The organism is Mesorhizobium sp. M1273, assembly GCF_040318195.1.
Classification (GTDB): domain Bacteria; phylum Pseudomonadota; class Alphaproteobacteria; order Rhizobiales; family Rhizobiaceae; genus Mesorhizobium.
This window is the reverse complement of sequence record NZ_JAMYLV010000027.1, coordinates 1-56,876: the sequence shown is the minus strand read 5'-3', so window position 1 is coordinate 56,876 and position 56,876 is coordinate 1. Positions and strand designations below refer to the sequence as shown.

The window sequence follows — 56,876 nt, the reverse complement described above, 5'->3', positions numbered from 1 at the left end:
GCGCTTTGGCTTGCTTCGGACGAAGCGGCTTTCATCACTGGCGTGTCGCTGGAAGTCGACGGCGGACGTTGTATTTGAACGGCCGGGGCCTCCGGCGAAGGACTGGCTGATGGCGAGCGACCCGCAATCGCTCTGCCGGCCCTACGCCCCGGTTTTGACGTAGCTCTTGTAAATCCAGCCGCGCTTGCCGTTGTAGACGATCTGGCACCATTGCTTGCAGCTCATCACCTGCACCGAGGTCTTGGCCGGCACGGTGAGAATGGCGGCTGCATTCTTTTTTGGGCCGGTGCGCATGGTGACGGATCTCAGGATGCGTCCGGTACCGGCAGTATTGGCTCTTCCGGAATTTGCCTTGGTGCTGTTGTCGTCTTCGCTCGAAGTCTGCGTCGGCAGTTGCGGCTTGGGCGTGGGGATGGCGGCGGTCTGCGCGCCATCGGGCCCGCTGTTTTTCGTTGAGCTGCCGGGAGCCGCGACTTTGGCAAACAATGCCGCAGCGTCGGGTTTTGCTGCCGGGTCGGCGAATGCCACCGAAGCAGACGATTTATCGGTCGCCTGCTCGGTCTGGCTTGCCAGCTGGTCGGATGCTGCCGTGGCGGCGGCCGATGCCGTCTTTGGCCCTGTCCAGCGCGGATCGTTGGGAGCCAGCGCTGGTATCTCGGCTTCCGCCGCGGCCACCGCTGGGGAAACCGCATCTGCCTTGCCCGTCGTCCGCGGCGCCGCAGCAACCTTGGCAGGCATGATCTTCGTCGTCTTGACCGGGATGGTCGGAACGATCTGCTCAGGACTTGCGGCCGCTTGTCGCTCATTTGCCGGCAATGCCAGCCACAGTGCCACCGCGGCAACGCCGAGCAGTGCGACCGTGCCAAGCGCGGCTATCACCAGATGCGCGTTCGACCGGACCCCGTGCCAGAACGTCGGCCGCATATCGTAACCGAATTGCATCGCAAGGCGCCGTCGTTCCGGCGCGCCGAAACTGAAGGGCTCTCTCACACTTGCCACCTCCATTTGCGGGCCGATGTTCTTACGACCCATGCCGGAGAGCCGGCATTTCGATCGGCATCGGTCCCAAACCAAAAGCGGGCAGGCCCGCAAAAATTCCCCGTTCAGCTGCCCACGAGCATCATCTTTCGCCCGCGATTGTGGCATCACTGCGCCCTTGGCGGGAATTCTGCGCCCTGGTTAAGGATTCTGCAACGTCTGGTTAGATCCTGTCCCGCAACGCGTACCAGTTGAGCGCAAGGAAGAGCAGTGGCGCGCGCAAACGCCGGCCGCCGGGGAAGGGTGGAATTTTCAGGTCCTCGATCAGCTTCAGCCGGTCGCGGTTGCCGGCGACCGTCTCGGCATAAAGCTTGCCGAAAAAGTTCGACAGCATGACGCCGTGGCCGGAATAGCCGCCGATCGAGGTCACATTGGGCATCACTTCGCGCACGAACGGCTTTCTCGGCACGGTGATGCCGACATAGCCGCCCCAGCCATGAGTGATCTCGACGTCCTTCAGTGCCGGATAGATCTCGGCAATCTGCCGGCGGATGTGGATGTGGATGTCCTTGGGATCGTTGACCGCATAGATCTCGCGCCCGCCAAACAGCAGCCGCCCATCCTTCGATTTGCGGAAATAGCGCACGACGAAGCGCGAATCGTCGACCGCCTCGCCACCCGGCAACACTTTGGAATCGGCTCCCAGCGGCACCGTCGCGCCGATGAACGAGCCGATCGGCATAATATGCGCGGCACTCACCGGTTCGAGCGTGCCGCCATAGGCGTTGACCCCGATCAGGCATTTAGCGGCGGTGATCGTGCCCTTCGGCGTCACAACCCTGACCTTGCCGCCGCCGGAGGTGATGCCGGTCGACGGCGTCTGCTCGAAAAGCTTTGCGCCGGCCTCTGCCGCGACTTTCGCTGTGCCGATCACCAGCTTCAGCGGATGGACATGGCCGGTGCCGGTGTCGCGGGTGCCGCCGAAATAATGCGTCGAGCCGAGCCGCTCGGCAGTCTCCGCGGCATCCATGAATGAGATGTGCGGATAACCGAACCGGTTTGCCATGATCTCGGCATGCGCCTTGTAGTCGTCGACATAGCGCTTCTTGTGCGCCACCGACATCTGGCCGGGCATATAGTCGATCTCGATCTGGTGCATCGCGGCAAAGTCGAGCAGATGCGCCTTGGCCTCTTCGGCAAGGTCGAACAGCGCCTTGGCGCGGGAAAAGCCGTATTCCGCTTCCAGTTCCTCTGCCCAGGCCCGTTGTCCGGTGCCGAGCTGGCCACCATTGCGGCCCGATGCGCCGTCACCGAAACGATGCGTTTCGATAAGCACGACATCCGCGCCTGTCGTGGCGAGATGAGCCGCCGCCGACAGGCCGGTAAAGCCGCCGCCGACAATCACCACATCGCATGTCCGGTCGCCGTCGAGCGCCGGATATTCGGGCCTTGGCCCGGCCGTGTCTTCGTACCAGGAGCGGCCGGGGGAGATTGGGGATTGGTAAGTCATGATGCTCGGCTAGGGCAGTAGGGCAGTAGGGCAGTAGGGCAGTAGGGCAGTAGGGCAGTAGGGCAGTAGGTGTCTATTCAGCCGACAGCTTGCGGATCAGAAGCTGCAAGAGCTTTCCTACGCTCTCGCTATGGGGCATCAATGACTCGACCGCCTCGCGAGAGGTAATTCCAACCCTTTGCGCGATTAAAAGGTGTGTCTCCAGTTCCTTGAGTGATCCCTGGGCGATCCTGAGAAACTGCTGGTAGGAAGCTCGGCTTTCTCGGCCGTAACCCTCGGCGATGTTGGCGGGCACCGACGTTGCTGCCCGACGCACCTGACCCGTCAGCCCGTAGATCTCGTCTTTCGGCCAAGTCCTTGTCACCTGGTAGACTGCAACTGTTAGGTCCATGGCTTGCTGCCAAACGATCAGATCCCTGTACGATGCGATCTTGTCCGTCATCCTTGCCCTACTGCCCTACTGCCATATTGCCCTACTCCCCTACTCCCCTACTCCCCTACTCCCCTACTACACATTCAGCAGCAAATACTCCCTCTCCCACGGGCTGATCACTTCCATGAAGGTTTCGAATTCCGCTCGCTTGATCGCCGCATAGGTGGCGGCAAATGACTTGCCGAGCAGCGCGCCGAGTTCTTCGTCTGCCTCGAACAGGTCGACGGCTTCGAGCAGGCTGCGCGGCAGGTCGATCTGGTCCTCGTTGGCGGTCGTCAGAACCGGCGGCTCGGCCTTGATCTTGTTGGTCATGCCGATCAGTCCGCAGGCAAGCGATGCCGCCAGCGCCAGATAGGGGTTGGCATCGGAGGAGGGAATGCGGTTTTCGACGCGCCGCGCAGCCGGGTCGGAGCGGGGCACGCGGAAGGCGGTGGTGCGGTTGTCGTAGCCCCATTTGTTGTTGACCGGCGCCGAGGCCGACTGCGTCAGCCGCCGGTAGGAATTGACGTAGGGCGCAAACATCACCAGCGCGTTCGGCACATGTTTCTGCATGCCGCCGATGAAATGGAAGAAGGCCTCGGTCTCCGAGCCGTCCTCCGCCGAAAAGACGTTCTTGCCGGTCTTCTTGTCGATGATCGACTGATGGATATGCATGGCCGAACCGGGCTGCCCTTGGATCGGCTTGGCCATAAACGTGGCGTAGATCTCGTGCTTGAGCGCCGCCTCGCGGATGGTTCGCTTGAACATGAACACCTGGTCGGCGAGCTCGATCGGATCGCCGTGACGCAGATTGATTTCGAGCTGACCGGCGCCCTCCTCGTGGATCAGCGTGTCGATCTCCAGGCCCTGGCTTTCGGAGAAATGGTAGATGTCGTCGATCAATTCGTCGAATTCGTTAACCCCGGCGATCGAATAGCCGGCGCCGCCGCCGATCGGCCGCCCCGATCGACCTACCGGCGGGGTCAGCGGATAGTCCGGATCGGGGTTCTTGCGCACCAGGTAGAACTCGATCTCGGGTGCCACGACCGGCCTCAGTCCACGCTTGTCATAGGCGGCAAGCACGCGCTTCAGCACGTTGCGCGGCGTGAACTCGACCGAGCGGCCGTCCTGGTGGACGAGGTCGCAGATAACCGCCGCGGTAGGGTCCTCCTCCCACGGCACCACCGTCAGCGTCGAGAGGTCAGGCATCAGCTTGAGGTCGCCGTCGTCCTCCGGATAGTGGAAGCCGTTGCCGTCCTCCGGATAGCCGCCGGAAATCGTCGTCATGAACACCGCCGAAGGCAGCGCCAGCGAGGTGTTGGAGGTGAACTTCTTCGATGGCATCATCTTGCCGCGCGCAACCCCGGCCTGGTCGGGTGTGATGCATTCGATATCTTCGATGCCGCGCCATTCCAGCCAGGCGCTGACTTCCTTCCAGTTCTTGACGCCACGTTGGTTTTTCACGAAGGCAGGCGTGCGGGCGCGTCCTCCGCGGCTCGACGGACGGACTTCCTTTTTTGCAGGCGGCATCAATCACCAGATTTGTTGCAGATTGTGGAGTATAGCCGTTGCCGGCGACGAAAGGGAAGGGGAGCCGGCTGGCGTCCGCCTCGACTAGCCGGGGAAACACAACGACTTCCGGATAAAAACATCCTGGTCTAGGGTCGGCGTCCCGCAACGCCGCAATTGAAGACGTCGAATGCAACACAGCCGCAAACTGACAACGATCGGCTTCGATGCCGACGACACGCTGTGGCAGAACGAACAGTTCTTCCGCATGACCGAGCAGCGCCTCTCCGCGCTGCTCGCCGACCACGCCGAGGAGGATCGGATTTCGGCAAGATTGCTGGAGGCCGAGAAGCGCAACCTCGCGGTCTACGGCTTCGGCATCAAGGGATTTACGCTGTCGATGATCGAGACGGCGATCGAGGTCACCGAAGGCCAGGTGCCTGCCTCAACCATTGCTGAAATTCTCGCCGCGGGCCGCGAGATGCTCAGCCATCCGATCGAGCCGCTTCCGCATGCGCGCGAGACCGTGGAAAAGCTGGGCGGCGCTTACCGCCTGGTGCTGATCACCAAGGGCGACCTGTTCGACCAGGAACGCAAGCTGGCGCAATCCGGCCTGGGCGAGCTGTTCCATGCGGTCGAAATCGTCAGCGACAAGAGCGCGGCCACCTATAGCCGCATCTTCAGCCGCCACGGCGACGGCCCGGAAAAGGGCATGATGGTCGGCAACTCGCTCAAATCGGACGTCGTGCCGGCCATCGAAGCCGGCAGTTGGGGCATCCACGTTCCGCATGAGCTGACCTGGGTGCTGGAACATGTCGAGCCGCCGGTCTCGGCACCACGCTTTCGCCAGATAGCCAATCTCGGTGAATTGCCGGGCTTGATCGAGCGTATCGGCGAGATTGATTGATCAGGTCTGCAGTCGAGGCATAGCGGTCGGCGTCAATTGCGGCTAATCGCGATCAGCCGGTCGATCACCGGCTGCAGCCGTTCGGTGGTGATCGGCTTGACGACCACTGCATCGACGACGCTGGACAAGCCCAGGCTCTCCGGAGTGCCGGTCTTGACTGAAAGCAGGATCACCGACGGAAGCGATCTGCCTGACGCCCTTCGCAGTGCATCGATACCCGACAGCAAGGCGTCGCAGTCCCCGTTCTCCGCACCGCCGTCGAGAACGACAGTCCCGGGAATCAGCGTGTGCAAGGCCTTTGCCGCGGTTTCGGGAGTTTCCGAGATCGGTTTGAGGCCGGACCGCTCCACGATCTTTGAAACCACGACGCGGTTGATCGGTGATTTTCCGACCACCAGCACCCGAGAAAAATCCGGGAGCATCCGCGTCTCCATGTTCCGGCTAACGAAAGGCAGCTGTTTTGCAGTCTCGATATCGCGATTCGCTGGGCACATGGCGGGGCAGGCCGTTGTTCAATGTTTCAATGCAGGGTTGAAACTCGAGAGGTAATTGGCGTGAGATCACTGCTCATGTCAAGCTCAAATGGCATATCAGGAGAATATCGCAAGAAACATTAAAATTAAAATTAAGTGCTTTTCTTTGCCGCCGCCCGAAGGAGAAGTTGCCACCACAACCGGGCAGGCTTCAGCGAAGTTTGGCTTTGCGGCGCGTACGCACCAACTCGCAGCCATAGCCGGGTTGAAAGGTTGGATGAAGGCGAGGCAGGTCTGTCGCGAGCTTGTCGTATCGCCTCGCCGGACTACCCTTCCTCGTTGGCTAGGCACGTCTCTTTGATCGGCGGGAGATGACAATGGAACTCGTGACTCACAAGAAATTCAAAAACGGCCGGTTGATGCCATGGGGAAAGGGTACGGTCGTTACCGGCGCAAAGGGATTTGTCTACCTTTCCGGAAACACCGCGACCGCCGAGGACTACGATCCGATCGGCAAAAGCGGCGGCGGCGCCGTCGGCGATGCGGCCGCGCAGTGGCGCGCAATTCTCACCAACATCAAATTAGATCTGGAAGAGCTTGGCACTGAGCTCGAGCATCTCATCCGGCTGACCTTCTTTGTTAAGGGGCCATTTCCCGATGGCGGCGTGCTGAGCTCCCCCAATTTTCGCCTGGACGTCTTGGACGAATTCTTTGCCGTGCACTGCCCGAAGCACTGCAGCTACAACAACCCGCCGCCGTCGGAAGTTATTGGCGTTGCAGCGCTTGCGCAGCCTGATCTTGTCATTGAAATCGTTGCACTAGCAGCTCTGCCGGACTAGGCAGAGCCGCGGCGTGCGAGGTGCAATAGCATGCGTTCAAAAAGGCGCGGTGCGATAGAGTTTATCAGTCGTGGCTCCGCTGCGTGACGATGACCGGGATCAGCAGATCGCCCCAGTTGCCGTCGCCGCCATGGTGCCGTGCCGAGCGCACCAGTTCGACCGAGACGCCGGCCTCGACCGCCTTCATCACCGACTGATTGAGCCTGTGCAGATCGTTCGCCAGCATTCGGATGGTCGCCTGCTGGTCGACATTCATGCTGGTGGCCTGCTCTTCGGCCCGTTCCTTGACGCGGCTTATCGATGCCATTGGTCTTCTCCCTGTGTTGCCATGTCTGTTGTATTGCCATGCCCGTTTGAGCGTTCCCTCGGTCTGTCTGCTATTCCGCTATTCCGCCGCCGGCCTGAATTGGGCGTGCTCGGTCGATCCATGCATGGCCGTGGTCGAAGACTGGCCACCGGTGATCGCCATCGAGACGGCGTCGAAATAGCCGGTGCCGACCTCGCGTTGGTGCTTGGTGGCGGTGTAGCCATTGGCTTCCGCGGCGAATTCCGCCTCCTGCAGTTCCGAATAGGCGGCCATCTGCCGCTCCTTGTAGCCGCGGGCGAGCTCGAACATGCCGAAATTGAGCTGGTGGAAACCGGCCAGCGTAATGAACTGGAACTTGTAACCCATGGCGCCGAGTTCCTTCTGGAACCTCGCAATCGTCGCGTCGTCGAGATTCTTCTTCCAGTTGAAAGACGGCGAGCAATTATAGGCAAGCAGCTTGCCTGGATGATGCTTGCGCACACCCTCGGCAAACGTCCTGGCCTGCGCCAGATCGGGCTTGGAGGTCTCGCACCAGATCAGGTCCGCATAGGGCGCATAGGCGATGGCGCGGGCGATGCAGGGCTCGATGCCGTTGCTGACATGGTAGAAGCCCTCCGCCGTGCGGCCGGCGCCATAATCGACGAAGGGCCGGTCGCGTTCGTCGATGTCGGAGGTCAAGAGCTTTGCCGCTTCAGCGTCGGTGCGCGCCACGACCAGCGTCGGCGTTCCCATGACGTCGGCGGCAAGCCGCGCGGCGTTGAGGTTGCGGATGTGTGCGGCGGTCGGGATCAGTACCTTGCCGCCGAGATGGCCGCATTTCTTCTCCGAAGCCAGCTGGTCCTCGTAATGGACACCGGCCGCACCCGCCTCGATGAATGCCTTCATGATCTCGAAGGCGTTGAGCGGCCCGCCGAAGCCGGCTTCGGCATCGGCGACGATCGGCGCGAACCAGGTGTCGACCGACAGCCCCTTGCCTTCCGAAGTCTCGATCTGGTCGGCGCGCTGTAAGGTTCGGTTGATGCGCTTGACCAGCTCGGGCGCCGCATTGGCGGGATAGAGCGACTGGTCCGGGTACATGGCGGAAGCGGTGTTGGCATCGGCGGCGACCTGCCATCCCGACAGATAGATCGCTTTCAGCCCCGCCCGCACCTGCTGCATCGCCTGGTTGCCCGACATGGCACCCAGCGCGTTGACGAAATCTTCTTCATGGATGAGCTGCCACAGCCGGTTTGCCCCCATTTCGGCGAGGCTCTGCCGGATCTGCACCGAGCCGCGCAGCCGCTTCACCTCCTCCGGCGAATAGGGCCGTTCGATGCCATCAAAGCGGCCTTGCGGCGCCGACGGGACAAGGTTGTAAAAGTCGGTCATTGGTCACTCCAGGCGGTTTTGATGCCGGTTTTCGGAAGGCGTCGCAGAGGAAAAATGCGTGCGCCATGTGTGACATCATTTACATGCCGGCACGACGCAAGCGAGGTAAACCTCCAGGTTAGCCAGAAAATAAGAGAAAACCTGTGTTGCGTTTGACGGATGAGAGCTGTAAATTGTCATGATTGTAAAACGCCGCCATGCCATCAGCGGATGTAAATTTCTGTCAAGGGCAGTCGATTGGCCGACCACAAAATCTTTGCCGGGCCGCGCATTCGTCGCATCCGCAACGCCAAGGGGCTGACCCAGACGGCGATGGCAGAAGGGCTCGGCATCTCGCCGTCCTATCTCAATCTCATCGAGCGCAACCAGCGGCCGCTGACGGTGCAACTGATCCTGAGACTGGCAACTGTCTACAAGGTCAACCCGCACGAATTGCAAGGCGAGGCGAGGGGGTCGGTTGCCGACTTGAAGGAAGTGTTTTCAGATCCGCTGCTGGCCGGCGAACTGCCGGGCGACCAGGAACTCATCGAGCTTGTCGAGGCGGCGCCAAACGCCTCCGCTGCCGTCATAAAGCTGTTTCGCGCCTATCGCGAGCAGGCCGAGCGGCTATCCGATCTCAACGAACTGCTCGCGCGTGACGGCAAGGCCACCGCCCTCTCCGGTGCCAGGCTGCCGATCGACGAGGTGCATGAGATTTTCGAACGCCGGCCGAACCATTTTGCCGCGCTCGAAGAGGAAGCCGAGGCATTCACGTCGGTGCTCGATCGCGGCGACGGTCTGTTCAGTGCGTTGAAGGCCTGGCTGCGGCGTGAATTCGGCATCGTCGTCAAGGTATTGCCGGTCGCCACCATGCCCAACTGGCGGCGTCGCTATGACCGTCACTCGCAGCGCCTGTTCCTGTCCGAGCGGCTGTCGCCATTCGATCAACTGCGCGAGGTGGCGATGGAGGCCTGCCTGATCCGCATGAGCGTCGCTGTCGCCGCCGAGATCCAGGTGCTGAAGCTGACCACCGACGAAGCCCGCCGGCTGGCGCGTTTCGAGCTCGGCCGCTATGCCGCGCACGCGCTGATGATGCCCTATCAGCCTTTTCACGCGGCGGCGGTCCGCGCCCGCTATGACATCGACATGTTGCGGTCGCGCTTCGGCGTTTCGTTCGAGCAGGCGGCCAACCGGCTGACCACCCTGCAGCGGCCGGGTGCGCTGGCTGTGCCGTTCTTCATGCTCGAGGTCGACAATGCCGGCAATCGCTTCCGCAAGGCGGGCAGCCACGGCTTTCCGCAAAGCCGCTTCGGCGGCGGCTGTCCGAAGCTGCCGGTCCATGCCGCCTTCGCTCAGCCCGGCCAGATCCTGGTCGAGGCAGTGGAAATGCCAGATGGCGCAGCGTTTCTCTGCATTGCCCGCACGCTCGAGGGGCCGCAGGGCTCGTTTGCCGAGCGCCCGCGGCGCACGGCGCTGTTGCTCGGCTGCGACATCGGTTTTCGCGACGAGGTCGTCTATGGAGCGGCATTGCCGGGGCCGGCCGCCATCGGCAAGACCGGACAGAGCGCCGCTGCGCTGGCTACGCCGGTCGGCCCTGCCTGCCGGCTGTGCGAACGCATCGGCTGCCTCGCCCGCGCCGAGCCACCCGTTACACGTCCGCTCGGCCTCGACGAGATGGTCACGGGACTGTCGGCGTTCGATTTCCAGTGATTCGGCTCCAGCAATATTGCGGCTGAATCTTCGACCAAAGGACCTCATCTGTTCCTGCGGCGGCAACCAGTAAGCTGGTTCGCGGTTGCCGGCCAAAATATTGGTTCGGCCAAAATATTGATTCAGCCGAATATTGATTCAGCATTGACGGTACGGTATCAAAAAAAGAACTGCGCAACGGTCGGGGGATCAATGATGGGCAGGACAGTTTTTTGGCTTGGCGCTCGCGTTTTCGGCCGATCCCGCATTGGCTGAAAAGTCCTCGGATTTCTTCAAATCCTATCAACAGTATAATGATGCCGGCAAGGCGTTCCTGGACAAGATCGATCCGAAGACCGGCGCGATAAATCTTGCCGAAGGCGTCCATCTCGACCTCAAGGACAAGTTCTATTTTCTGGACAAGAAGGACACGCTCTCCGTCCTCACCGAAGCCTGGGGCAATCCGCCCGACTCTGGTTCCGATGCCCTCGGCATGATCTTTCCAGTCTCCCATGATCCCATTGCCGACAACAATTGGGGGATAGAGCTGCGCTGGGAAAAGATCGGTTACGTCGACGACAGCGACGCCGCGTCCATCGATTACAATGAACTGCTGCGCAACATGCAGTCAGACACTCTGTCCGGCAACGATCAGAGGGTAAAGGATGGCTATGCGCCCATTACGCTGATCGGCTGGGCGTCGCCGCCGGTTTATGACGCGGCCCACAAGCGCCTGCACTGGGCCAAGGAGCTGCAATTTGGCAACGATGCCGCCCATACGCTCAACTACGACGTCCGTTTCCTTGGCAGGGAGGGCGTCTTCGTGATGAGCTATATCGCGACGGTGGAACAATTGCCGGAGATAAGGCAAAGCCTGGATGAAGTGCTTGGCCTCGCGGACTTCAATACCGGCAAGACATACGCTGATTTCGTGCCGGGCGTCGATACGGTTGCGGCGATTGGCGTCGGTGGCCTGATTGCCGGCAAGCTGGCGGCGAAAGCAGGTTTTCTGGTCGTGGCGCTGATCGCGCTGAAAAAGTTTGGCCTGCTCCTGCTGGTTCCGCTGGCCGGTCTCTGGCGCTTTATCCGCGGCAATAGGGGCACGTCGTAAAGCCATCGTCGACCGGTCGCCTCGGATCATCGCCGGGCGAGGGCGATGCGCCCTCGTCAGTGCGCCAAACGGAACATCGAACTGGATCACGCCCGGCCTTCTGCTTTGCGTTACGCGAATGAGGCACGTCTCTGTCGTCCATTGCACATCGTGCTGCTCCGAATTCGCCGACAGTCATACCCATGACCGATACCGCATCATCTCCGGTTGCCGCTTCGCCGATCGTGTCGCCGCAAGGCGAACGCGTCGGCTTCCTGCTGGTATTCCTGTCGGCGTTGATGTGGAGCTTCGGCGGCAGCATTGCGCGCTTCATCGACAACGCCGACAGCTGGACGGTGGTGTTCTGGCGCTCGGTCTGGGCCGCCGCCTTCCTGCTCTGCTTCATGGTCTGGCGCGATGGCTGGCGTGGCACGCTGAAGCTGTTTCGCGGCATGGGCCTGGCCGGCCTTGCGGTGGCGTTCTGCTTCGCCACGGCGTCGACCTCTTTCGTCGTGGCGCTTGCCTATACCACCGTCGCCAACATCCTGTTGATGCAGGCCGGCGTGCCGCTTCTGGCGGCGCTGTTTGCCTGGGCGCTGTTTCGCGAACGGGTGGCGGTGGCGACCTGGGTGGCGATCGCCGCCGTTATTGTCGGCGTCGCCATCATGGTGTCGGAATCGCTCGATGGCGCGGTGTCGCCAATCGGCGACGGGCTGGCGCTGCTCATCGCTGTCATGTTCTCGATCGCCACCGTCATCACGCGCCGCTTTGCCCATGTGCGCATGACGCCGGCGACCTGCCTCGGCACGATGCTGGCGGCCGCCTTTGCGGCATCGCAGGCGTCGGCGCTGGGCGTCTCCAGCCACGATATGGGCTTCCTCTTTGCCTTTGGCGTGATCAATCTGGGACTCGGTCTCGCCTTCTTCGCCACCGGAGCCCGGCTTGTTCCGGCCGCCGTCGCGGCGCTGCTCGGCACGTTCGAACCGATCCTTGGCCCGATCTGGGTCTGGCTCATCCATTCCGAGGTGCCGTCGGCGCGCACCATCGTCGGCGGTGCGGTCGTGGTCACCGCGCTGCTCGTCCATATCGGGCTCGAGTTCAAACGCCAGACGCGGCCCGCGCGAGCGGGCGTCACCGGTGTGCCGTCACCTAATTGATGCAGTGCGCGCGTCAAAGCGAGATGAACCATTGACAACGTCGCAGCCGCGCGGGCAGGCTGCGATCACGGCAACAACAAGACAGGCGTATCTTGCCAAGTCTCCATGCCGGTCGCATCGAGGCCGGACAATATCGTCGTCTCCCTGCCCGCGCCGTAGCGAAAGCTTCCGACGGCGTCGGAACACCACCAACGCCACGCCAGGTCTTCGCTGTCGGCTCGCCGCCGAACGATAATGGCGCCGGCAATTCGCGCTTGTCGCCTGCCTGCAAGCCCAATACCTTGAAGCAAATGCCCAGCCGCGCGGACGCCGCGACGAGCTGGCGACGGAACACTCATCAAAGGAGAATAGCATGACCCGCAAAGCGCTCTGGCTTTCGGCGACTTCGGCGTTTCTGGCAGTTTTTACCTTGGGCGCGCATGCCGAGGATCGCGTCGTCAACGTCTTCAACTGGTCGGACTATATCGACAGTTCGATCATCGACGACTTCACCAAGGAAACCGGCATCAAGGTCGTCTACGACACTTTCGATTCCAACGAGATCCTGGAAACGAAACTGCTCGCCGGCGGCAGCGGCTACGATGTCGTCGTGCCCAGCGGCAATTTCCTTGCACGACAGATCCAGGCGGGTGTGTTCCAGAAGCTCGACAAATCGAAACTGCCGAATATTTCCAACATGTGGGATGTTATTTCGGAGCGGACCAATGAATACGACCCCGGCAACGAATATTCCGTCAACTATATGTGGGGAACGGTCGGAATTGGCTACAACATCAAGAAAGTGCAGGCGGCACTTGGCTCCGACAAGATCGACAGCTGGGATGTTTTCTTCAATCCAGACACACTGAAGAAGCTCAATGATTGCGGCGTTCATGTGCTGGACTCGCCGGCGGACATGATACCGGCTGCATTGAAATATCTCGGTCTTGACCCGAACAGCACGTCTGCCGACGATATCGCCAAGGCCGAGGAGGCACTGCTCAAGATCCGGCCCTACATCCGCAAGTTCCACTCTTCCGAATACATCAACGCCCTGGCCAACGGCGATATCTGCCTGGCGGTCGGCTTCTCGGGCGACATCTTCCAGGCGCGCGATCGCGCCGATGAAGCCAAGCAGGGTGTCGAAATCGGCTACTCCGTGCCGAAGGAAGGGGCGCAGATATGGTTTGATCAGATGGCGATACCGGCCGATGCACCGCACGTCGCCGAGGCACACGAATTTCTCAACTACATGATGAGGCCGGAAGTGATCGCCAAATCATCAAATGCCGTTCTGTACGCCAACGGCAACAAGGCTTCGCAGCAGTTCATCGACAAGGCGATTCTGGAAGATCCTGCGATCTATCCCGACGCCGCGACTATGCAGAAGCTCTACACCGTTTCGCCTTACGATCCCAAGACCCAGCGCATCATCACCCGCACCTGGACCAAGATCGTCACCGGCCAATAGCAACCTGACCAGGGCCCGGCAGCCGTTGCCGGGCCGCTTTCTCATGAGGCAAGCAGCAGGACGGAGTGGGACATGAAATCGCTTGGCAGCATCCGCAGGGATTTTGCGCCATGGAACGATCCGAACGCCAAGCCATACATCCAGTTCGACAACGTCACCAAGAAATTCGGTGAGTTTACAGCGGTCAACAACCTGTCGCTGACCATTTTCGAACGCGAATTCTTTGCCTTGCTGGGGGCCTCAGGCTGCGGGAAATCGACGCTGCTCAGGATGCTCGCCGGCTTCGAGGAGCCGACCGCCGGCCGCATCCTGCTCGACGGCCAGGATCTGCGCGGCATTCCGCCCTACCGACGGCCGGTCAACATGATGTTCCAGTCCTACGCCTTGTTTCCGCACATGACGGTCGAGAACAACATTGCCTTCGGCCTCAAGCAGGAAGGCATGGCCAAGGCCGACATCGACAAGCGCGTCGCCGAGATGCTGAAGCTGGTCAAGCTCGAGCAGTTCGCCAAGCGCAAACCGCACCAATTGTCGGGCGGCCAGCGCCAGCGCGTTGCACTCGCCCGCTCGGTGGCCAAGCGGCCGAAAGTCCTGCTGCTCGACGAGCCGCTTGGTGCGCTGGACAAGAAGCTGCGCGAGGAGACCCAGTTCGAGCTGATGGACCTGCAGCAGAACCTCGGCCTCACCTTCGTCGTTGTCACCCATGATCAGGAAGAGGCGATGACGATGGCCGACCGCATCGCCATCATCGACAAGGGCGAGGTGATGCAGGTGGCGACGCCGGCCGAGGTCTACGAGGCGCCGGGTTCCCGCTTCGTCGCCGGCTTCGTCGGCAATGTGAATATGTTCGACGGCAAGATCGCGGCTGGCGAGGCCGGCAGCGCGAGCATCGATGCCGGCAACGGCATCACCATCTGGACCGAAAATGCCGGCAATGCCGCGGCCGGGACATCCGTCACCTTCGCCATCAGGCCGGAGAAGATCAAGGTGTCCTCCATAAAACCGGCCGGTGCCGTCAACGCCATCGAGGGCGAGGTCTACGACATAGCCTATCTCGGCGACATGACCGTCTATCACGTCAGGCTGAACGACGGTCAGGTGGTGCGGGCGAGCACCATGAACGCGGCACGTCTCACCGAGGACCCATTGACCTGGAACGACCGCGCCTGGGTTTCTTTCCGCCCCGACGCCGGCGTCGTCCTGACACGGTAGAGACTGATCATGTCCGCTGTCACTGCCGCAACAAGCTCTCCGGCAAGCGCTGCCGGCAAATCCGCCTTGGTCAGGCTGGGAGCGGCGTTCGTTAGCCGGCTCGTCATCATCATCCCCTACCTCTGGCTGCTGTTCTTCTTTCTCGTCCCTTTCATCATTGTCTTCAAGATTTCGCTGTCGCAGACGGCGATCGCCATGCCGCCCTACACGCCGGTGCTTGATTTCCGCAGCGGCATTTCCGGGTTTATTTCAGGATTCGGCGCACTGAATTTCGACAACTATACCTGGCTGACGCAGGATGCGCTTTACTTCAATGCCTATGTGACGAGCGTCATCGTCGCCGCCATCTCGACGGTCCTGACATTGCTGGTCGGCTATCCCATAGCCTATGGCATGGCGCGCGCCCCAGCGACGATTCGCCCGACCTTGCTGATGCTGGTGATCCTGCCGTTCTGGACCTCGTTTCTGATCCGTGTCTACGCCTGGATCGGCATCCTCAAGCCCGAGGGCCTGCTCAACCAGCTGCTGCTCGCCACCGGCATCATCAGCCAACCGCTGATCATCCTCAACACCTATACGGCGATCTTCATCGGCATCGTCTACTCCTATCTGCCGTTCATGGTGCTGCCGCTCTATTCGTCCTTGGAGAAGATGGACCATTCTCTGATCGAGGCCGCCAAGGATCTCGGCTGTCCGCCGACCAGCGCCTTTTGGAAGATCACCTTCCCCCTGTCGCTGCCCGGCGTCATCGCTGGCTGCCTGCTGGTGTTCATTCCCGCCGTCGGCGAGTTCGTCATTCCCGACCTGCTCGGCGGCTCGCAGACGCTGATGATCGGCAGGACGCTGTGGAACGAGTTCTTCGCCAACCGTGACTGGCCGGTGTCGTCCGCGGTTGCCGTCATCTTGCTGCTGCTGCTGATCGTGCCGATCATGCTCTTCCAGCGAGCCCAGGCGCGCGCCCAGGAGCAGGACCAATGAACGCGACCTGGAGCCGCTTCAACATCACGTCGATCGTGCTCGGCTTTGCCTTTCTTTACCTGCCGATCGTCCTGCTCGTCGTGTTCTCTTTCAACGAATCGAAGCTGGTCACCGTCTGGGGTGGCTTCTCGACGAAATGGTACGTGTCGCTGTTCCACAACCGGGGTCTGATGGACGCCACCTGGGTGACGGCCCGCGTCGGCGTCATCTCGGCAAGCGTGGCGACCGTGCTCGGCACGCTGGCGGCGCTCACCTTGACACGCTACACGCGCTTTCGCGGCCGGCTTCTGTTTTCCGGCATGGTGTTTGCGCCGCTGGTCATGCCGGAAGTCATCACCGGCCTGTCGCTGCTGCTGCTCTTCGTCGCCGTCGGCCTCGACCGCGGCTTTCTCACGGTGACGCTTGCCCACACCACGCTAACCATGTGCTTCGTTGCGGTGGTGGTTCAGTCGCGCCTGATCACTTTCGATCGTTCGCTGGAAGAGGCCGCGATGGACCTCGGCGCGCCACCGGTGAAGACCTTCTTCCAGATCACGCTGCCGGTCATCATGCCGGCTATCGTCTCCGGCTGGATGCTGGCCTTCACGCTGTCGCTCGACGATTTGGTTATTGCCAGCTTCACCTCGGGACCCGGCGCCACGACGCTGCCGATGAAGATCTACAGCCAGGTCCGCCTTGGCGTGACGCCGGAAATCAACGCAGCCTGCACCATCTTGATCGCGGTCGTCGCAGTTGGCGTGATCATCGCTTCGCTCGCAAACAAACGCCGCGAGGTGCAGCGCCAACGCGACGAGCAGGCCGCACAGCGCGGTTGATGCTGCTGCTGCTTACTCTCCCGAAACGCCGCGGCTTATCGGCGAGATGAACGGCGTGCTCCAGGTGCCGCCGACGAAGAACGACGACTGATTGGGTCCCTGGCCGTTCGTCTGCGTGGCAGCCTGGCTCGGCTGGACGATGCCGCCGGACAGCGCCAGCCCGCGTCCGGCATAGGATGCGATGCCGGAAAGCCAGATCTTGTATTGCGCGGAATTCACCTCGGCCTTGTCGATGCGCGCCACGCCGTTCGAAATGCTCGCCTTGAGCTCGGCCCCGTCGATCGGCAGCGTTCCGTCCGAGACGTCGTCCAGCGCGAAGAATCCGCCCTGTTCGGTGTGCTTGAGGAACGCCGGCAGGTTAAGCCGGCTCAGCGCACCCGCGCCGAACGTCGCCGACAGCGAGCCATTGGCGTTTTCGAAAATCGAGTCCCAGGTTCTGCCAGGCCCCTTGAGGATGACCGAAACGGTTCCAGTGCCGATCGGCACCAGCCGCGTCATCCCGGCCGCGGTGCCGAAAGCGCCGCCGTCGATATCGGAAGCAAGCAGCCGGATCTCGACTTCCGTGCCGGCGGGCTTGCGGTCGAAACGGACGCTGCTCTGGACGTTGCCGCCAAAGGCGGATGCATCCGAGATGTCGAAGACGGCAAGGCCGTTCTTGACCTGGGCAGTGGCGGCGACGTCGGCAAGCTGGATGGCGCCGGCGGTGGCATGCGCCGCCGACAGCCTGAGATCGAGATTGATCCGGTCGGCGAAGCTTGTGTCGATTTCGCCCGGGCCGGTGCCGCCGGCGGATGGTACCGGCGTAAAGGCGGAGAGAAATGATCTGAGGTCGAGCGTATCGAAGGCAAGTGTGCCGGAGATCACCGGCAGTGCCTCACCATAGGTGAAGTCCAGCGCACCCATTCCCGGGTTGTTGTCGAGGGTCAGGGCCGTGTTTTCAAATTTGACGCGCCCGGCCGTCGCCGTGATCTTGCTTGAAACCGAGATCGAGCCGATTGCGGCACCGGGCGCGATGCCGGCCTGCGACCATTCGAGCACGCGTCGGAGCGAAGGTGCGGCGAATTTCGCCTGGCCGTCGAAATAGCCGTTCTCCGACATGCTGGCACGGCCGTCGAACGAAAAACTGGCCGGTGCCGCCTTGAAGGAAAATGTGGCCGGTGCTGTGCCGCCACCAAACAGCACGAGCGGGTTCGGCGATGCTGCGTCGATGGCAACACTTTCGCCGCGCCATATCCCGGTCGCCGACAGCGTCGCATTGCTATTCATCGCGGCCCAATTCGCCTGGCCGCTCAGGCTGCTCAATATCTCCTGGTCCTTGCCGCCGATGGCAGCCACTACGCGGCCGTCCCTGAACTCGACTGTGCCGAACGGATCTGTCGGCAGCTTGCCGAGATCCGGCTTGGCTGGATTTGTGTTGATCACCGCGCGGGCAGCATCGATCGAACGCGTAATGCGCCCACCGCTGGGAATCACAGGCAGGAAAAACCCGCTCGCGGTACGCTGAACCCGGATCGTCGGTCGTACCAGCCGCGCCGTCGAAAACACCACATCGCCACGCAGCGCCGCCATCGCTGAGAGGTCGACCTCGACCCGTTCGGCCTCGACCACGGGCGGCGCATCCGTCTCTGTCCATTGCGACAGCGTCACGTCGCTCAGGATCGCCCGGAAATTCGGCCAGACCTCGATACGCGGCGCGCCGTCGATGGTGACCCGGAAACCGCTCCACGCGCTCATTTCCCACGCGATACGGTCGCGTACGATGCGGGTCGAGGCGATCAACGGCAAGGCTGCGACAACCAGCGCGATGACGATGACGGCTGCGCCGATCGCCCATATTCCGCGTCGGATCAAAGGTGATGGCATATCGCCCCGTATGCTTCCATTCCGACAAAATCGCCCGACGGGTGTAACCGACGGCTGACGCATTTCAAGTCTTTATGGCCCGGCGATGGCATTTGCGCACACCCTGACCGGCGCGGTCCAACAAAATCTTGCTCTGCTGCATCGCGATATGCATAAGCGATGCAGCCTACGGAGAAACAATGATGGCTGACGACGCACCGCTCTGGATCCCGACGCAAGAGCAGATCGACGCGGCGCCGATGACCGCCTTCATGAATGCCGCGGCGAACATGGCCGGCAAGGTTTTCTCCTCCTATGCCGACCTGCATCGCTGGTCGATCGATGATCGCGAGACCTTCTGGAGCCTGGTCTGGGACTTTTGTGGCATCGTCGGCGACAAGGGCGAACGCGTGCTGGTCGATGGCGACAAGATGCCCGGCGCGACCTTCTTTCCTGAGGCAAAGCTGAACTTCGCCGAGAATCTCCTCAAGAAAACCGGGCTTGGCGACGCAATCGTCTTTCGCGGCGAGGACAAGGTCGAGCGGCGGCTGTCCTGGAACGAGCTGCATGCGCTGACCTCGCGACTGCAGCAGCTTTTCCTGTCGCTCAAGGTGAAGAAGGGCGACCGCATCGCCGCGATGATGCCCAACATGCCGGAGACCGTTGCTGCGATGCTGGCGGCCGCCTCGATCGGCGCGGTCTGGTCGTCCTGCTCCCCAGATTTCGGCGAGCAGGGAGTTCTCGACCGGTTCGGCCAGATCGAGCCTGTCGTGTTCATCGCGCCGGACGGCTACTGGTACAATGGCAAGGCGATCGAAGTCGCCGACAAGATCGCGGCCGTGGCGGGCAAGCTCGCCACCGTCCGTAAAGTCCTCATTGTCGACTATCTCGGCACCTCGCTCGACGTCGCCGCAACCATCGGCAAGGCGGCTGCGCTGGAAGAGGCGCTGTCACCCTTTGCCGCAAGGCCTGTCGCCTACGAAAGGCTGCCGTTTTCGCATCCGCTGTACATCCTGTTTTCATCGGGCACGACCGGCATTCCCAAATGCATTGTCCATTCGGCCGGCGGAACGCTGATCCAGCACGTCAAGGAAGAACGGCTGCATGCCGGCCTGCTCGACGGCGACCGCTTCTTCTACTTCACCACCTGCGGCTGGATGATGTGGAACTGGCTGGTGTCGGGCCTGGCATCGGGCGCCACCTTGCTGCTCTACGACGGCTCGCCGTTCTACCCGGACGGCAATGCGCTGTTCGACTTCGCCGATGCCGAAAAGATGACCTATTTCGGCACCTCGGCCAAATTCATCGATTCCGTGCGCAAGGCCGGCCTGAAGCCGATCCGCACGCATGATCTTTCCAGCGTGCGCACCATCTCATCGACCGGCTCGCCGCTATCGCCGGAAGATTTCCGCTTCGTCTATGAAGGCATCAAGAAGGACGTGCATCTGGCTTCGATTTCCGGCGGCACCGATATCGTCTCCTGCTTCGTGCTCGGCGTGCCGATCGAACCGGTATGGACCGGCGAGATCCAAGGGCCCGGGCTCGGCCTTGCCGTCGATGTCTGGGCCGATGACGGCCGCCCGCTCCGCCAGGAGAAGGGCGAGCTCGTCTGCACCAAGGCGTTTCCGGCAATGCCGATCGGCTTCTGGAACGACCCTGACGGCAGGAAATACAAAGCCGCCTATTTCGAACGTTTCGACGATGTCTGGTGCCACGGCGATTTCGCCGAATGGACCGTCCATGGCGGCCTGATCATCCATGGCCGTTCCGACGCCACGCTCAATCCGGGCGGTGTCAGGATCGGCACGGCGGAGATCTACAATCAGGTCGAGCAGATGCCGGAAATCCTCGAAGCGCTGTGCATCGGCCAGGATTTCGACAATGACGTGCGTGTCGTGCTGTTCGTGCGGCTGGCGGCGGGCGTTGAGCTCGATGCCGAGCTGGAAAAACGCATCCGCGCGAAAATCCGCACCGGGGCGAGCCCGCGCCACGTGCCGGCCAAGATCGTCGCCGTCAGCGATATTCCGCGAACCAAATCGGGCAAGATCACCGAGCTCGCGGTACGCGACATGGTGCACGGCCGCGCCATCAAGAACAAGGAAGCGCTCGCCAATCCCGAAGCGCTCGAGCTGTTCCGCAACCTGCCGCAGCTTGCCGACTGACCCCGGGATCCAAGGTAGGAGCTGTTTTGAGGTCTCCGGTATCGTTAACAAATTATCTCTTCGGAATTTACCTAGATTTCATGAGTGGTACACATTGGTAAATTTTCCGGCGTGCCGGTAAGGATTTGTTAAGGCCCGGCATCAATAGTCGTGCGTAACTTGAGGGAGAAATCCCGTTCCTCTTAGCCCCGAGAGGATCTGATTCGCTCAAGCCCCGTTGTGACAGCAATCCTATCATTCAAGGCGTCCTGTTGGACGCCTTTTTTCTTTGCGCAACCATAGCTAACCGGCGAGCACGCGGGTCGAGGGAAAGGCGACTTCGACCAGGGTTCCCTCGCCGGGCGTCGAGTTGATGGTGAACCGGGCCCGGTTCGCTTCGACCATCGCCTTGGTCAGCGGCAGCCCAAGACCCGTGCCGTCGCCACGGCCGCGCTTCAGCGCATTGATCTGCTTGAACGGCTTCAGCGCCTGCTCGATCTCGGACTGGCTCATGCCGATGCCGGTATCGCGCACGCGCATGACGACATCGCCGGAGATCTCGTAAGCCGTCGACACGATCACCTGGCCGCCAGCCTGCGTGTAGCGGACGGCGTTCGACAGGATGTTGAGCGCGATCTGCCGCACGCTGCGCAGATCGGCCACCACTTCCGGCAGCCGCGAGGCGAAGCTGGAGCGGATGATGACGCGTTCCCGGTTGGCTTGCGGCTGCATCATCGCCACGGTTTCGGCCAGTGTGTCGTTAAGCGACACCGCCTCATAGGCCATCTCCTGCTGGCCGGCCTCGATTTTCGAAATGTCGAGCAGGTCGTTGACCAGGTCGAGAACGTGGTTGCCCGAACGGTTGATGTCGCGCAGATAGTCGCGATAACGGTCATTGGCCACCGGCCCGAATTTCTCGTCGACCATCAGCTCGGAAAAGCCGATTATGGCGTTGAGCGGCGTGCGGATCTCGTGGCTGATGCGGGCCAGAAAATCGGTCTTCTGCGACGAAGCGCGTTCGGCGACTGCGCGCGCCTGGGTCAAGTCCTCTTCGGCCCGCTTCCACTGGGTGATATCGCGCACCACCGCACAGAAGCCGCTGTCGTTGGGCAGCCTGCCGATAGTCATGAACAGCGGAATGAAACGCCCCTGCGCCTCGCGCCCGATCACCTCGCGGCCATCGTTCATCACGCTTGCAACGCCGGGCTCCGACAACCCCTCGAGATAGTCACGCGCCGCGCGCTGGCTTTCGATCGCAAACAGCGAGACGAACGGTTTGCCGGTCACCTCGTCGCTGTCGAAGCCGAACAGCGCTTCCGCCGGACGGCTAATTGAACGGATCGTTCCGTTACGGCCGATCAGCACGACGCCGTCGGTGGCGGTGTCGATGATAGTGCGCATTTCGGCAATGCGTGCCTTGAGCTCGGAAACATCCGGCTGCGTTTGGTCTTCGGCGGCGCCATGTGGAATGGCTGCTGCCTCGTCGTCGCCGGAACGACGTACGACCAGCATCAGCGCCTTGCCGTTTCCCCAGGGCACGGAGCGTAAAATCGCATCGATCGGAAACTCCTGACCTTCGCGCGTTTTCAGCCGCAGAGCGCGGTCGCCGCCGTCCGAACTGCCGTCGTCGGCATAAGGGTCGGCAAACAGCGCGCCGAGCCCGCCGGCCTCGTCCAGGGAATTGAGCGTCGCATAGCCGGTCAAGCCGAGGAATTCGTCGTTCGCGTAATGCAGCTGATCGCCGGAATGGATAAGCACCGGCACTGGCAGCTTGCCGAGGATCGAGGTATCCGGCCCCGTGTTGTCCTCTCCGGCAAACGCCGACGGCACGAAGCCGTCGAGTTTGAGCGGTGGTGCCTGCGGCCGCTCGACGGGCGGCACCTGGCCGGCAGCATCGGCTGCGGCTGCGCTGTCCTCGGACCAATCCTCGCTGTCCTCGGCGTCACGGAAGTCTTCGGCCGTCATGCTGTCGTCGTCGCCATCCCGCGGCGCTTCGGCGACGATCGTTCGACGGTTCGTGCTGGGCTCAACGCCTTCCTGCGCCTCATCGCTGGGTTCGCGGTCGGCATAGTCGAGCAGCGATCCGGAAACAGGGCGTGTGACGGGTTCGCCGGCTTGCGCCTCTGCTTCCGCCTCATCCGGCTGCTCGCCGTCAAGTCGGGCGAGGTCCTTCTGGTCCTCGGCATCGGCCTCGGGCGGTTCGGCGGCAGCCGCCTCGCTTTCCGGACCTTGCGCCGGCATCTCATCCTTGTCCGCCAGCCCGGCTTCTTTCAGCTTTGGCTCGTCGGCCTTGCCGGCTGCCTCGACTTTCTCAACCGGCTTCTGCTTTCCGGCGCTGGGCTGCTCTTCGGCCGGGGTGCTGTCCTTCTTGAGACGCTCGCCAATCTCGCGAAACGCGCTGCGTTCCAGCGTCGACAGGCCCTTGTCGTTGGCCGGCTGCCGGTGCTCGGCCAGCCGGATCACCTTGTCGGCAAAGCGCCGCTCGGGTTTTGGCACGATGGTCAATGCCGGCACTTCGCCCCTGAACGGATCGGCGGGTTTAGGTGTCTCGGGGAGAGGTTCGACGGCTTTCGGCCCGATGGTCGCGGCAGGTTTCTCCTCGGCGACAAGGGCCATGCCGACGGCATCCGGATCGACCACCGCATCGCCGCTCCTGGCCACGCCGAAACCGCGAAAACCTTCGAAAACGCGGCTGCGGCTGTAAACCGGGAGCGCCGCCAGATCGACGGGTATCTTCAGATCGGTGCCGGCGACCGGCCACAGCACGGAGCGGCCGGACCAGGTGTCGCGCCGTTCGAGCAGGCCGGCAATCTCGCCAGAAGCATCGAGGCCATAGGCGGCCGAAACATCCTCGAAGCGGCGGCCGATCACGTCGGCGGCAGGCTTGCCGACGAGCTCGGCAAATTCCGGCGACAGGGCGCTGAAATGGCCCTCCGCGTCGGTACGCCAGACGAAACGCATGGGCGCGGCGGTGCGATCGATCGCCGAAGCGCGGTGTTCGGCCGGGGAGGCGGCTTTGGTGGCTTTTGCGGCGCTTTCCGGCGAAGTATCCGCGCTGGCTGGGGTCTCGACTTCGCCGGACACAGCTGCCCCGGGCGGGACCTGCGTGTCGTCGCCGGCATTGAAGTACCAATGGTCATGCTGCGTCGGCGTTTCGCCAACCGTGCGGTGATCGTCGGCCGCGTCGGCAGGTTCGTGCTCCGCCGATGCTGAGGTGCCTTCCATCGCTGCAAGGTCGATCTCCGCCGCGCCGCTGCTGGCGATCGGCTGCTCGTTGTCCTGGTCCGTTGGCTGGGGAAGATCGCCACCGCTCGGTGCCGCTGCCGCCTCGGTTTCCCCGCCGGCGCGTTCGCCATCGGGAGCCTCGCCGTCAAGCCGGTCCTCGTCGATCACCACCAGCAGGTGCCGCTCTTCCGTCAGCCGGGCAAGGCCCGCGGGATAGGAGCTGGACCCACCCGGAACCAGGCGCTTGACGATGCGGTCGCTCTCGTTCGCCACGTCGGCGACAAGCGCGGCCAGCGTCTCAGGCCGGATGCCGAGCGCCGAAAAGCCGTCCGATGCGGCGTCGATATTGCCCTTGGCATCGACAAAGGCGATGTAGTGGCCGTCTTCCGTAAAGCCACCGATGGCGCGGTCGGCGATCTCGGCCGCGCTGCGCGAGCCGGTCTGCGCCGCCGGCAGCGCCAGCATGATTGCTTCCTCGCCATCGGGCATGGTCACCGCGCTGGCCAGGAAACCGACGGCGCGGCTGGTCAGGCCGGTCGCCAGCCGGACCGTGATGGCACGGTCGCGGCCGATCTGCGGAAAACCGCTGGTTGCCATGATCTGGCGCCGGGCGATCAGCGGCAACCCTGCCGAGGCGCCGATGATAGCGCCGATGTCCGGATAGCCGAATACCGCCGCGCCGGGCCCGTTGGCCCAGATCACCTGCTCGAGATCTGCCGACAGAATGGCGATCGCGTCGCCTGCGGCGAAGCGCAGGCGGACGGCGTCGAGCACGGCGACGTCAAGGAAGGAGTAGTTTTCAGCCGGCATGCGCTTGGCGACCCTCACAGAGCGGGCAATTTGCGGTTAACGCTTTGTTAATAAAAGCCGACGGCGCGAAGGTCCACAAGTCATAGCGTGCAACCAGCGGAATCTCTAGGCGCGTGGTTAACGCCGCGAACCAAATATTTTATGGTGCGATGCAACAGATATGTTGCAATGCACAAAATTTGCCTTTATATTGCCATGATAGATGAACGAGACGGCATTTTGTCAAAGCCGCTGCCGCTGAAAAGGATGGAAAATGTCCAGGACCAAGACCGCTGAAACGATCGAAAACGTTGAATTCCCGAGCTTCGACGCTTCGAAGGCCACCGACCAGATCCGTGCCTTCGCCGAAAAGGGCGTTGAGCAGTCGAAAGAGGCCTACGCCAAGCTGAAGACCGGCGCCGAGGAGACCCAGAAGGCTCTGGAGTCGACCTATGAGACCGCCAAGTCCGTTTCCAGCGACCTGTCGCTCAAGACCATCGCCGCCCTGCGCGCCAATGCCGAAGCCGGCTTCTCGCATTTCGAAGCGCTGATCGGCGCCAAGTCGCTGTCGGAAGTCGTCGAGTTGCAGACCGCTTTCCTGCGCAAGCGCGTCGAAATGACCGTCGAGCAGGCTAAGGACTTCCAGGCGGTTGCTGCCAAGGCGGCCGAGGACGTATCCAAGCCGATCAAGACCGCCTTCGAGAAGGCCGTGAAAGAAATCAAGATCGCCTAATATTTGCGCACAGTTTGACGATGCATCAAAAGGTCGCATTTCGTCAGACAAATAGATGTGCGATATAGTGGTTCAAGTGAATACCCGGCGGGTGGAACCTCCTCCCTCTGCTCACCGGGGTGACCAGCCAGCACCTCCTCCCGCTGGCTCGTAACAGGAAAAGGCCGGCACCTCCTCCCGCCGGCCTTTTCTTTTGTCCGGCGGAAAATGACTCGATGCCGGAGCGAGCTTTTGCCTTGCCAAAAGCCTTGAATTAAACTCCGATAGCCCGTATGGACGCATCGCCGAACGACAGAGCGGGTCCCGAACGTTTCATCTCGATCCCGCTCAGGCAAACGTGCCGTTGTAGCTCAGATGGTTAGAGCGCCGGATTGTGGATCCGGAGGTCGCTGGTTCGATCCCAGCCAACGGTACCATTCAGCTTTCAGCCAGGTTTCTGACCAATAGCGCCGAGCGTTCACTACGATCCCGTAGCGCTCACCCGCGGTCCCGCGCCTGACGCGCGCCGCGCAGGTGATCCACGAGGGCTCTCAGCTTCGGCGCGATATTTCGTCGGCTTGGGAAATAGAGATAGAAACCCGCAAACGGCGGAAGATAGCCGTCGAGGATTGGCACGAGCTCGCCGCGGTCGAGCCAGGGGCGGAATGTATCGGCCATGCCGAACGTGATCCCGGCGCCCGCAACGGCCAGCCGGATCATCAGCCACATGTCGTTGGTCGTGATCTCGGGCGCGACTGCCACGTCGAACTCGCGCCCGTCCTCGCCGAACTCCCAGCGATAGGGCGAAACTCCCGGCGCCGGCCGCCAGCCGATGCATCGACGTGCCACAAGCTCGCGCGGATGGGCGGGTGCTCCGAACTTTTCGAGATAGCGCGGGGCGCAGACGGCCATCTGTCGCTGATCGCCCGATACCGGCACGGCAATCATGTCCTGCTCGATCACTTCGCCGAGCCTCACTCCCGCATCATAGCCTTCGGCAACGATGTCGAATTCCTCGTCGGTGACCACAATATCCAGATGCACCTCGGGAAATCTTTCTGCAAAGGACGCCAGCAATGGTCCTGACAGAAAGGCCTCTGCGATAGACGAAACCGCGATCCGCAGGCGGCCGCGCGGGCGGTCCAGCAACTCCGTGGTGGCTTCGATTGCCGCGTTCACGTCGGCGATCGCCGGTGCGACGCTCGCCAGCAGGCGCTCGCCCGCTTCGGTCAGGTTGACGCTGCGTGTCGTGCGCTGCAGCAATGCGATGCCAAGGCGCTGTTCAAGCCTGAGGATGCTCTGGCTGACCGCTGAGCGCGTCACGCCCAACCGGTCTGCCGCAGCGCGAAAATTGCGTTCCTCGGCCACGGTGACGAAGACGGCAATTGCATTGAGATCGATGTCCATTGGTTAGCCAAACTTACCATAGAGATTAACGGCGGGCGGCTTATCGCGACAATGCCATGGCTCTATCTCTGTCGCAACGGCAAGAAAGGCTTGATCCCCCGATCCAGGTCGATGCCGGCTGACCAAGGAGATACCCCATGACATCACTGCCTTCCTCCTGGAACCTGGATGGAAAGGTCGCTCTCGTGACCGGCGCGGCACGCGGAATCGGTCGTTGCACGGCGGAGCTGCTGCGTGCGCGCGGGGCCCGGATCGTGGCAAGCGATCTCAGCGACAGCGTACGCGAATTGGAAGCCGAGGATGTGGCAACGCTGGTCGGCGATGTCGCCGACGAGGACCTGGCCAGACGCTCGGTCGAACTCGCCGCGAAGCGCTTCGGACGACTGGATATCGTCGTGAACAATGCCGGTCGCACGCTCAACAAACGACTGACTGAGACCTCGGTCGACGACTATGACCGCATTCTGCAGATCAACGCGCGCGGCAGCTTCGTCACTGCCCGTGCCGCTGTGGAACTGATGGCCGCCGGCGGTGGCGGCGCGATCGTCAATGTCTCGTCGATCTCGGCGGTTGCGGCCTTCGAGACGCAGGCGGCCTATGCCTCGTCCAAGGCGGCTGTCGCACAGCTGACCAAGGTGATCGCGATCGAATACGGGCGCATGGGCATTCGCTGCAACGCCGTTGCCCCTGGCGTGATCGAAACCGACATCATGGAAGGCGTGGTGGAGAATGGCCGGGAGATGCTGCGCAGCTTCGGCGGCGCGCATCCAATCGGCCGGATCGGCCAGCCGCAAGAAGTTGCCGAGGCCATCGCCTTTCTTGCCTCGCCGGCGTCCAGCTTCATCACCGGGGCCTTGCTTCTGGTCGATGGCGGCTACACCGCCCAGTGAGCCCCCCAATAGGGCCGGCGCGCCGCGGGAGCTCACCCGCACCCAATCCCTTCACATCGTGAAAATAATCACAGACCAAAAGGATCATCTCGATGACCATGAACAGAGTTGTTCTGATCACCGGTGCCTCCAGCGGCATCGGCGCTGGCATTGCCCGCGAGCTTGGCGCGGCAGGTGCGAAGCTGATGCTCGGCGCACGCCGCACCGACCGCCTTGAAGCGCTTGCGGCCGAAATCGAGGCATCTGGTGGAACGGTTCGCGTGCGAGCGCTCGACGTCACCAGGAGGGCGGATGTCGCAGCATTCGCCGACGCAGCCCGGGCCGAATGGGGCCAGGTCGATGTCATCGTCAACAATGCGGGCGTCATGCCGCTGTCGGCCATGGCAGCCATGAAGGTCGACGAGTGGGAGCTGATGGTGGACGTCAACATCAAGGGTGTTCTGTACGGCGTCGCGGCGGTTCTGCCCGAGATGACGGCACGCGGCTCCGGTCACATCATCAATATCGGTTCCATTGGCGCACTGGCCGTCTCGCCCACGGCTGCCGTCTATTGCGCAACGAAATACGCTGTCCGCGCGATTTCCGATGGGCTCCGCCAGGAGAGTGACGATATCCGCGTAACCTGCATTCATCCTGGCGTGGTGGAAAGCGAGCTGGCGAACACGATCTCCGACGAAGCCGCTGCCGCCGCCATGAAAAGCTGGCGTGCTATTGCACTGAAACCCGATGCCGTCGCCAGGGCAGTGCGCTATGCAATCGAACAGCCCGACGATGTCGACGTCAACGAGATAGTCGTGCGTCCGACGAAGGCGGCGCATTGATGCGATCCACTTTGGCCGCAGTGCTTACGGGTATTGCCGTTGCTGTAGCTCCAACCGGCCTGACCCTTCCTGCAACTCCAATCCTTGCGGAGGAACCAATGACGCACCAAGCTCATCCCTATGTCGGAATGTGGGTCACCGAGGATCGCCATATCAGGCACGAACTCCTGGCGAACGGCCGTTATGACGAAGCGCGCGGTGACCGCGAAAGCGCCTACCGGGGACGCTATGAAGTGCACGGCAACCACATAGAATACTGGGACGATACGGGCTTCACCGCGGATGGTGAGTTCGTCGAAGGCGTCCTCTATCATGCCGGCATGATCCTTTACCGCCAGCGGTAGAGAGCCACCCTGAGACAAGCACTTCAGGGTTTCCACAAGACGCTATTGCATGCCTTGCATGAGGCGCTCGGCAGCTTGCACGGCAAGGCCCGTCACACCACATATCTCCCAGCAAGCGCGGCGGAAAGAAGCAGGACCGCAAGCAGAGTCGACATTGCAAATGGTTATCACTATATAGCGGCGGCTTTGACGGCTCGCCTCTTACATGGTGCCGGCGAGAGCGCGGTAAATGTGCTAGTCATTGCGACATCTATTGTGATCTAAAACGGCTTGAAAACCGACAAAAAGCAAATAGAAACAATAGCGCGGGTCGAACGAGTTTCCTCGAGAGAATCAGTCCTCAAGAACTAGAACGTGCTCCTTGAACCCTCCATTCCCTTCGGCTCTGTGGACCTCGGACAAGTTCGGCTTGCCGGGCGAAGCCGACTCGGCTCGAATGGCAGCACGCATCTTTTCGAAGATGCCGACGTTTATGATTACCAACCGGCATAGCCGCTAGGGAAACAGCAGTATGAGTGAACACGCAATCGAGTTCTTGCGCGGGTGGATTGGCGAAAAAGTCCACTGCCAGCCCTCGCCAGCCAGGATCGAGAAGCAGGCCGAGACCCTCGCCAGGGAATGTGCGGCCAAGGCCGCCGAAGCCGGCATACCCCTGGAGGATATCCAGGAAGAGGTCGGCGACATTCAGGAGCTCATTGCTTCGAGGCTCGAAGAGGCGGCCGAGGCCGACCAGGACGAGCAGAATTCCAACAAGCCTGCCGGCTGACGGACCGCCCCCCGGCAAAACCTGCCGGGCGAACATTGCCTGTCTGATGCAGTTGCGCGGTCTTATCGCCGCGCAGCTTTGCCAAATCTCTCCTCGAGCCATGCTTCCGGCAACGCTGGCACGAAATTGTCGTCGCGCCCGGTCATGTCTTCATTGGCGACCAGAGCATTGAGGATTGCCTCTTCCACGCTCTGAACGACGGCGTCGAAGAACGGGTTGATGTCGGCATCCGGTATATAGCCGGCGCTGACCAGCTTGCCGGCCGCGCCGCGCGCCGCATCGGCATTGGCCGTGCTGAAGGCCAGAAAAATATCGCCGGATGAATTGTATCCATAGCCGCCGGTCAGCGCGACGCCGAGCGGCAGGCGTTTCGCCAGCCGTTTCAACTGGTGCGGCATGAATGGCGCGTCGGTGGCGACGATCGCGATGATCGAGCTCTTTTCCGCTCGCGGCGTGTTGTCCCGGGTCGCCGGTTCGGCGAGTTCCGCTCCGGCTCTGATGCCACGGATCACGAGGTTCCGCCGTGCACCGAAATTCGACTGGACGAAGCAGCCGATCGTGAAACGCTCTCCATTCCAGTCGACGCTGCGCGAGGATGTGCCGGACCCTGCCTTGAAGCCGAAGGTGATCATGCCTGCGCCGCCGCCGACGCTGCCCTCTTCGATCGGCCCGCTTTCAGCCGTTTCGAGCGCGGAAAACACGTGCTCGAAGCTCACATGGTGGCCGTTGATATCGTTCAGGAAGCCGTCGTAAGTCTCGCCCGCCACCGGCAGCGCCCAGGCGCTGTCGAGCGATTGCGGCAGCACCGCCTGCATCCAGCGCAACGTTGCGTCGCGGCTGACGCCGCAGGAATGCGTGTTGGTGATGGTGATGGGAAGATTGAACGCTCCAAGTTCCTCTATCAGATGCGAGCCGGTCAGTTCGCCATTGCCATTGGCGCTGAACATCCCGGCGAACGCCGGGACGGCCAACTCGCCTCTGGGCCGTGGCAGGATCGCGGTCACGCCGGTGCGTACCGGACCCTTGCCGACGACGAGCGGCCCATCCCCTGAGATCAGCGTCGTATAGCCTACCGTCACGCCAGGCACATCGGTGATGGCGTTGAAGCGGCCCGGCGTTCCATCGAATGGGATCGCGAAGGCGCGGGCGCGCAGTTTGCCCGAGGGCATTGCAAGGTGCGGGTCGGTCATTTCACCCTCAAAGAAGTCTTGGTCACCCTCAGAAGAGCGAACCTTGGCCGCCCGGCGCCTTGAGCTTGGCCGCGGGCTTCGCAACCGTCTTCGGCCGCATCGTGCCACTGATGGCGACTGCATCGGCGGTGCCGTCGGCGAACTCCAGTGAAAGCGCCATCCCCGACACAACTTCTGCCGCGTGCTTGACCACGGCGCCGTCCACATCCTTGACCAGCGCGAAGCCTCGCGCCAGCACGGCCTTGTGCGAGAGCGTCGCCAGCAGCCGGTCGGCCTGCGTCAGTTTTCCACGCAGGCGGTCCAGCCGTCTTGAAATCGCCTGGTCCTGCCGCCGTGTCAGTGCCAGCAGTGCATCGCCTTGCAGTTTCTGCCGTCTGGCGATGGGCGCCGGTGACAGTCTGGTCGCCGTGCGTGAAAGCCGCGCCCGACGCTCGCGCACGATGGCGAAGAAAGCCGCTTGCGCACGGGCGAGGTCGCGGCGGGTCAGCGTGCGGGCTTCGTTCATGCGCCGCGACAAGGTCCCCGGCGTCAGCCGCTGCCCCAGAAGCCTGGCTCGCTTGCGCTCGACGCTGACCGACAGCGCCCGGCCGAGCCGGCTCGTCGCCTCGTCGAAGCGCCGCCGCGGCAGCGCCAGCAACTGGTCGGGCGAGGGCAGCGCCCGGGCGGCCGCGCGTGCCGCCTGCCGCTTGCGTTCGAAATTGCGCGACAGTGCGGTCTTCAACCGCGCGCCAAGGCCGGCAAGCGTCGCTTCGAGGTCGACCTTGACCGGCACGGCGATCTCGGCGGCGCCTGTCGGCGTCGGCGCCCGCACATCCGCAGCCAGATCGATCAATGTCCAGTCGGTCTCGTGGCCGACCGCGGAAATCACCGGAATACCCGAAGCGGCGACGGCCCGGGCGAGCGCTTCGTCGTTGAAGCCCCACAGATCCTCCAGGCTGCCGCCGCCGCGTGCCACGATCAACAGATCGGGCCGCGCGATGGCGCCGTCCCATGGCAGTGCGTTGAAGCCGTTGACGGCAGCGGTCACTTCCGCACCCGCCGTCTCGCCCTGCACCCGCACCGGCCAGACCAGCACGTGCAGTGGAAACCGATCCTTGATGCGGTGGATGATGTCGCGGATGACGGCGCCTGTCGGCGAGGTGACGACGCCGATGACGCAGGGCATGAACGGCAGCCTGCGCTTGCGCGCCGCATCGAACAGGCCTTCGGCCTGCAGCCGGCGCTTGCGCTCGTCCAGCAGCGCCATCAGCGCACCGGCACCGGCCGGCTCGAGATTGTCGATAACGATCTGGTAGTTCGACTTTCCGGGATAGGTGGTGAGCCGGCCGGTGGCGATCACCTCCATGCCTTCCTCCGGACGGAATTTCAGCCGGCTCATTGTGGTCTTCCACACCACGGCGTCGAGCCGCGCGCGATCGTCCTTCAGGCAGAAATAGGCATGGCCGGAGGAATGCGGTCCGCGATAGCCGGAAATCTCGCCGCGCACCCGTACATTGCCGAAGAGGTCCTCGACCGTACGCTTCAGCGCGCCGGAAATCTCGCTCACCGTATATTCGGTAGCGTTGGTGCGTGATTCGGATGCTGCGTCGCTCATCGGCCGATTGGGGGACGATTGCTGGCCGGCGTCAAGGCGGCCGTGTTCGATGTCCGCCCCAATCGCGCGATCACCAGCCCGGCAGGATCTGGTTCGGCTTGGTCCGCTTCATCTTGGCGAAGGCGAGGGCGGCGAAGTCGAACGTGCCGGTCTCCTCGCCGAGTGGCACGGAAATATTGTCGAGGCTCTCCGAAATGTGGCGCGCAAGCGCGTCGACGATCTCCGGCCGCGAGGTCTGACCGCGCATGATGCCGATGCGGCAATCGGGCAGGGCGCCGAAACCATCGGCCTCGCCCAGCACCCGCATGCCGGGCCGCAGGGCGCATTCCGGCAGCACCGAGATCGCCAGGCCGGAAAGCACCGCGGCGGCGATGACGGTGGCAGAGAAGCTGGTGAACAGGATGCGATAGTCGCGGCTCTGCTGATCGAGCACGTCGGCGGCGGCCCGCCGCCAGATGCAGTTGGGCCGGCCGAAGGCCATCGGCAGGATCGGCTGCTCATGCGTCGCATGGTTGGCCGAGGTAACCCACAGCAGCGGTTCGCGCCGCACCACTTCCGACTGGCCGCGCGCGTCGTTGTGCGTCACCAGCGCCAGGTCGAGATTGCCTCGCTTGATGTGTTCGACCAGTCCCGGCGTCGGTTCGCAGATAACGGTCAGTTCGACATGCGGGTTGGAACGGGCAAACCGCGCCATGATCTCTGGCAAGAAGCGATCGGCATAATCGTCCGGCGTGCCGATGCGGATGGTGCCTTCGAGCCGGCGGTCGTCGAAGGCGGCCAGTGTTTCCTTGTTGAGATAGAGCAGCCGCCTTGCGTAGGAGAGCAGTCTGTCGCCTTCCTCGGTCAGCCTGTTGGTGCGGCCGTCTTTTTCGAACAGCGGCTTGCCGATCCGTTCCTCCAGCCGCCGCATCTGCATCGACACCGCAGACTGGGTCCGATGCACCGCTTCCGCCGCGCGGGTAAAGCTGCCGGTGTCGACAATCGAGATGAAGGTCTGCAACTGATCGAGATCGAGCGGCGCTTTCATTGGCCTAATCCATCATTGATGCTGATGCTAAAGATTAGAAACATTCGTTGGATTAATCAATCGCGCCATGGCAAATTCCGATTGTCCACATGAAGCGAATGCATGTCGCCCAAAAGTGGGCACCGGTTTTGGGGCGACGACATGCATCATCTTAGATGAATCGAAGCCGGAATGGCCGCTGTCGCCAGCGCCCGATCGACCGGTTTCGCCCGTTCGAATGTGAAGGAGACCGACATGGCTACGTTTGATTTCGCTACCGAGACCTCGCGCATCACCTCGCGTCCGGCCGTTGCGACGCGCGTGGCCAATGCCGCTGCCAATGTTTACCGCGCCTGGAAAAACCGCCGCGCCTTTTATCGCCTCGGCGAGATGTCGGATGCCGAGCTCGCCGACATCGGCCTGACCCGCGCCGACCTGCACGTCGCTGTCGGTGTACCCTTTGGCCGCGATCCGACAGAGAGGCTTCGCGTCATCGCGGTCGAGCGCGCCGAAACGATCGAGGATATTGCCCGCAAGGTCGTGTGATCGCGTGGGTTTCGCCGTTCGGGCGCGTTGAACCTTTTTGAGGCACGACGCCACCAAGTTACGCAGGCTCCCCACTCCCTGCCGGATCCCCCCGGCCAGCCTGCGCGCTGCCCGGTCCTCCCAGGACCGGGCTTTCTTTTTTGGGCGGCACTGATGATTGGTTGCCGGTATCTGGTCTAGCGCCGGCCCATGCCCTGCTTGAACTGGTCGAAGATCGACTCCATGCCTTTCTGGTAGTCGTCGCGCTGCTGGGCGCCTGTCTCGAACATCTTGCCGAACAGGTCGTCAAACGGATTTATCGGCCTGCCGCTCGGATTGTCCTGCGGCTGCGGCGCCTGGGGTTGCTGCGGCGCCTGACGCGGCTGAGACTGCGGTGCGCCACCGCCGAACATGTCCTGCAGTACCTTGCCGAGCGGATTGTCACCATAAGGGTTCTGTGTTTGCTGGGGTTGGTTCTGCGGCTGCTGTGGCTGTGGTGCACCGCCGCCGAACATATCCTGCAGCACCTTGCCGAGCGGATTGTCACCATAAGGGTTCTGCGTCTGCTGCGGCCGGCTTTGCGGCTGCTGCCCGCCGCCGAACATGTCCTGCAGCACTTTGCCCAGCGGGTTGTCGCCGTAAGGGCTCTGCGTCTGTTGCGGCTGCTGTGCGCCGCCGAACATGTCCTGCAACACCTTGCCGAGCGGGTTATCCGTGGGGCCTGCAGGCTGAGGGGCCGGCACCTGGCCGCCGCCGCCCGCCTGCCGCATCATCTGCTCGATGAGCTCGCCAAGCGGATTACCGCCACCGCCTGCCGCATGCATCTGCCCGCCTAGCTGGTTGGTGGTCTGCTTGAACAGCCCGCCCATCATCATCGAGGCGATTGCCGGCAGCATCTGCTGCAACACCTGCTGGCTGACGCCGCTCGCCTGCGCGGCCTGGTTGGCGACGGCCCGCGACAGGTCCTTCGAGCCGAACAAATGGCCGAGAATGCCGTTGCCTTCATTGAGGCCCTGCGGCGAGAAGGCCCGGCTTGCATCGTCGAAATATTTGGCGTGCTGGCCGCTGGCCATCGCCGTCATGAAGGAGCCGAGCCCGTAAGGGTCCGCCGTGTTGCGCTTCAGCCCCTGCGAAAAGGCCGGCAGCAGCGCCGCGACCGCCGCCTGCGTCTGTTGCTGCGAAAGCCCGAACTGCTGGGCCAGCGCCTGCATGCCGTTGCCGTTCTGGGCCTGCGCCAGAATATCGAACAAGGAAGGCATTGATTTCTCCTCCGGGAAAATCCTCGTTGGAGAAGCCTAGTTCGTTTCCATCACCGATTGAAGCGAATTTGCCGGACCATCGGCCAAGCGGATAGCGAAGCGTTAATACGCGTATTCCATGAACACCGGCTCGATCGAGCCGCCCCAGCGTGTGTGGTAGGCCGAGAGCATCTCTTCGGCGCTGGTGGTGCCGCGCGCGACGACCTCGTCCAGCGTGTTGAGGAACGAGGTCTCGTCATAGCCGTCGCGGTTCTTGCGGCCGCGGTTCTTCAGTCCCATGCGCGAGATGACGAGCACGTCGCGGGCGATCTCGCGCAATGTCGTGTTGCGGAAGGGCGCCGAGATGCCCTGTTCCGGCACCGCGTTGCGCATTGCCAGCACTTCGTCGTAGCTCCAGCTCGAGGTCAGCGCCTCGGCCGCGTCGAGCGCAGCCGCATCGTAGAGCAGCCCGACCCAGAAGGCCGGCAGCGCGCAGATGCGCCGCCACGGCCCGCCATCGGCGCCGCGCATTTCGAGAAAGCGCTTCAGCCGCACGTCGGGAAACAGCGTTGACAGATGGTTCGCCCAGTCGCCCATCGTCGGCAGCCCGTCCGGCAGGTCGTTGCGGGCAGCACCCGCCATGAACTGGCGGAAGGTGATGTGCGTCATGTCATGGTACTGGGCGTCGCGGATGACGAAATACATCGGCACGTCGAGCGCCCATTCGACATAATCGGCAAAGCCGAAATCGGGCGAGAAGCAGAATTCGAGCAGGCCGGAGCGCTGATTGTCGGTGTCGCGCCAGATCTCGCCGCGCCAGCTCTGCAGGCCGTTCGGCCGGCTTTCGGTGAAGGGCGAGTTGGCAAACAGCGCCGTCGACAGCGGCTGCAGCTTCAGCGACACCTGCATCTTGCGGCGCATGTCGGCTTCGCTTTCGAAGTCGAGGTTCACCTGGATCGTGCAGGTCCGGTACATCATGTCGAGACCTTTGGTGCCGACCTTGGGCATGTAGCGGGTCATGATCTCGTAGCGCGATTTCGGCATCTTCGGCGTCTCGGCCAGTGACCATTTCGGGCTGCCGCCAAGGCCGAGAAAACGAATGCCCATCGGTTCGGCGATCTCGCGCACCTGCGCCAGATGCGCATTGCCTTCGCGGCAGGTCTGGTGGATCGTCTCCAGCGGCGCGCCGGACAGCTCGAACTGGCCGCCGGGCTCCAGCGAGATCGCGCCCTGGCCGGTCGGCTCGACCAGGCCGATGATGCGGCCGGCATCCATGATCGGGTCCCAGCCGAGTTTGTCCTGCATGCCTTCGAGGATGGCGCGGATGCCGCGCTCGCCGCCATAGGGCACCGGCGCATTGCCGTCGACATAGAACGGGAATTTCTCGTGCTCGGTGCCGATGCGCCATTTGTCGCGCGGCTTGTTGCCTTCGGCCAGATGCTCGACGAGTTCGTCGACGCTTTCTATCGGCCGGAAGTCGGTTGTATCGCGCGCCATAGGAGCCCTCCGCACATGACCCTGAAAATCGGCTTCGATTTTCGGAAGGGATCAGGTGCCCAATCAAATGCTACAGCGTCCTTTACGCGCCCGAAAGGACACGCGGCCACTGCCGGCGCTAGATGGACGAAATGTCAGTAGCCGATCAAGCGAAAAATCCTGAGCCAGCGGGTAATTGGAATTGATCACCAATCGCCGATTGTCGCCTGGATCAGCGCCAGTGCCGCCACCGCCGCCGTATCCGCTCGCAGGATGCGCGGCCCGAGCGGAATCGCGGTAACGAAAGGCAGCGCTCTCAGCATCTTGCGTTCCTCGTCGGAAAAGCCGCCCTCCGGTCCGACCAGCAGACCGAGCTTTCTCTCCCGCACCACCTGCAATGCCGGCAGGGGATTGTTGGTCGATGCATCCTCGTCGCAGAAGATCAGCCGCCGCTCCCGGTCCCAGCCTGCCAGCAGGCGTTCGAATTTTTCCGCTTCGCGCAGCTCCGGCACCGCCAATATGCCGCATTGCTCGGCCGCCTCGACGACATTGGCGCGCAGGCGCTCGATGCCGGGTTTTGCCACTTGTGTATGCTGGGTGATGACCGGCTGCAGGATGCCGGCGCCCATCTCCACCGCCTTTTGCACGAGGTAGTCGAGCCGCCCTTGCTTCAGTGGCGCGAAGCAATAGACGAGATCGGGCAACGGCGGCTGCGGCCGCTGCAATGCCAGCAACTTCAGGCGCAACGCCTTCTTCGACTTCGCCGCGATCGCCGCCGACCATTCGCCGTCGCGCCCGTTGAAGACCAGAATTTCGGCGCCTTCGCCGAGCCGCAGCACGTGCGAGAGATAATGGCTCTGCTGCGGGCCGACGTCGAACTCGATGTCCGGTCCAAGCCCGTCCGGCACGAACAGCCGCTGCATCTTGTAATTGGCGCGCATCGCCGAGGAATGCGGCAACGTCACCCTCGGCGTCAAGCCTCGGCGGAAGGATGCCAGACAGGCTCGTAGCCTTCCTGCAGCACCGAAACAGTTGTCGCTGGCGTGACCAGGCGGATTGGACTGTCGGTAAAACCGCCGAACCCCACCGGTTCGCCATAACCGCCGAAACTCCAGGGCAGCGCGGCGCCGTCAAACAGGACGTACGCCCTGTTTCCTGACGAGATCATCGTGCCGTCCGGCAAGTCCGCAAGCGCTTCCGGTTCCAGTCTCGTCGCCCGCCCGCCCGATGCCAGCCGCTCCTTGTGCAGGCGCTTGTCGAGCTGCGGCGCACGTGGCTCGGCAATGCCGAAGGCGTCGCCGAAACGCCGGACAAAATCCCCGGCCCGCTCGCGCCGGCAGAAGAAGCAGGGACGGTGGCCGGCGGCAAGCGCCGTCACCTCGTCGAGGAAAAACAGCTCGGTCCAGCCGGCCTTGCCGCCAGCCCGGTTGCGCCCCATCGGCTCGCGCCGCACGTTGCCGAATTCGCAGACGCAGATGATCCAGGCTTGCAGCGCCCAGCGCTTCTTCAACAGCGTTCTCGTCTCGGGGTCGTGAATGATGCCGCGATTGCCCATGAACAGGCCGCGCTCCGGCACGGCATGGATGGTGCCGAACGGGTCGATCCGGTTTTGCAGTGGCATAGGCGTTCCCTATTGGCTGCAATGCTGGCGCCATGATATCGCTCGTTGCATCAATTTCATGTCAGCAGGTTTCGATGCGGGTCTTGGTTGTCCAGAACTTCGACAATGAGGGCCTTGGCCAGATCGGCGCGGCGCTTGTCGAGGCGGGTGCCGCTATCGACCTGCGCCGTCCCTACCGCGGCGACGCGCTGCCGCAAGATAGCGGCGGGCATGACGCCATGGTGGTGCTCGGCGGCGCGCAGAATGCGCTGGACGACGAGCTCTGTCCTTATTTTCCGGGCCTGCTCGACCTGACGCGCGACTTTGCCGAGAGGGATCGCGCGGTGCTTGGTATCTGCCTCGGCAGCCAGTTGGTCGCGCGCGCCTTTGGCGGCGAGAACCAGATCGGCGGCGCATCGGAGTTCGGCTGGCACGAAGTCGCGCTCACCGCGGCGGCGCAGGCCGATCCGGTGCTCGCTGCCTTGCCTGAAAAATTCCCGATCTTCGAATGGCACGACGACACCTTTGTCTTGCCCGAGACTGCCGTGCGGCTGGCCGGCAACGCCGTCGCCGAGAACCAGGCGTTCCGCATCGGCCGCGCCGTCTACGGCTTCCAGTTTCATTTCGAGGCCGACCGGCCGATGGTTCGCGACTGGAGCACGTCCTTCGCACCGCTGATCGCCGAACGCCATCCGGATTGGGCCGTCCGGCTCGACGACGAAATGGCCCGCAACGGACCGCAAGCCGATGCCGCCGGCCTGGCCATCGCCCGCGCCTGGGTGGCGACGATCTGACGGCCCATATAGTCAACGTATTTGGCGACGTTGCATATTTGGCACGCGGCGGCAAATCCGCCGGGGATAACGCGTTTCATCCTTGGCCTGTGTCTGTCCGCCAGCCTAAAAGGCGCGCGCTCTGCATCTTGCGTGCAACCGCGATGAACCTTTCCTGTGACCCGCGCGACACACCGCCGATACAGAACATGCCTAGAAGCGCGAAACCGTCCGACATTTGCGACGTATTTTGCGTTTCAACGCATTGGTAACCCGCTCGTGCATAGATGCAGGAAGCTCAACAAGAGATGACGTCCGTGAAAGCAGCCTTTTTGTCCTTTGTCATGTTGTCGGCTATCGTCTTGTGCGGCCTCGGCATTTATTCCGCCGACGCGGCCAACGACCACAATGCCGTTGACGGCTACGGCGTCACCGCCGCGCTTCGCTAGCCTCTCTGCTCATAATCCGACGCGTTTCCTACGCCCGCTCACCCGTCACTGTCAGGACATGCTTGTCCGCGCCGTCCACCACGAGCGCGGTGAGGTGTCCCGACTGCCAGGCGAGGGTGTCGACATTGACGCGGTTGCCGGTGATTTCGGCCTTGGGCACCGGCGTATGACCGTGCACCACGATCTTCGGATGAAGGCCGGTGTGATCGTGGAAGACCTCGCGGATCCAGATCAGGTCCTGCCGGCTCTGGCTTTCCAGCGCAACGCCGGGCCGGATGCCGGCATGGCAGAAGAAGAAGTCGCCGAACGTCACTGAGAAGGGCAGCGAGCGCAGGAACTCGACATGGTTCTGCGGCACCGCCTCGACCAGTGCGGCGTGCCCTTGCCGCAGTGCCGCATCGGCGCGGCCAAACCAGGCGCTGCTCCCACCGAGCGAGACACCATACGATAGCGCAGTCTGGATGCCGCCATAGCGCATGAACAGCCCGTCCGGATCGGGGACATCGAGAAAATCGAGAAAGCCGAGATCATGATTTCCGGCGAGCATCAGGTGACGCGGATCGCGTCTTTGCGCGTCGATCAGGAAATCGATGACGCCCCTGGAGTCCGGGCCGCGATCGACATAGTCGCCGAGATGGATCACGCGCCAATCGGCCGACAGCCTTTGACCGAGCTCCGCCTCGATCCGCCGGTGCATGGCGGTCAGCAAATCGAGCCGGCCGTGCACATCGCCGATCGCATAGAGGCGCATGCCTTGCGGTCCGCGCGCCTCGTAGAAACTGATGCCGGGCTCCGTCAATGCCTGCGTCGCCTCCATCATCATGCCGTCACGGGACTTTAGCGCCGAAGCTGATCCTTGCCCATGTCGGTGACCAGACGCTTTCCGCACAGAGCCAGCGTTATGTCCATCTCCTTGCGGATGATTTCCAGCGCCTTGGTAACGCCTTCCTTGCCGAGTGCGCCGAGGCCGTACAGGAAAGGCCGGCCGATATAGGTGCCCTTGGCGCCGAGGCACAGTGCCTTGAGCACGTCTTGGCCGGAGCGGATGCCGCCGTCCATATGCACCTCGATCGTGTCGCCGACGGCGTCGGCGATCTCTTCCAGCGCCATGATCGACGACGAGGCGCCGTCGAGCTGGCGGCCGCCATGGTTGGAAACGATGATCGCGTCGGCGCCCGTTCTGGCCGCCATCAGCGCATCTTCCCTGTCGAGTATGCCTTTCAGGATCAGCTTGCCGCCCCAGCGCTCCTTGATCCAGGCGACGTCCTTCCACGACAGATGTGGATCGAACTGCTCCTTCGTCCACGACGACAGCGAGGCGAGGTCGCCGACGCCCTTGGCATGGCCGACGATGTTGCGGAAGCTCCGGCGCTTGGTCCCGGCCATGCCGACGCACCAGCGTGGCCTGGTCGCCATCTGCCAGATGTGCTTCGGCGTCATCCGCGGCGGTGCCGAAAGCCCGTTGCGGATATCCTTGTGGCGCTGACCGAGGATCTGCAGGTCGAGCGTCAGCACCAGCGCCGAACATTTCGCCGCTTTTGCGCGATCGATCAAATCGAAGACGAAGTCCTTGTCGCGTAGCACATAGAGCTGGAACCAGAACGGCTTCCTGGTCACCGACGCGACATCCTCGATCGAGCAGATGCTCATTGTCGACAGCGTGAACGGCACACCGAATTCTTCCGCCGCCTGGGCCGCCAGCATCTCGCCGTCCGGATGCTGCATGCCGGTCATGCCGGTCGGCGCCAGCGCCACGGGCATCGTCACCTTCTCGCCGATCATGGTCGATTCCAGCGAGCGGTTGTCCATGTCGACAAGCACGCGCTGGCGGAACTTGATCTTCTGGAAATCCTCTTCGTTGGCGCGGTAGGTGCTTTCGGTCCAGGCGCCGGAATCGGCATAGTCGAAGAACATCTTCGGCACGCGGCGGCGCGCCAGGTCCTTGAGGTCGGCGATGGTGAGAATGCTGCTCATGGATCTTTTTTCCGCTGGTTCTTCGCTGGTTCGTCGTTGAATTTTCTGGGCGGTGCCTACGGCTGTTTTCTTGCCGGCTCGCCGCCACCGGGCTCGGAGCGCTGCCTGAGCCTCAGCCGCGACACGCGCTGCCAGTCGCCGCTGCGCTCGGCCTCGGCCATCGATCGTTCGACGTAGGAGATGTGGTCCATCGCCGCCTGCCGCGCCGCAGCCGGATCGCCGCCCTTGACCGCGGTGTAGATCGCCCGGTGCTGCGAAAGCAGCGCCTCGCGCGCGCCCGGCACGTTGAACACCAGCCGCCGGTTCTGGAACACGCCTTCCGACAGCAGCCGATAACAGGAGCGCAGCGTGTGCAGCAGGATGATGTTGTGCGCGCATTCGCAGATCGCGTGATGGAACTCGACGTCGATTTCCGCCTCGTCGTCGAAATTGCCGGTCCGGTGCGCCTCGTCCATACGTGCCATGATGCGGTCGAGCAGCGCCAGATCGTCCGATGTGGCACGCCGCGCCGCATATTCGGCCGCCACCGCCTCGATCTCCCGGCGGTACTCCAGATAGTCGGTCACCGCCTTGCGATGCATCGAGATCAGGTCGGTCACCGGCTTGGTGAACAGCTGGCCGATGACATCGGCGACATGGGTGCCGCCGCCTGGCCGTGTCGTCAACAGCCCGCGCCCTTCCAAGGCTTTCAAGGCATCGCGCAGGATCGGCCGCGACACCTCGAACTGGCGCGCCAGTTCGCGCTCGCCCGGCAGCCGGTCGCCGGTGCGCAGGACGCCTTCGAGGATCAGGCTCTCGATCTGCTGCACCACCTCGTCGGCGGTGCGCGAATGCTCGATCCGGGAGAAAATGTCGCTCAAACGGGATGCCTGGGGGTTGAACCGATGTCGCGCAAGATAAAGCCGGCGTCGCCAACTGGTCAAATTATTTATCCAATTCGCCGGGGGCCGGGTCCGTTTCACAGCCGCGGCGCCATATCATCTTCAGCTAAATTGGGCGTTTGCGTCCCCTGACGATTGCCTCTAGAGGGACATCATTGCCAAAGGGCTCACAGAAGCCCGGGGGACCAGCCGTGCCAGACGCCGACCCTTCCAACCTCGAATTCCAGCTGCGCGCCAAAGCCGTGGGCGGCACCGTCATGGGCTTTCCGGCGCATGAAGGTCGGCCGGGCGCGCTCGGCGAGGTCCACGCCCGGCCGCAGCCGCTGGTCGAAAAGCCGCGCGTGCTGGTGCAGCTTTCCTTCATGACCGAAGCTGGATCCGGGATCGATCAGGCCGTGCTTTCCGAATTGTCGCGACGCCTCGGCATCGCCGCGCCCGACCCTCACGCCCGCCACCACGCGATGAAATGGGGCAAGGGCTCGCTGCGCTGGGAACGCCACACGGAATTCTCGACCTATCTCTGGGAAGGCCCGCTCGCCGAAAACGGCAGGGGGCAAGAAGACACACCCTTCGGCAACGGGTTTTCGCCGCCGGGCACGGTGATTTCCGGCATCAGGCTGGAGATCCGCAAATGGACGCCGGCGAACGAAAAACTGATCGCCGGCTTCGACCCGACCAGCCTGTGCTATTCGCTGGTCGAGCGCGGCAACGCGGCCATCGTCACCGATTTCCGTCAGGATGGCGACGGCTTGACCCGCATGCTGGTGCTCGACCGCGGCCTGACCCCGGCGCGCACCGGGGCACTGTCGCAGCGGCTGATCGACATCGAGACCTACCGCACGCTGGCCATGCTTGGGCTGCCGCTGGCCCTGACGCTGTCCGGTCGCGCCCGCCGCATCGAAGACAGGCTGGCCCAGACCACGTTGGAAATGAAGGTCGCCGAGACCCGCGACAGCCAGACGCTGCTTGCCGACTTGACCGAACTGGCCGCCGAGCTGGAGGCCGATGCCGCCTCCAGCCTCTACCGCTTCGGCGCCAGCCGCGCCTATGACGGCATCGTGCGCGAACGGCTGGAGGCGCTCGACGAAGAAGCGGTGCCCGGCTACGACACCTGGGGCGGTTTTCTGCAGCGCCGCGTGGCGCCGGCGATGCGTACCTGCCGTTCGGTCGAGGAGCGTCAGGCCAACCTGTCGACGAAGCTCACCCGTGCCACCACACTGCTGCGCACCTGGGTCGACGTCGAGGTCGAGAAGCAGAATCGCGATCTTTTGGCATCGATGAACAATCGCGCCCGCCTGCAATTGCGGCTGCAGCAGACGGTGGAGGGGCTCTCGGTCGCCGCGGTTTCCTACTATGTCGTCGGCCTCATCGGCTACGTCGCCAAGGGCGCCTCGATCTTCGGCCATGCCTTCGCGCCGGAAATGGTCACCGCCGCCTCGGTGCCGCTCGCGGTCGTGCTCGTCTGGTGGGGCGTGCGCCGCGTCCGCCGCATGCACTCCGAACCAGGCAAGCAGCCGGGCGAGTAGTGTGGGGCGCAGCGGCAGATTGCCGCTGCGGAAGGCTGTCTCGGCCATAGGCCTCTCATCCCGGCCAAAGCGGCATTTGCAAGCGACCACCGTCGCTGGTAAAAGATTTTTACCAGTCGATCGAAGGAGGCTGTCGATGTCCGGCCTTGCCATGCCGAAACCAGACGACGCCACGATGCGCCGGCGCGACGAGATCGTCGCCGATATGCGCATCATGGTGCCGGGCGAGGGCGTCGTCGACGCCGCCAATGCCATGCGCGCCTTCGAGAGCGACGGGCTCACCGCATACCGGCAATTGCCGCTCGTCGTTGTACTGCCGCAAACCGTGGCCCAGGTCTCGCGGGTGCTGAAATATTGCAGCGACCGCAACATCCGCGTCGTGCCGCGCGGCTCCGGCACCTCGCTCTCCGGCGGTGCGCTGCCGCTCGAAGACGCGGTGCTGCTGGTGATGAGCCGCTTCAACCGCATCCTCGAGATCGATTTTCAGAACCGCGTCGTCGTCGCCCAGCCCGGCGTCACCAATCTCGGCATCACCACCGCCGTCGAGCAGGAGGGCTTCTATTACGCCCCCGATCCATCCTCCCAGATCGCCTGCTCGATCGGCGGCAATGTCGCGGAAAATTCCGGCGGCGTGCACTGCCTGAAATACGGTCTCACCGCCAACAATGTGCTCGGCATCGAGATGGTGCTGATGAATGGCGAGGTGGTGCGCCTCGGCGGCAGCCATCTCGACGCGGAAGGCTACGACCTGCTCGGCGTCATGACCGGCTCCGAAGGACTGCTCGGCGTCGTAACCGAGGTCACCGTACGCATCCTGAAGAAGCCGAAGACGGCGCGTGCCCTGCTGATCGGTTTCCCGACCAGCGAGCAGGCCGGCCAATGCGTTGCCGACATCATCGGCGCCGGCATCATTCCGGGCGGCATGGAGATGATGGACCGTCCGGCCATCCACGCCGCCGAGGATTTCGTCCAGGCCGGCTATCCGCTCGATGTCGAGGCGCTGCTGATCGTCGAGCTGGACGGGCCGGGTGTCGAGGTCGACCATCTGATCGGCCTGGTCGAAGCCATTGCTTTTAGGAACGGCTCGACCACATGCCGCACGTCGCAGTCGGAACAGGAGCGGCTGAGCTTCTGGGCCGGCCGCAAGGCGGCGTTCCCGGCGGTCGGCCGCATCTCGCCCGACTACTACTGCATGGACGGCACCATCCCGCGCAAGGAACTGCCGCGCGTGCTCGCCGGCATGCGCGAACTGTCGCAGAAATACGGGCTCGGCGTCGCCAATGTCTTCCACGCCGGCGACGGCAATCTGCACCCGCTCATCCTCTATGACGCCAACGTGCCGGGCGAACTCGACAAGGCGGAGAGTTTCGGCGCTGACATATTGCGGCTCTGCGTCAAGGTCGGTGGCGTGCTGACCGGAGAGCACGGGGTCGGCATCGAGAAGCGCGACCTGATGCCGGAAATGTTCAACCAGATCGACCTCGACCAGCAGATGCGCGTCAAATGCGCCTTCGACCCCAACCATCTTTTGAATCCCGGCAAGGTCTTCCCGCAATTGAGGCGATGCGCCGAGCTCGGGCGGATGCACGTGCATCGCGGGAAAGTGGCGTTTCCGGACATTCCGAGGTTTTGAGCGCGTATGTTAGCGCTTGAACACCCCCCTCTGTCCTGCCGGACTTCTCCCCCTCAAGGGGGGAGATTGGCAGCTTCGGCGCCTCGCCCTCCCGTTAACACTGGAGATTGGCGAAGCCCGACGCAGCATCCGATCTCCCCCCTTGAGGGGGAGATGTCCGGCAAGACAGAGGGGGGCGCGAAGGAACACGACGTTCCCGCATTTGCAAATGCCGCGTCCGTCCCATGACCACCTTCACCCCGTCAACAGCCGCGGAAACCCTATCCACCGTCGCTTGGGCAGCCGCCGAAGACTCGCCGCTCGAAATCCTCGGCCACGGCTCCAAGCGCGGTATCGGCCGGCCGCAGCAGAGCGAGCATACGCTCGACCTTTCCAAACTCTCCGGCGTCATGCTTTACGAGCCGGCCGAACTGGTGCTGTCGGCAAAAGCCGGCACGCCGCTGGCCGAAATCGAAAGCCTGCTTGCCGAAAACGGCCAGCAACTTGCCTTCGAACCGATGGATTACGGCCCGCTGCTCGGCGGTGAGCCAGCGCGAGGCACGATCGGCGGCGCACTCGCCGCGAACCTTTCCGGCCCGCGCCGGCTGAAGGTGGGTGCTGCGCGCGACCATATCCTTGGCATAGCGGCCGTTTCCGGGCGCGGCGAGGCCTTCAAGTCCGGCGGCCGCGTCGTCAAGAACGTCACCGGCTATGATCTGTCCAAGCTGATGGCCAACAGCTGGGGCACGCTGGCGGTGCTCACCGACGTCACCTTCAAGGTGCTGCCTGCTGCCGAGACCGAAGTCACGCTTGCCATCCGCGGCCTGCTCGACGATCACGCCGCCGCCGCCATGGCGCTGGCGCTGGGTTCCAGCGCCGAAGTGTCGAGCGCTGCCCACCTTCCCGAACGGGTCGCAGCCAGGGTCGCCGGCGGCAGTCTCGGCAGCGATGCCGCGACGCTGCTGCGCATCGAGGGCTTCGGCCCGTCGGTCGCTTACCGCATTGCCGCGCTGAAAGACCTGCTGAAAAACGCTGGGCCGCTGCAGGAGATTTCCGGTTCGGTCTCGTACTCGGTCTGGCGCAATGTCCGCGACTGCGCGCCGTTCGCCGATGGCAGCGAAAGGCCGGTGTGGCGCGTCTCGATGGCGCCGTCGCGGGGCCACCAGATGGTGCTGGCGCTGCGCATGCAGGCCCCGGTCGATGCCTTCTATGATTGGCAGGGCGGGCTGATCTGGCTGCGCATGCAGCAGGACGATCCCGAGGCAGGCCTGTTGCGCAGCCTGATCAGAAAACACGGCGGCGGCCATGCGACGCTGGTGCGCGCAACCCCTTCGCACCGCGCCGCCGTACCGGTGTTCGAACCGCAAGCGCCGCAACTGGCAGCACTGTCGGCGCGGCTGAAGGCCGAATTCGACCCGAAGAATATCCTCAATCCCGGCCGTATGGCGCCGGGCGCAAGCTCTGCTACTCTCGCGCCGGCAACCGAGGGAGGAGCACAATGAGCGATCCAGGCCAAAACGGTACGTCACGCCAGACCGACCGCTGGCTGGAGCCCGGCCCGACCAACGCGCTGGTCATCTACATCCTCTATCTCGCCGGCCTGGCCATCGGCGTCAGCGGCATTGTCGGCATCGTCCTGGCCTATATCAATCGCGGCAAGGCCGGCGGCTTCGTCGAAGGCCACTACACATTCCTGATCCGCACCTTCTGGATCGGCCTGCTCTATGCACTGATCTCGGCGCTGCTGATGATCGTGGTCATCGGTGTCGTGCTGATGGTTGCCGTTGCCGTCTGGTTCATCGCCCGCTGCATTCTCGGCCTGCAGGCGCTGCAGCGCGGCGAGGCGGTCAAGAACCCGGAAAGCTGGTTTCTGGGATTATGAGCATGATCCCCAAAACTGGGTACCGGTTTTGGGAAAAGATCATGCTCAAACGGTAGGGATTCGTTTACGTGCAGACCAATTTCTCAGCTGCCCAGCTCGCCGATCCGCATGTCGCGGAATCGGAGAAGATCCTGCGCAAATGTGTGCATTGCGGCTTCTGCACCGCCACCTGCCCGACCTATGTGACGCTCGGCAACGAACTGGATTCGCCGCGCGGCCGGATTTATCTGATCAAGGACATGCTGGAAAACGGACGGCCGGCCGACAAGCAGATCGTCACCCATATCGACCGCTGCCTGTCCTGCCTCGCCTGCATGACCACCTGCCCGTCGGGCGTCAACTACATGCATCTGGTCGACCACGCCCGCGTCCATATCGAGCAAACCTACAAGCGTCCGCTGGCCGATCGCCTGACACGCGCCATGCTGGCCTTCGTGCTGCCCTACCCCTCGCGTTTCCGCGCGGCGCTCAAGCTGGCGAAGCTCGGCCAGCCATTCGCCGGCCTGTTTGAGAAAATCCAGGCATTGAAGCCTTTGGGCGCGATGTTGAAGCTGGCCCCGGCGTCGGTCCCGGCAGTCTCGCCGATGGCCTCGCCGGGCGTCCATGCCGGGCAGGGCGCGAAGAAAAATGGCCGTGTCGCCATCCTCACCGGCTGCGCGCAATCCGTGCTCGATCCCGGCATCAACGACACGACGATTTCGCTGCTGACCCGGCTTGGCGTTGAGGTCGTGGTGGCCGCGGGCGAGGGCTGCTGCGGCGCGCTGGTGCATCATATGGGGCGCGAGGACGCTGCCTTGGCGTCGGCCCGACGGAACGTCGACGCCTGGACGCGCGCCATCGAGCAGGGCGGACTCGACGCCATCGTCATCACCGCATCCGGGTGCGGCACCACCATCAAGGATTACGGCTTCATGCTGCGCCTCGATCCGGCCTATGCCGACAAGGCTGCGCGGGTCTCGGCGCTGGCCAGGGACATCACCGAATATCTGGCAAGCCTCGACCTGCCCGAGCCGGTCCGCAAGCCGGGCACCATCGTCGCCTATCACTCAGCCTGCTCGATGCAGCACGGCCAGAAGATCACCCGCCAGCCGAAGGAGCTTCTGGTCCGTGCCGGCTTCGTCGTGCGCGAGCCGCGCGAAGGGCATCTTTGCTGCGGTTCGGCCGGCACCTACAACATCCTGCAGCCCGAGATTTCGGCGACGTTGCGCGACCGCAAGCTCAGGAATATCGAGGCGACCGGTGCTGAAATCGTCGCCACCGGCAATATCGGCTGCATCACCCAGATCGCTTCCGCCGCCAAGCTGCCGGTGGTGCATACGATAAAGCTGCTGGACTGGGCCTATGGCGGCGAGCCGCCAAAATTGGTTTGATTGCTGCGCACCCGCCGATGAGACTGCCGAGATGCCCAACCCAAAGTCAGAAGAGATTGGAACCGTCGTTCGGCTGCTGTCGGACAGATCGCCGGCGACGTTCCAGGCCAGCTATGGCGAATGCCAGACAATCATCGCTCGCCATCTCAAGGATGGGTCCGAATTCCTGTTTGCGCTCATAAGGGCAGCGGTACAAGCCGACGTCCAGCAAGACAATCTGATTATCGACGCCGTTTCGTTTCTCGACGACGCGCATTTGGCTCGTCTGGCATTTTTCCTGCAAGAGGAAGTGAAACGCGGAATAGACGTGGAGGATCTGCTGGCTCACGTCGCCTTGCAGGCGCCGGAATTGTTTCCAGACAGTACCTTGGGCGACATTCCCGATTTCGCAGACTGGCTGACGCATGATGATCCTCGTTCGTCCCCGGCATGTCATCATTTCAGCTTTGAGGAAGGCGCTCCGAGCGACATGTCTTTTCCGACGCATCGCAATCATCCTACCTGGCATCTGCCGGCGACTGGCAGGCCACTTACGGTCGGCGGCGAAGGATCGGCAGTGCCCGACCTGTCGAGAGCGACTGATACATCTGATTACGCTGGACGATCTTGGGAATGAGCTGACGATGCCTCTTCCCAGACTCCGTATCGAGACCTGTGCGAATTCTCTCGAACCGACCTATTATTCCCACGACGCTGCCGGTGTGCCGACGCCGATCGCGCCTCTGCATTCGCCCTACATTGAGAGGCTTGCAAAGGCCGCCGAGAAAAGAACTGTTCGGTTGGCACCGACCCCTGAACGGTGGCTCAGGCAGTCGTACGGGATAAGCAATTCAAGGCAAAACCTGTTTCGGCTTGGTGGGCTGCCGTCATGGATTCAGGGACCGCAGTTTCCAGTCGTTCCCGGAACGGACCGGGAAATGAAATTTCTTCTTCAGTTCGATTCACTCGCCGGTTTCTTCTGGGGCAGCGGCGGCGTGCTCTACGTCTTCTGGGATGACGAGTCCCGGATCACCTGCCATGTGCCGCAATACACGTGACGAAGGCGCCTACTCCGCCGCCAGCCGGTCTGCCGTGCCGTAGGTTGCCTGATAGCGGGCACGCTGCCGGCTGAGGGCCACCATCGTGTTGCGCAGCAGGATCGCCACCGTGATCGGGCCGACGCCGCCCGGCACCGGCGTGATCCACGACGCGACATGCCTGACGCTCTCGGCATCGACGTCGCCGACGATGCGGCTCTCGCCGTCCGGCCCGATTTCCGAATTGATGCCGATATCGATGACGGCGGCGCCCGGCTTGACCATGTCGGCCTTGATCAGCCGCGGTTTGCCGACCGCGACGAACAGTGCGTCGGCGCGGCGTGCGTGTGCCGCCACCGAACGCGTCATGTGGTGACAGACGGTCACCGTCGCGCCTTCGCTCATCAAGAGGAACGCGATCGGCTTGCCGACGATCTCGGAATGGCCGACGACCACCACCTCGAGCCCCTTGAGGTCGAGGCCGGTTTCCCTGAGCAGTTCGACCGAAGCGGCGGCGGTGCAGGGCGCCAGGTCGAGCTGGTTGTAGACGATGTTGCCGATCGAGGCCGGATGCATGCCCTCGACATCCTTGAGCGGATGCACCGCCGCCTGCAGCGTCTTGATCGGAATGTGCACCGGCACCGGCCGCTGGATGATGATGCCGGTGACGCGCGGGTCGGCGTTAAGCCCGTGGATTGCCGCTTCCAGCTCGCCGGCGGTGATGTCGGCGCGAAAGCGCCTTTCCTCGAAGCCGATGCCGGCCAACCCGGCCTTGGCGCGCTGGTTGCGGACATAGACATCGACCGCGGCGGTATCGCCGACGGTGACCGACACCAGCTTGGGCGGAAAGCCTTCGGCGGTGGCGATCGCCGCGTCCTCGCGCACGCCGGCGATGATGCGTTGAGCAACCGGGCCGCCTCTGAGATAGCGGCTGTCGTCGGAAAGGGACATCGGGATGGGGCCTTTATCTGGATTTTAGCCGCCACATAGCAAAGCAACCGCGAAAAGGCAGCGCGAAAAGCGAACCGCCATGCCGGTCGCGCGACGTGCCGGCAAAATCTTCCCGTCAATTCCTGCTGGCGGAAACAAAAAGGGCAGCACGGCTTGCCGCGCTGCCCTTTCGTGACTGGCCGCATCCCCACACGGCCCGTCCCCCGTTATTCAATGCTCCCGAGGCTTCTGAGCAGAATCATCGATGAGGTCAACCGCAGATTACATGACTACAACCGTCGTGCCAACATTGACCCGCTCGTAAAGGTCGACCACGTCCTCGTTGCGCATGCGGATGCAGCCCGACGACACCGCGCCGCCGATCGTCCAGGGCTGATTGGTGCCGTGGATACGGTACTCAGTCGAGCCGAGATAGAGCGCGCGTGCGCCGAGCGGGTTTTCCATGCCGCCGGCGAGATAGGTCGGCAGATAACGGCCCTTGGCGGCTTCGCGGGCGATCATCACCGCCGGCGGCCGCCAATCCGGCCAGACGCGCTTGTTGGTGATCTTGTGGGTGCCGGACCATTCGAAGCCCGGCTTGCCGGTGCCGACGCCATAACGCCGCGCCTTACCGTTCTTCCCGACCAGATAGAGGAAATTCTCTCGCGTATCGATGACGATCGTGCCCGGCTTCTGCGGGCCGTCATAGGCGACTTCCTGCGGCAGATAGATCGGGTCGATCTGCGGCCGCATCACCATGCGCTTGGCCGGCGCCTGCACCGCTGCGGTGCGCAGCTGATCGGGTTCGGCCAGCCGCCGGTAGCGCCGTTGCGGCTGCGCCTCTTGCCGGCTCTGCCGCACGATGCCCGGGGCATGGCCGAGCTGCAGCACCCAGGGTGCCGAAAGATCCGGGCTGACCACCACCGGCGGCCTCTCCGCATAGCGGTCGTTGGCATTGGCGGCGCCGGCAGCAAGTACGGCCGCGGCGCCGAACAGTGGGAACAAGAATGTCTTCATCGCAACGCACCTTGATCGTCGAACATGCCGGGGTGCAAAGCCTCCCCGATTTCGCCGACATTGGGCGCGAAGCGGCAACCGAAACATGAATCGGAATGTGTAAAATGCCGATCTGTCAGTAAAGCTTTTGGTGTGGTTACCGCCCGGTTCAGGAATCTGGTAAAGCCGCGGTAAAGGCCGCGTCAAAACGCGTTAACGCCAAGACACGAACGGAATTCCGCCATGGATGAAAAGACAGGTCTGCTTGCCGGTCCCGACGGCATCGCCCGCTGCTTCTGGCACGGCAACCTGCCGGATTATCTGCACTACCACGACCACGAATGGGGCCGGCCGGTCGCCGACGACCGCCGCCTGTTCGAGAAGATCTGCCTCGAAGGTTTTCAGTCGGGCCTGTCCTGGCTGACCATATTGCGCAAGCGCGACAATTTCCGCGAGGCGTTTGCCGGCTTCGATGTCGACAAGATCGCCGCCTTCACCGACGCCGATGTCGATCGCCTGCTCGGCAATGCCGGCATCATCCGCCATCGCGGCAAGATCGTCTCGACCATCAACAACGCCAAGCGCGCCCGCGAACTCATCGACGAGGCCGGCTCGCTGGCCGCCTGGTTCTGGAAGTTCGAGCCCGGCCCGCACGAGCGGCCCGAGATCGTCGACCTCGCGCATTTGCGCGCCAATCCGACGACGGCCGTCTCGGTCCGCATTTCGAAAGAGCTGAAGAAGCGCGGCTGGAGCTTTGTCGGCCCGACCACCGTCTACGCCTTCATGCAGGCGATGGGGCTGGTCAACGACCATCTCGAGGGCTGCGTCTGCCGCGAGCCGGTCGAGGCGGAACGGAAAGCGTTCAAGCGGCCGAAATAGCGGCTCAGGCGCCGCCGGCGCCGGCCAGGAAAAACCCGGCAAGGATGGCCGCCAGCGCGGCGAACACCGGATAGATCACCAGCAGTCCGGTCATCAGCACGTCGCGCATGGTCGGTCCACTGCGCTGTTGCGCCGCGACCTCGAACGGTCCGGCGATTTGCTTCGTATTCGGGGCATAACCATCGGCCGGCCGCAGCCGGACCGAGGCGTCGCGTGCCCGGCTATCGATGATGTCGAACTTCTGTAGCGTGGCCATGGCCCCGAACCCCTTGTTTCGGCGCGCTTATCGGCCCGGATTGTGTCGGCACGATGCCGCGCGCATGGCACAATTGTTTCATTTGTGACGCGGTTTGTTTCGATCGCCCTGCCTGATGGCTTTGCGCTGCCCCTCATTGCCCTGCCGGGCATTTCTCCCCGTATAGTGACGGGGAGAAAGGACGCCTCCGCCGGTGGTTTCGCCAATCACAGCGTTGCACAAGTAGCGCCGAGGCTGCGACAACTCCCCTTCTCCCCGTCACTATACGGGGAGAAGGTGCCGGCAGGCGGATGAGGGGCGGCGCGACATTTGCGAACCAACTGGTCCCGCGACATCGCGGAAAAGCCGCAAACCCTTGCCTTCTCCGGGCTGCATCGGTAGGACACGCCGACCCGAAATAAGTCACCGTTTACATAGCAAAGTACCCATCCCATGGCCGACAAATCCGAAAAGATGAAAGCGCGGCTGCCGCGCGGCTTTGTCGACCGCGGCGCCGACGATCTGCGCACCGTCGAGAAGATGATGGCGACGATCCGCTCGGTCTTTGAGCTCTACGGTTTCGAGCCGGTCGACCAGCCGCTGATCGAATACACCGATGCGCTCGGCAAGTTCCTGCCCGACCAGGACCGGCCGAACGAGGGCGTGTTCTCGTTCCAGGACGACGACGATCAATGGCTGTCGCTGCGCTACGACCTGACCGCGCCGATGGCGCGCTTTGTCGCCGAGAATTTCGAGCGCCTGCCGAAACCCTATCGCAGCTATCGCTCCGGCTGGGTGTTCCGCAACGAGAAGCCCGGTCCCGGCCGCTTCCGCCAGTTCATGCAGTTCGACGCCGACACGGTAGGCACGCCGGGTGTCGCGGCCGATGCCGAGATGGCGATGATGATGGCCGACGTGATGGAGGCGCTCGGCATCAAGCGCGGCGACTACGTCGTCCGCGTCAACAATCGCAAGGTGCTCGACGGCGTGCTCGAGGCGATCGGCCTCGGCGGCGACGAGAACGCTGGCCGCCGGCTGCAGGTGCTGCGGGCGATCGACAAGCTGGACAAGCTGGGCGTCGAGGGCGTGCGCCTGCTTTTGGGCGCCGGGCGCAAGGACGAGAGCGGTGATTTTACCAAGGGCGCCGGGCTGGGTAACGCGCAAATCGATGTTGTGATCAGCTATTTCACGGTCATGGCGCAGCATGATCCCGAACAAATTGTCCAGACACTGGGATCTATCACCCCGGGGCTCAGCAATCTTGTCGAGGAAAGGAAACTCGAACATCTCGGCATAACGAATGCCTCGTTTGTCGAGGGTCTTGCAGAGCTGGAGCAGATAAGAACCATGGTCGCACAAAGCGGCTACGGTGAGGATCGCATTCGCATCGACCCATCCGTCGTCCGTGGCCTCGAATATTACACCGGCCCGGTCTACGAGGCCGAGCTGCTGGCCGAGATCCCCAACGAGGACGGCCAGATCGTGCGCTTCGGCTCGGTTGGCGGCGGCGGACGTTATGACGGCCTCGTCTCGCGCTTCCGTAGCGAGCCGGTGCCGGCGACCGGTTTTTCCATCGGCGTCTCGCGCCTTATGACGGCGCTGAAGAACCTCGGCAAGCTCGACACTTCCGATGTCATCGCGCCGGTCGTCGTGCTGACCATGGACAAGGATACGGAAAGCCTCGGCCGCTACCAGAAGATGGTGGCCGAGCTGCGCGCCGCCGGCATCCGCTCGGAAATGTATCTCGGCGGCGCCGGCATGAAGGCGCAGCTGAAATATGCCGACCGCCGCGGTAGCCCGGTCGCCGTCATCCAGGGCGGCGACGAGCGCGCCAAGGGCGAGGTGCAGATCAAGGACCTGATCGAAGGCGCGAAGATGTCGGCCGACATCGCCGACAACGCCGAATGGCGCGCCGCGCGACCGGCGCAGGTGACCGTGGCGGAAGGCGATCTGGTCGCCGAGGTGAAGAAGATACTGGCGGCGCAGGCCGAGGAGCGGGCGCGTGGCAAGTAGGGCGCCGCTTCCTTCTCCCCTTGTGGGAGAAGGTGGCCGAGCGAAGCTCGGTCGGATGAGGGGTGTTCCAGGGAACGCCGACGCCTCATTTCTTCCGGCACCCCTCATCCGTCTTGGCGCTTCGCGCCAATCCACCTTCTCCCACAGGGGGAGAAGGGAAGGGCGCCTGCCGTGACCTCGCGCCCCGCCATCGCATCCGACATCACCAGCCTCTTCGCCGCGCGAAATACGCATGCGGTCGAAGTCGCGGTGCTGCAGCCGGCCGACCCGTTCCTCGACATGGCCGGCGAGGATTTGCGGCGCCGCATCTTTCTCACCGAGAGCGAGACCGGACAGACGCTTTGCCTGCGGCCGGAATTCACCATTCCGGTCTGCCTCGACCACATCGCCAGCCAGGCCGGCACGCCGCGCCGCTATTCCTATCTCGGCGAGGTGTTTCGCCAGCGCCGCGAGGGCGGCAACGAGTTCTTCCAGGCCGGCATCGAGGATCTCGGCGACCGCGACACGGCGGCCGCCGACGCCCGTTCGCTGGCCGATGCGCATGCGCTGCTGTCGCTGGTCCTGCCCGGCCGGGAACTGGCGGTGACGCTCGGCGACCAGACCATCTTCGAGGCGGTGCTGGCAGCACTTGGCCTGCCGCGCGGCTGGCGCATGCGGCTGGCCCGCGCCTTCGGCTCGGCGCCGATGCTTGAGGCCGCCCTTGCCGATCTGGCCAATCCACCGCGCAACAGCCAGCTTGCCGGCGCGGTCGCCGCGCTTGTCCTTGATGGCGATCTCGACGGTCTTTCGGCGCATGTCGCCGGCGGCATGGAAGAGGCTGGCCTGTCGGCAACGGCCGGGCGTTCGCCGTCCGAGATTGCGCGGCGCCTGATCGAGAAGGCCGAACTGCGCAGCGTGCGGCTGTCGAACGAGGCATTCGCGGCGCTAGAGAGTTTCCTGGCAATCGACGTGCCGCTCGACAGCGCCGCCGGAGCGCTCCAACGTTTTGCAGCCGATGCCGGGCTTTCACTGGGGGCTGCGCTGGAGAATTTCGCAGCCCGCGCCGCGGCCATCGAAAGCCTCGGCCTGCCGATGTCTGAAATCAGCTACGACGCCGCCTTCGGCCGGCCGCTCGATTACTACACCGGCCTGGTCTTCGAGATCGCGACGCAGGATGGCGACCGGCCGCTCGCCGGTGGCGGCCGCTACGACCGGCTGCTGACGCTGCTCGGCGCCAAAACGCCGATCCCCGGCGTCGGTTTTTCCGTCTGGCTCGACCGCATCGAGGCGCTGCGGGAGACGGCGCCATGATCACGCTGGCGATCCCGTCGAAAGGCCGGCTCAAGGAGCAGGCGCTGGAGGTGCTGGCCAAGGCCGGGCTTGCCGTCAGCCTGCCCGGCGACGAGCGCAAATATCGCGCCCGCATCGACGGCCTTGACGGCGTCGAGATAGCATTCCTGTCTGCCTCGGAGATATCAGGCGAAATCGGCCAGGGGTCGGTCGATCTCGGCATCACCGGCGAGGACCTTTTGCGCGAAAACCTCGCCGATTGCGAGACGCGCGCCGAAATCATCGCCCGCCTCGGTTTCGGCAATGCCGATGTCGTCGTCGCCGTGCCCGACATCTGGCTCGATGTCGACACCATGGCCGACCTCGACGACGTCGCCGCCGATTTCCGCCAGCGCCACGGCCGCCGGCTCAGGATCGCCACCAAATACTGGCGCCTGACCCAGCAGTTCTTTTCGCAAAAGCACGGCATCCAGGTCTACCGCATTGTCGAAAGCCTTGGCGCCACCGAAGGCGCGCCGGCGGCCGGATTGGCCGATATCGTCGTCGACATCACCACGTCAGGCGCGACGCTGCGCGCCAACCATCTCAAGGTGCTGGCCGACGGCGTCATCCTGCGCTCGCAGGCCTGCCTCGTGGCGTCGAGGAAGATGCGTTCGGCGACGGACGAGGCCGTGTTGCGCGATATTGCGGGCAGGATGGCATCGGTGAACGCAGGCTGACGACCAGCCGATCTCCCCCCTGTTTGGACCGGAGACATCGCGAACAGGTGTGCGAGGACATCGCGAACAGTGCTCCATGCTATCTCTCGACGAGGTTGAGGTCGATGGTTTGG

Annotated in this window: 52 protein-coding genes and 1 tRNA gene (1 of these 53 running past the window's edge); 30 read left to right on the top strand and 23 right to left on the bottom strand. The window is 63.2% G+C overall.

What is annotated here, in order from left to right; all coding sequences use genetic code 11:
• Positions 1–78 carry the end of an SDR family oxidoreductase gene (locus NKH30_RS24120; RefSeq protein ID WP_352819613.1) on the top strand. 669 nt of this gene lie to the left of the window's left edge, so only the last 78 of its 747 coding nucleotides appear in the window; the start codon falls outside the window, past its left edge; it ends in the stop codon at positions 76–78.
• Between the two features lie 63 nt (positions 79–141).
• Here the strand turns inward: NKH30_RS24120 and NKH30_RS24115 are convergent, their stop codons facing one another.
• The 4 genes from NKH30_RS24115 to NKH30_RS24100 form a co-directional block, all read right to left on the bottom strand.
• A complete protein-coding gene (locus tag NKH30_RS24115) occupies positions 142–942 on the bottom strand; it encodes an SH3 domain-containing protein (RefSeq protein WP_352616656.1) in 801 nt (266 codons plus the stop codon).
• A gap of 259 nt (positions 943–1,201) precedes the next feature.
• Positions 1,202–2,488, bottom strand: a complete 1,287-nt coding sequence (locus NKH30_RS24110; protein WP_352472715.1) for an NAD(P)/FAD-dependent oxidoreductase — start codon at positions 2,486–2,488, stop codon at positions 1,202–1,204.
• 73 nt (positions 2,489–2,561) lie between these two features.
• Positions 2,562–2,930: a four helix bundle protein gene (locus NKH30_RS24105; protein ID WP_352997351.1), complete on the bottom strand. Its 369-nt coding sequence runs from the start codon at positions 2,928–2,930 to the stop codon at positions 2,562–2,564.
• A 66-nt stretch (positions 2,931–2,996) separates the two neighbouring features.
• Positions 2,997–4,430, bottom strand: coding sequence for a glutamine synthetase family protein (locus tag NKH30_RS24100; RefSeq protein WP_352457076.1), 1,434 nt, complete (start codon positions 4,428–4,430; stop codon positions 2,997–2,999).
• A 169-nt stretch (positions 4,431–4,599) separates the two neighbouring features.
• Between NKH30_RS24100 and NKH30_RS24095 the strand changes: the two genes are divergently transcribed.
• On the top strand, positions 4,600–5,316 hold the full coding sequence (locus NKH30_RS24095; protein WP_352773936.1) for an HAD family hydrolase: 717 nt from the start codon (positions 4,600–4,602) through the stop codon (positions 5,314–5,316).
• A gap of 32 nt (positions 5,317–5,348) precedes the next feature.
• Here the strand turns inward: NKH30_RS24095 and NKH30_RS24090 are convergent, their stop codons facing one another.
• The gene (locus NKH30_RS24090; RefSeq protein ID WP_352819358.1) at positions 5,349–5,738 is read right to left on the bottom strand and encodes an ANTAR domain-containing protein; all 390 of its coding nucleotides are present in this window, start codon (positions 5,736–5,738) and stop codon (positions 5,349–5,351) included.
• 428 nt (positions 5,739–6,166) lie between these two features.
• On the opposite strand from NKH30_RS24090, the gene NKH30_RS24085 reads away from it, so the two are divergent.
• On the top strand, positions 6,167–6,628 hold the full coding sequence (locus NKH30_RS24085; protein WP_352997349.1) for a RidA family protein: 462 nt from the start codon (positions 6,167–6,169) through the stop codon (positions 6,626–6,628).
• Between the two features lie 64 nt (positions 6,629–6,692).
• Here NKH30_RS24085 and NKH30_RS24080 read toward each other — a convergent pair whose 3' ends face one another.
• A complete protein-coding gene (locus tag NKH30_RS24080) occupies positions 6,693–6,935 on the bottom strand; it encodes an SMc00767 family acetate metabolism repressor (RefSeq protein ID WP_023719402.1) in 243 nt (80 codons plus the stop codon).
• 78 nt (positions 6,936–7,013) lie between these two features.
• Positions 7,014–8,303, bottom strand: coding sequence for an isocitrate lyase (aceA, locus tag NKH30_RS24075; protein WP_352773942.1), 1,290 nt, complete (start codon positions 8,301–8,303; stop codon positions 7,014–7,016).
• Positions 8,304–8,540: 237 nt separating this feature from the next.
• On the opposite strand from aceA, the gene NKH30_RS24070 reads away from it, so the two are divergent.
• The 7 genes from NKH30_RS24070 (at position 8,541) to NKH30_RS24040 (ending at position 16,673) form a co-directional block, all read left to right on the top strand.
• The gene (locus NKH30_RS24070) at positions 8,541–9,992 is read left to right on the top strand and encodes a helix-turn-helix domain-containing protein (RefSeq protein ID WP_352997347.1); all 1,452 of its coding nucleotides are present in this window, start codon (positions 8,541–8,543) and stop codon (positions 9,990–9,992) included.
• 217 nt (positions 9,993–10,209) lie between these two features.
• On the top strand, positions 10,210–11,082 hold the full coding sequence (locus NKH30_RS24065; protein ID WP_352773945.1) for a DUF2167 domain-containing protein: 873 nt from the start codon (positions 10,210–10,212) through the stop codon (positions 11,080–11,082).
• A gap of 182 nt (positions 11,083–11,264) precedes the next feature.
• Positions 11,265–12,218: a DMT family transporter gene (locus NKH30_RS24060; protein ID WP_023677450.1), complete on the top strand. Its 954-nt coding sequence runs from the start codon at positions 11,265–11,267 to the stop codon at positions 12,216–12,218.
• Between the two features lie 352 nt (positions 12,219–12,570).
• Positions 12,571–13,668, top strand: a complete 1,098-nt coding sequence (locus NKH30_RS24055) for a polyamine ABC transporter substrate-binding protein (protein ID WP_352773946.1) — start codon at positions 12,571–12,573, stop codon at positions 13,666–13,668.
• 72 nt (positions 13,669–13,740) lie between these two features.
• Positions 13,741–14,880 (top strand): ABC transporter ATP-binding protein, encoded by a 1,140-nt coding sequence (locus NKH30_RS24050; protein WP_352773948.1) that lies wholly within the window; start codon positions 13,741–13,743, stop codon positions 14,878–14,880.
• 9 nt (positions 14,881–14,889) lie between these two features.
• Positions 14,890–15,858, top strand: a complete 969-nt coding sequence (locus NKH30_RS24045) for an ABC transporter permease subunit (protein WP_352773950.1) — start codon at positions 14,890–14,892, stop codon at positions 15,856–15,858.
• The gene (locus NKH30_RS24040) at positions 15,855–16,673 is read left to right on the top strand and encodes an ABC transporter permease (protein WP_352773952.1); all 819 of its coding nucleotides are present in this window, start codon (positions 15,855–15,857) and stop codon (positions 16,671–16,673) included. The genes NKH30_RS24045 and NKH30_RS24040 overlap by 4 nt, the downstream gene beginning before the upstream one ends.
• Before the next feature lie 12 nt (positions 16,674–16,685).
• On the opposite strand, the gene NKH30_RS24035 is transcribed toward NKH30_RS24040, so the two are convergent.
• On the bottom strand, positions 16,686–18,536 hold the full coding sequence (locus NKH30_RS24035; RefSeq protein WP_352773954.1) for an AsmA family protein: 1,851 nt from the start codon (positions 18,534–18,536) through the stop codon (positions 16,686–16,688).
• 182 nt (positions 18,537–18,718) lie between these two features.
• On the opposite strand from NKH30_RS24035, the gene NKH30_RS24030 reads away from it, so the two are divergent.
• Positions 18,719–20,677 (top strand): acetoacetate--CoA ligase, encoded by a 1,959-nt coding sequence (locus NKH30_RS24030; protein WP_352773956.1) that lies wholly within the window; start codon positions 18,719–18,721, stop codon positions 20,675–20,677.
• Between the two features lie 282 nt (positions 20,678–20,959).
• Here the strand turns inward: NKH30_RS24030 and NKH30_RS24025 are convergent, their stop codons facing one another.
• Positions 20,960–24,691 carry a PAS domain S-box protein gene (locus tag NKH30_RS24025; protein ID WP_352997343.1) on the bottom strand — a complete coding sequence of 1,244 codons (3,732 nt, stop codon included), beginning with the start codon at positions 24,689–24,691 and terminating at the stop codon, positions 20,960–20,962.
• Positions 24,692–24,944: 253 nt separating this feature from the next.
• Here NKH30_RS24025 and NKH30_RS24020 point away from each other — a divergent pair, with 253 nt between their 5' ends.
• Entirely contained in the window at positions 24,945–25,403 is a 459-nt protein-coding gene (locus NKH30_RS24020) for a phasin (RefSeq protein ID WP_254819298.1), read from the top strand.
• Positions 25,404–25,742: 339 nt separating this feature from the next.
• Positions 25,743–25,819, top strand: a tRNA-His gene (locus NKH30_RS24015).
• 61 nt (positions 25,820–25,880) lie between these two features.
• Here the strand turns inward: NKH30_RS24015 and NKH30_RS24010 are convergent.
• Entirely contained in the window at positions 25,881–26,789 is a 909-nt protein-coding gene (locus tag NKH30_RS24010) for a LysR family transcriptional regulator (RefSeq protein WP_352616690.1), read from the bottom strand.
• 137 nt (positions 26,790–26,926) lie between these two features.
• On the opposite strand from NKH30_RS24010, the gene NKH30_RS24005 reads away from it, so the two are divergent.
• The 4 genes from NKH30_RS24005 (at position 26,927) to NKH30_RS23990 (ending at position 29,610) form a co-directional block, all read left to right on the top strand.
• Positions 26,927–27,679, top strand: coding sequence for an SDR family NAD(P)-dependent oxidoreductase (locus tag NKH30_RS24005; protein ID WP_352616693.1), 753 nt, complete (start codon positions 26,927–26,929; stop codon positions 27,677–27,679).
• Between the two features lie 92 nt (positions 27,680–27,771).
• Positions 27,772–28,500, top strand: a complete 729-nt coding sequence (locus NKH30_RS24000) for an SDR family oxidoreductase (protein WP_352773961.1) — start codon at positions 27,772–27,774, stop codon at positions 28,498–28,500.
• A complete protein-coding gene (locus NKH30_RS23995) occupies positions 28,500–28,844 on the top strand; it encodes an Atu4866 domain-containing protein (protein ID WP_352472700.1) in 345 nt (114 codons plus the stop codon). Before NKH30_RS24000 ends, NKH30_RS23995 begins: the two co-directional genes overlap by 1 nt.
• Positions 28,845–29,355: 511 nt before the next feature.
• On the top strand, positions 29,356–29,610 hold the full coding sequence (locus tag NKH30_RS23990; RefSeq protein WP_023719384.1) for a DUF768 domain-containing protein: 255 nt from the start codon (positions 29,356–29,358) through the stop codon (positions 29,608–29,610).
• 62 nt (positions 29,611–29,672) lie between these two features.
• Here the strand turns inward: NKH30_RS23990 and NKH30_RS23985 are convergent, their stop codons facing one another.
• The 3 genes from NKH30_RS23985 to NKH30_RS23975 all read right to left on the bottom strand — a co-directional run bounded on the left by NKH30_RS23985 (position 29,673) and on the right by NKH30_RS23975 (position 33,421).
• A complete protein-coding gene (locus NKH30_RS23985) occupies positions 29,673–30,800 on the bottom strand; it encodes a DmpA family aminopeptidase (RefSeq protein ID WP_352616697.1) in 1,128 nt (375 codons plus the stop codon).
• Between the two features lie 28 nt (positions 30,801–30,828).
• Positions 30,829–32,394 (bottom strand): exodeoxyribonuclease VII large subunit, encoded by a 1,566-nt coding sequence (xseA, locus tag NKH30_RS23980; RefSeq protein WP_352997341.1) that lies wholly within the window; start codon positions 32,392–32,394, stop codon positions 30,829–30,831.
• A 70-nt stretch (positions 32,395–32,464) separates the two neighbouring features.
• Positions 32,465–33,421 carry a LysR substrate-binding domain-containing protein gene (locus NKH30_RS23975; protein WP_023680469.1) on the bottom strand — a complete coding sequence of 319 codons (957 nt, stop codon included), beginning with the start codon at positions 33,419–33,421 and terminating at the stop codon, positions 32,465–32,467.
• A gap of 234 nt (positions 33,422–33,655) precedes the next feature.
• On the opposite strand from NKH30_RS23975, the gene NKH30_RS23970 reads away from it, so the two are divergent.
• Positions 33,656–33,946, top strand: coding sequence for a DUF1127 domain-containing protein (locus tag NKH30_RS23970; protein ID WP_352616701.1), 291 nt, complete (start codon positions 33,656–33,658; stop codon positions 33,944–33,946).
• A 176-nt stretch (positions 33,947–34,122) separates the two neighbouring features.
• Here NKH30_RS23970 and NKH30_RS23965 read toward each other — a convergent pair whose 3' ends face one another.
• From NKH30_RS23965 to NKH30_RS23950, 4 genes are all read right to left on the bottom strand, one after another.
• Positions 34,123–35,184 (bottom strand): DUF937 domain-containing protein, encoded by a 1,062-nt coding sequence (locus NKH30_RS23965; protein WP_352997339.1) that lies wholly within the window; start codon positions 35,182–35,184, stop codon positions 34,123–34,125.
• Positions 35,185–35,286: 102 nt separating this feature from the next.
• Positions 35,287–36,660, bottom strand: a complete 1,374-nt coding sequence (locus tag NKH30_RS23960; RefSeq protein WP_352773963.1) for a glutamate--cysteine ligase — start codon at positions 36,658–36,660, stop codon at positions 35,287–35,289.
• Between the two features lie 185 nt (positions 36,661–36,845).
• Positions 36,846–37,580, bottom strand: a complete 735-nt coding sequence (locus NKH30_RS23955; protein ID WP_352472734.1) for a 16S rRNA (uracil(1498)-N(3))-methyltransferase — start codon at positions 37,578–37,580, stop codon at positions 36,846–36,848.
• 32 nt (positions 37,581–37,612) lie between these two features.
• Complete coding sequence (locus NKH30_RS23950; protein ID WP_352997337.1) at positions 37,613–38,260, bottom strand: hypothetical protein; 648 nt, start codon at positions 38,258–38,260, stop codon at positions 37,613–37,615.
• A gap of 74 nt (positions 38,261–38,334) precedes the next feature.
• Between NKH30_RS23950 and NKH30_RS23945 the strand changes: the two genes are divergently transcribed.
• Positions 38,335–39,033 carry a type 1 glutamine amidotransferase gene (locus NKH30_RS23945; RefSeq protein ID WP_352472693.1) on the top strand — a complete coding sequence of 233 codons (699 nt, stop codon included), beginning with the start codon at positions 38,335–38,337 and terminating at the stop codon, positions 39,031–39,033.
• Positions 39,034–39,320: 287 nt separating this feature from the next.
• Positions 39,321–39,461: a hypothetical protein gene (locus tag NKH30_RS23940; RefSeq protein WP_292664785.1), complete on the top strand. Its 141-nt coding sequence runs from the start codon at positions 39,321–39,323 to the stop codon at positions 39,459–39,461.
• A gap of 28 nt (positions 39,462–39,489) precedes the next feature.
• Here the strand turns inward: NKH30_RS23940 and NKH30_RS23935 are convergent, their stop codons facing one another.
• From NKH30_RS23935 to NKH30_RS23925, 3 genes are read right to left on the bottom strand one after another with little or no spacing between them, the layout of a single operon-like run.
• Positions 39,490–40,260 (bottom strand): metallophosphoesterase, encoded by a 771-nt coding sequence (locus tag NKH30_RS23935; RefSeq protein ID WP_352616719.1) that lies wholly within the window; start codon positions 40,258–40,260, stop codon positions 39,490–39,492.
• Positions 40,261–40,298: 38 nt separating this feature from the next.
• On the bottom strand, positions 40,299–41,435 hold the full coding sequence (locus tag NKH30_RS23930) for an alpha-hydroxy acid oxidase (RefSeq protein WP_352773966.1): 1,137 nt from the start codon (positions 41,433–41,435) through the stop codon (positions 40,299–40,301).
• 56 nt (positions 41,436–41,491) lie between these two features.
• Positions 41,492–42,295, bottom strand: coding sequence for a FadR/GntR family transcriptional regulator (locus tag NKH30_RS23925; protein WP_352541779.1), 804 nt, complete (start codon positions 42,293–42,295; stop codon positions 41,492–41,494).
• Positions 42,296–42,507: 212 nt separating this feature from the next.
• On the opposite strand from NKH30_RS23925, the gene NKH30_RS23920 reads away from it, so the two are divergent.
• The 6 genes from NKH30_RS23920 to NKH30_RS23895 all read left to right on the top strand — a co-directional run bounded on the left by NKH30_RS23920 (position 42,508) and on the right by NKH30_RS23895 (position 49,322).
• Entirely contained in the window at positions 42,508–43,842 is a 1,335-nt protein-coding gene (locus NKH30_RS23920) for a DUF3422 family protein (RefSeq protein ID WP_352472690.1), read from the top strand.
• Positions 43,843–43,978: 136 nt separating this feature from the next.
• Positions 43,979–45,475: an FAD-linked oxidase C-terminal domain-containing protein gene (locus tag NKH30_RS23915; RefSeq protein ID WP_352997335.1), complete on the top strand. Its 1,497-nt coding sequence runs from the start codon at positions 43,979–43,981 to the stop codon at positions 45,473–45,475.
• Positions 45,476–45,699: 224 nt separating this feature from the next.
• Positions 45,700–46,956: an FAD-binding protein gene (locus NKH30_RS23910; RefSeq protein WP_352472688.1), complete on the top strand. Its 1,257-nt coding sequence runs from the start codon at positions 45,700–45,702 to the stop codon at positions 46,954–46,956.
• Positions 46,953–47,336: a DUF4870 family protein gene (locus tag NKH30_RS23905; RefSeq protein WP_352472687.1), complete on the top strand. Its 384-nt coding sequence runs from the start codon at positions 46,953–46,955 to the stop codon at positions 47,334–47,336. Before NKH30_RS23910 ends, NKH30_RS23905 begins: the two co-directional genes overlap by 4 nt.
• 68 nt (positions 47,337–47,404) lie before the next feature.
• Positions 47,405–48,706, top strand: a complete 1,302-nt coding sequence (glcF, locus tag NKH30_RS23900; RefSeq protein ID WP_352472686.1) for a glycolate oxidase subunit GlcF — start codon at positions 47,405–47,407, stop codon at positions 48,704–48,706.
• Positions 48,678–49,322: a DEAD/DEAH box helicase family protein gene (locus tag NKH30_RS23895; protein WP_352997333.1), complete on the top strand. Its 645-nt coding sequence runs from the start codon at positions 48,678–48,680 to the stop codon at positions 49,320–49,322. Before glcF ends, NKH30_RS23895 begins: the two co-directional genes overlap by 29 nt.
• Positions 49,323–49,752: 430 nt before the next feature.
• On the opposite strand, the gene NKH30_RS23890 is transcribed toward NKH30_RS23895, so the two are convergent.
• Both NKH30_RS23890 and NKH30_RS23885 read right to left on the bottom strand, forming a co-directional pair.
• Complete coding sequence (locus NKH30_RS23890; RefSeq protein ID WP_352618472.1) at positions 49,753–50,673, bottom strand: bifunctional 5,10-methylenetetrahydrofolate dehydrogenase/5,10-methenyltetrahydrofolate cyclohydrolase; 921 nt, start codon at positions 50,671–50,673, stop codon at positions 49,753–49,755.
• Between the two features lie 261 nt (positions 50,674–50,934).
• Positions 50,935–51,669 (bottom strand): L,D-transpeptidase, encoded by a 735-nt coding sequence (locus NKH30_RS23885; protein WP_352472683.1) that lies wholly within the window; start codon positions 51,667–51,669, stop codon positions 50,935–50,937.
• Between the two features lie 222 nt (positions 51,670–51,891).
• On the opposite strand from NKH30_RS23885, the gene NKH30_RS23880 reads away from it, so the two are divergent.
• The gene (locus NKH30_RS23880; protein WP_352472682.1) at positions 51,892–52,527 is read left to right on the top strand and encodes a DNA-3-methyladenine glycosylase I; all 636 of its coding nucleotides are present in this window, start codon (positions 51,892–51,894) and stop codon (positions 52,525–52,527) included.
• Positions 52,528–52,531: 4 nt separating this feature from the next.
• Here the strand turns inward: NKH30_RS23880 and NKH30_RS23875 are convergent, their stop codons facing one another.
• Entirely contained in the window at positions 52,532–52,783 is a 252-nt protein-coding gene (locus NKH30_RS23875; RefSeq protein WP_352472681.1) for a hypothetical protein, read from the bottom strand.
• A 432-nt stretch (positions 52,784–53,215) separates the two neighbouring features.
• On the opposite strand from NKH30_RS23875, the gene hisS reads away from it, so the two are divergent.
• The 3 genes from hisS to hisG all read left to right on the top strand — a co-directional run bounded on the left by hisS (position 53,216) and on the right by hisG (position 56,763).
• Positions 53,216–54,775 carry a histidine--tRNA ligase gene (gene hisS, locus NKH30_RS23870; protein WP_352819347.1) on the top strand — a complete coding sequence of 520 codons (1,560 nt, stop codon included), beginning with the start codon at positions 53,216–53,218 and terminating at the stop codon, positions 54,773–54,775.
• 171 nt (positions 54,776–54,946) lie between these two features.
• The gene (locus NKH30_RS23865; RefSeq protein WP_352997331.1) at positions 54,947–56,065 is read left to right on the top strand and encodes an ATP phosphoribosyltransferase regulatory subunit; all 1,119 of its coding nucleotides are present in this window, start codon (positions 54,947–54,949) and stop codon (positions 56,063–56,065) included.
• Positions 56,062–56,763, top strand: a complete 702-nt coding sequence (hisG, locus tag NKH30_RS23860; RefSeq protein ID WP_352618466.1) for an ATP phosphoribosyltransferase — start codon at positions 56,062–56,064, stop codon at positions 56,761–56,763. Before NKH30_RS23865 ends, hisG begins: the two co-directional genes overlap by 4 nt.
• The last annotated feature ends 113 nt before the right edge of the window (positions 56,764–56,876 follow it).

Bases quoted from the DNA above. Each gene is read 5' to 3' on its own strand.
- NKH30_RS24115 (WP_352616656.1), bottom strand. From the start codon at position 942: ATGCAATTCGGTTACGATATGCGGCCGACGTTCTGGCACGGGGTCCGG.
- NKH30_RS24110 (WP_352472715.1), bottom strand. From the start codon at position 2,488: ATGACTTACCAATCCCCAATCTCCCCCGGCCGCTCCTGGTACGAAGAC.
- NKH30_RS24105 (WP_352997351.1), bottom strand. From the start codon at position 2,930: ATGACGGACAAGATCGCATCGTACAGGGATCTGATCGTTTGGCAGCAA.
- NKH30_RS24100 (WP_352457076.1), bottom strand. From the start codon at position 4,430: ATGCCGCCTGCAAAAAAGGAAGTCCGTCCGTCGAGCCGCGGAGGACGC.
- NKH30_RS24095 (WP_352773936.1), top strand. From the start codon at position 4,600: ATGCAACACAGCCGCAAACTGACAACGATCGGCTTCGATGCCGACGAC.
- NKH30_RS24090 (WP_352819358.1), bottom strand. From the start codon at position 5,738: ATGCTCCCGGATTTTTCTCGGGTGCTGGTGGTCGGAAAATCACCGATC.
- NKH30_RS24085 (WP_352997349.1), top strand. From the start codon at position 6,167: ATGGAACTCGTGACTCACAAGAAATTCAAAAACGGCCGGTTGATGCCA.
- NKH30_RS24080 (WP_023719402.1), bottom strand. From the start codon at position 6,935: ATGGCATCGATAAGCCGCGTCAAGGAACGGGCCGAAGAGCAGGCCACC.
- aceA (WP_352773942.1), bottom strand. From the start codon at position 8,303: ATGACCGACTTTTACAACCTTGTCCCGTCGGCGCCGCAAGGCCGCTTT.
- NKH30_RS24060 (WP_023677450.1), top strand. From the start codon at position 11,265: ATGACCGATACCGCATCATCTCCGGTTGCCGCTTCGCCGATCGTGTCG.
- NKH30_RS24055 (WP_352773946.1), top strand. From the start codon at position 12,571: ATGACCCGCAAAGCGCTCTGGCTTTCGGCGACTTCGGCGTTTCTGGCA.
- NKH30_RS24050 (WP_352773948.1), top strand. From the start codon at position 13,741: ATGAAATCGCTTGGCAGCATCCGCAGGGATTTTGCGCCATGGAACGAT.
- NKH30_RS24045 (WP_352773950.1), top strand. From the start codon at position 14,890: ATGTCCGCTGTCACTGCCGCAACAAGCTCTCCGGCAAGCGCTGCCGGC.
- NKH30_RS24040 (WP_352773952.1), top strand. From the start codon at position 15,855: ATGAACGCGACCTGGAGCCGCTTCAACATCACGTCGATCGTGCTCGGC.
- NKH30_RS24035 (WP_352773954.1), bottom strand. From the start codon at position 18,536: ATGCCATCACCTTTGATCCGACGCGGAATATGGGCGATCGGCGCAGCC.
- NKH30_RS24030 (WP_352773956.1), top strand. From the start codon at position 18,719: ATGGCTGACGACGCACCGCTCTGGATCCCGACGCAAGAGCAGATCGAC.
- NKH30_RS24025 (WP_352997343.1), bottom strand. From the start codon at position 24,691: ATGCCGGCTGAAAACTACTCCTTCCTTGACGTCGCCGTGCTCGACGCC.
- NKH30_RS24020 (WP_254819298.1), top strand. From the start codon at position 24,945: ATGTCCAGGACCAAGACCGCTGAAACGATCGAAAACGTTGAATTCCCG.
- NKH30_RS24010 (WP_352616690.1), bottom strand. From the start codon at position 26,789: ATGGACATCGATCTCAATGCAATTGCCGTCTTCGTCACCGTGGCCGAG.
- NKH30_RS24005 (WP_352616693.1), top strand. From the start codon at position 26,927: ATGACATCACTGCCTTCCTCCTGGAACCTGGATGGAAAGGTCGCTCTC.
- NKH30_RS24000 (WP_352773961.1), top strand. From the start codon at position 27,772: ATGACCATGAACAGAGTTGTTCTGATCACCGGTGCCTCCAGCGGCATC.
- NKH30_RS23995 (WP_352472700.1), top strand. From the start codon at position 28,500: ATGCGATCCACTTTGGCCGCAGTGCTTACGGGTATTGCCGTTGCTGTA.
- NKH30_RS23990 (WP_023719384.1), top strand. From the start codon at position 29,356: ATGAGTGAACACGCAATCGAGTTCTTGCGCGGGTGGATTGGCGAAAAA.
- NKH30_RS23985 (WP_352616697.1), bottom strand. From the start codon at position 30,800: ATGACCGACCCGCACCTTGCAATGCCCTCGGGCAAACTGCGCGCCCGC.
- xseA (WP_352997341.1), bottom strand. From the start codon at position 32,394: ATGAGCGACGCAGCATCCGAATCACGCACCAACGCTACCGAATATACG.
- NKH30_RS23975 (WP_023680469.1), bottom strand. From the start codon at position 33,421: ATGAAAGCGCCGCTCGATCTCGATCAGTTGCAGACCTTCATCTCGATT.
- NKH30_RS23970 (WP_352616701.1), top strand. From the start codon at position 33,656: ATGGCTACGTTTGATTTCGCTACCGAGACCTCGCGCATCACCTCGCGT.
- NKH30_RS23965 (WP_352997339.1), bottom strand. From the start codon at position 35,184: ATGCCTTCCTTGTTCGATATTCTGGCGCAGGCCCAGAACGGCAACGGC.
- NKH30_RS23960 (WP_352773963.1), bottom strand. From the start codon at position 36,660: ATGGCGCGCGATACAACCGACTTCCGGCCGATAGAAAGCGTCGACGAA.
- NKH30_RS23955 (WP_352472734.1), bottom strand. From the start codon at position 37,580: ATGCGCGCCAATTACAAGATGCAGCGGCTGTTCGTGCCGGACGGGCTT.
- NKH30_RS23950 (WP_352997337.1), bottom strand. From the start codon at position 38,260: ATGCCACTGCAAAACCGGATCGACCCGTTCGGCACCATCCATGCCGTG.
- NKH30_RS23945 (WP_352472693.1), top strand. From the start codon at position 38,335: ATGCGGGTCTTGGTTGTCCAGAACTTCGACAATGAGGGCCTTGGCCAG.
- NKH30_RS23940 (WP_292664785.1), top strand. From the start codon at position 39,321: ATGACGTCCGTGAAAGCAGCCTTTTTGTCCTTTGTCATGTTGTCGGCT.
- NKH30_RS23930 (WP_352773966.1), bottom strand. From the start codon at position 41,435: ATGAGCAGCATTCTCACCATCGCCGACCTCAAGGACCTGGCGCGCCGC.
- NKH30_RS23915 (WP_352997335.1), top strand. From the start codon at position 43,979: ATGTCCGGCCTTGCCATGCCGAAACCAGACGACGCCACGATGCGCCGG.
- NKH30_RS23910 (WP_352472688.1), top strand. From the start codon at position 45,700: ATGACCACCTTCACCCCGTCAACAGCCGCGGAAACCCTATCCACCGTC.
- NKH30_RS23905 (WP_352472687.1), top strand. From the start codon at position 46,953: ATGAGCGATCCAGGCCAAAACGGTACGTCACGCCAGACCGACCGCTGG.
- NKH30_RS23895 (WP_352997333.1), top strand. From the start codon at position 48,678: ATGGCGGCGAGCCGCCAAAATTGGTTTGATTGCTGCGCACCCGCCGAT.
- NKH30_RS23890 (WP_352618472.1), bottom strand. From the start codon at position 50,673: ATGTCCCTTTCCGACGACAGCCGCTATCTCAGAGGCGGCCCGGTTGCT.
- NKH30_RS23885 (WP_352472683.1), bottom strand. From the start codon at position 51,669: ATGAAGACATTCTTGTTCCCACTGTTCGGCGCCGCGGCCGTACTTGCT.
- NKH30_RS23880 (WP_352472682.1), top strand. From the start codon at position 51,892: ATGGATGAAAAGACAGGTCTGCTTGCCGGTCCCGACGGCATCGCCCGC.
- NKH30_RS23875 (WP_352472681.1), bottom strand. From the start codon at position 52,783: ATGGCCACGCTACAGAAGTTCGACATCATCGATAGCCGGGCACGCGAC.
- hisS (WP_352819347.1), top strand. From the start codon at position 53,216: ATGGCCGACAAATCCGAAAAGATGAAAGCGCGGCTGCCGCGCGGCTTT.
- hisG (WP_352618466.1), top strand. From the start codon at position 56,062: ATGATCACGCTGGCGATCCCGTCGAAAGGCCGGCTCAAGGAGCAGGCG.